Here is a 57,671-nt window from a genome sequence, read left to right on the forward strand (position 1 = left end):
ACCCCATCATCACCCGAACCTCCAGCGCCCCGCATCTCTGCAGCACCGCCTCAGTAGCGAAGCCCTCGACTATAGCACCAATTTCAGAGAGGCAGAAGAAAGTCCGTGAAATTTCAGAATTCGCAGCCCTCTCTACACACGCCACTTCTCAAGCAACTTGTCGGGGCTCAGGCTGTCATAGCCTTCAAAGGGTTGATGAATCCAGGGGTTTGTCGGCAGAAACTCCACAGAGTAGTCCGCAGAGAACGTAGACAGACCCTTCGTCCAGATCACCGCACTGCGCAGTTCGGTGATCGGAGCATAGTTGGTCTTCAACATATTGATCACGGCATGCAGAGTGTGGCCGGAGTCCGCAAGATCATCGACCAGCAGCACCTTACCAGCGATCTCACCCTTGGGAGTTGTGATGAAGCGAGCGATATCCAGATGCCCCTGCACGGTGCCGGCTTCGGCACGGTAGGAGCTGGTGGACATGATGGCCAGGGGCTTGTCGAAGATACGACTCAGGATATCGCCGGGACGCAACCCGCCCCGTGCAAGACACAGGATCGTGTCGAACATCCATCCCGACTGATGCACCTTGAGGGCCAGCTTCTCGATGAGGCTGTGATACTCGTCATAACTGACATAGAGGTGTTTGCCGTCTTCGGTCAACATGAAATGGCTCCTGGATGTATAGCTGTAGAGACGAGGGTCAAAGGCAATCAGCCAGCGACATAGGGATGGCGCATCATGATGGTGTGATCCCGATCCGGACTAGTAGAAATCATGTCGATCGGCACACCTGTCACCTGTTCGATGCGCTCCAGGTAGCGCCGGGCACTTTCCGGGAGCTTGGCATAGTCGGTCACACCAACGGTGGAGTCACTCCACCCTGGCAATGTCTCGTAGATAGGGGTGCAGCGGGCGATGTCTTCAGCCCCCATGGGCAACAGATCAATGCGTTCGCCATCGAGCTCATATCCCGTGCAAAGCAACAGTTCTTCGAGGCCATCCAGAACGTCCAGCTTGGTGATGCACAAGCCAGAGAGGCCATTGACCTGCGCACTGCGCTTGAGCAATGCGGCATCAAACCAGCCGCAGCGGCGGCTGCGTCCAGTAGTCACGCCCTTTTCAGCACCCACCGTGCTCATGTGGTAACCCGGCGTACCTGGCACTTCCCAGTCCAGCTCGGTGGGAAATGGTCCCCCGCCTACGCGGGTGCAATACGCTTTGGTGATGCCAAGGATGTAATGCAGCATGCCAGGCCCCACGCCGGATCCCGCCGCTGCGTTGCCGGCCACGCAGTTGCTGGAGGTGACATAGGGATAGGTGCCATGGTCCACATCCAGCAACGTACCTTGTGCACCTTCGAACAGGAGATTGGCGCCTTCGCGGTGGGCATCGTTCAATTCACGTGACACATCGGCCATCATGGGCTTGAGCAATTCGGCATGGCGCATCGCCTCTGCATAGACCACGTCAAACTGAACCTTGCCATCCTGGATGTACGGCTTGAGCGCATCACCAAACACGAACGAGCCGGAGCGGAGGTACGTCGTGAGGGTATGGTTGTGCAGGTCCAGCAACTCACGCAGCTTGGCTGCAAACCGCTCTGGGTATTTCAGGTCCTGCACCCGCAGTGCGCGGCGGGCAATCTTGTCTTCGTACGCGGGACCAATACCCCGGCCTGTTGTTCCAATCTTCTCCGTACCGCCCTGCTCGCGCGCGGCTTCACGCGCCACGTCAATGGCAGCATGGAAAGGAAGGATCAAGGGACAGGCCTCGCTGATGCGCAGGCGTGACCGCACTTCAACACCCGCCTTCTCAAGGCCTTCGATTTCCTCGAACAGTTTGGCTGCCGACAGCACGACGCCGTTGCCGATGTAGCACTTCACCCCGGGTCGCATGATGCCGCTGGGAATCAAGTGCAACGCAGTCTTGACCCCATTGATCACCAGCGTATGGCCAGCGTTGTGCCCGCCTTGAAAACGGACCACGCCTTGGGCACTCTCTGTCAGCCAATCAACCAGTTTGCCCTTGCCTTCGTCACCCCACTGGGTCCCGACCACCACTACATTGCGACCTTTGGTTGCTTTCATCTCAAACCCAATTCAATTTTCAATTGCTCAAACAGCCTGCACGACCCACCGGCCCGCAACCTGCACCAGTTCCCGGTCGCAGTGGAACTCGTCCACTTCGCTCTCATGCCCCGGCAGAACGCAGACCACCGTCTCACCCGCCTTGCGGAGTTTGGCGATGGCCGCATTGACCTCATCGGACTCCTCCCATGGGGCCCGGATCGCCGCCTTCAACGCACGCGGCGACACTACGCCGACCACTTGCTTGAGATCCAAGCTGAACCCTGCCGCGGGGCGGTTTCTGCCGAACACGGCCCCCACTTCGTCATAGCGCCCACCTCGGACCAACGCATCGCTTGCACCCGGTGCATAGATCGCGAAACGTGCACCGCTGTAATACGCATAGCCACGCAAATCGGCCAGATCAAACGTCACGGTAGCCCCCTCCAACCGGGTAGCAAGCCATTTCAAATTTGATAGCAGCAGGGGAATGTCGGGAAAGTGCTTGAGCGCTTTTTCAGCCTCATCCAACACAGCCTGATCTCCATACAGCTGCAGCAGCGCCAGCAAACCTTTGCGAGACTTCTCGGGGAAAGCGCGGGTCAAAGACACCAATTCGCCAGCGTCCTTGGCAGCCAGCGCGGCATGGATGGCACTCAACACCTGGGCATTCAGCGGCACGCCAGCCAGCAGGCTGCGCACAATCCGCACGTCCCCCAGGTCGATCGTCGTGCCACGAACGGCCGCAACCCGCAGGCACTCCCGGGCCAACTGCAAAGCCTCGAGGTCCGCCTCCAGCCCGGCATGCCCGTATATCTCCGCGCCGAACTGCAGGGGCTCGCGTGTGGCATGGGGACGGTCAGGCCGGGTGTGCAGTACGGGGCCGCAATAGCACAGCCGAGCAACCCCCTTGCGATTGAGCAGGTGCGCATCGATGCGGGCCACTTGGGGGGTGGTGTCCGCCCGCAGCCCCATGGAACGCCCGGAGAGCTGATCCACCAGCTTGAAGGTCTGGAGGTCAAGCGCCTCGCCAGTACCTGTCAGCAAGGATTCGAGATGCTCCAGCAAAGGAGGCATCACCAGCTCATAGCCATAACAACGGGCTGTATCAAGCAGCCCGCGACGCAATTCTTCGATGTGCCGCGCTTCGGACGGCAAGACATCGGCAATGTGATCCGGAAGGACCCAAGCAGACATGGAGAAAAGGGGAGGCTGTTAAAACCGTGATTCTACCGGGAGGAGAGCGAAGGCCCGAGAGACTCCACCGCCAGGACTCCAAGCCCAGGTCAGAACCACAGCATGGCAACACCGGCAACGATGGCCAGCAATGCGAAAAAACGTATCTGGCCATCCTGCAGCAGTGCAATCTGGGAGACCGCACGCCGCCAGCCCTGTGGCGATAGGAAGGGCAATAGCCCTTCAATCACCAGCACGAGGGCCAGAGCCGCCCAAAGGCTGTCAAAAGTCACTGCGGCAAGCTACCAACAGCCAGGGCGGGGAAACTCACTTGCGTGCCGCGGCGGCAGGCGCCGTGGCCGAGGTTCCGCCTCGGAAAGTCTTGAAGAATTCCGAAGACGAGGGATCGAGGACCATCACGTCGGTCTTCTTGTTGAAGCTGGACTTGTATGCCTCCAGGCTGCGGTAAAACTGGGCAAACTGTGGGTCCCGGCCAAAAGCCTCGGCGTAGATGCGCGCTGCTTCAGCATCGCCTTCACCCTTGATCTTCTGGGCATCGCGGTAGGCATTGGCAATCGCTATCTCACGCTGACGATCTGCATCCGCCCGAATTTTTTCGCCCTCGGCCGCCCCTGTGGAGCGCAGTTCATTGGCGACACGCTTACGCTCAGCCTCCATGCGCCGGTAGACCGATTCCGTGATGGCTTCCACGTAGTCGACGCGGGTAATGCGCACATCCACCACGTCCACACCCCAGGGCTTGGCCCCGCGAACGGTCTCGAGCACTTCGCGCTTGACATCTGCCATCAGCGCCTCGCGTTTGAGAGACAGCAGTTCCTTGACAGTGCGCTTGTTGATTTCCTCCTGAAAGGCATTGCGCACCACCCGATTGAGCTGCATGGCCCCGGCGCTTTCGTCCAACCCCACATTGCGGATGTACTCCGTGGGTTCAGAGATGCGCCAGCGCACATACCAGTCGATGACCACACGCTGTTTTTCAGCCGTCAGCATGGGTTCTGTATCGCTGCTGTCCAGCGTCAGAAGACGCTTGTCGATATACGACACGTTCTGGAAAGGCGGCGGCAGCTTGAAATTCAACCCCGGCTCGGTAATCACTTCCTTGATCTGCCCCAGCGCGTAGAGCACGCCAAACTGGCGCTGGTCCACCACGAAAAGCATGGAACTCATGAGGGCCAGCACCACCAGGAGGGTAGATGCAATAAATCCGACTCTGTTCACGAGCAGCTCCTAGCGAGATTCACGATCGCGTGTGCGACTGCTGTCACGCGCTCGGGGGTCATTCGAAAAAGTGGACGAAGGCACGGCAGGCACCACCGCCGGCGCGGGCGCAGCGGCAGCCGGAGCATCCAGAGGCCCTGCTCCGCTCGCCACGCCTTGCATGATCTTGTCCAGGGGCAGATACAGCAGATTGGAGCCCTGGCGCGACTCGACCAGCACTTTGGTCACATTGCCGTAAATCTGCTGCATGGCCTCCAGGTACATGCGGTCACGGGTCACCTGAGGCGATTTTTGGTATTCCGCCAGAATGGAAGAGAAGCGTTGCGCATCGCCTTGCGCCTGCGCAACAATCCGCGCCTTGTAAGCTGCCGCCTCCTCATTCAAGCGCGACGCAGAGCCCACTGCACGCGGGATGACATCATTGGCGTATGCCTGCGCTTCGTTCTTGGCCCGCTCGCGCTCCTGCCCTGCTTTCAGCACATCGTCAAACGACGCCTGCACCTGTTCAGGTGGACGCACCCCCCCCTGCTGCAGGTTGATTCCAACAACTTCGACACCGACCTTGTAGCGGTCAAGAATGGTTTGCATGAGCGCACGGACCCGCGGCGCAATCTGGTCACGCTCTTCGGCCAAGGCCGTATCCATGCGCATCTTTCCTACTACTTCGCGAACCGCCGTTTCGGCGGCCTGTACGACTGCATCCGACGGATTCTTGCTTTCAAACAGCCAGGCGCGTGCATTACTCAAGCGGTACTGCACGGCAAACTTGATCTCGACGATGTTCTCGTCTTCGGTGAGCATGGCCGACTCGCGCAGGCCGGTGCTCTTGATGACGCTGTCCCGGCCCACGTCGGCGGAGCGAATCTGGGTCACGAAAACAAGCTCGTGGCGCTCGATGGGGTATGGCAATCGCCAGTTGAAACCCGCGCCCACCGTACTCTTGTATTTGCCAAACTGAGTGATCACGGCCTGCTGGCCTTCCTGGACGATGAAGAACCCTGTCCCCATCCAGATGACAAACACAATCCCGGCGATCAGCCCCACACCAACGCCTGCACTCTTCATGTCGGGTTGGAACCCGCCGCCCGAACCGCCACCGTTGCCCGGCCCGCGCCCGCCACCGTTCTTGGATCCGAACAATCCGCCCAGCTTACGGTTCAGGTCGCGCCACAGTTCGTCGAGATCCGGCGGCTGCCCATTGCCCGGGCGCTGGTCACCCCCCCGGTTTCCCGAAGGCGGGGGAGCGGGGCGGTCCTCTGGGCGTGCGCCATCATCGGACTTGTTGTCTTCGCCGCGTCCCCACCGGGGATCGTTCAGGTTGAACATGCCCCGAATACGTGCTGGCAGCGAAGTCCAGCGTAGGGTGCGATTTTGGAAATTCATGCGCAAAGTCTCTGGTTCTCTGGATGGCATCGGTAATGCTGGCATTGTGCCCAATCAGGGCTCGGACCCTGGCAATTCAATGGCGGCACCAGGGGTCATGCCTTCTTGAGCCGCGATCACCACCCTGGATGCAAGCGCCTGACGAAGCGTGTCCAGCCCTTCGCCGGAGCGCGCGCTCACGAACAGGCGCTGGAACAATTGCCCATCCACATCGTACTGATCCTCCAGAAGCGGGGGACGTTGCTCCGCCTGCAGAGCATCCAGCTTGTTGAACACCAATATCTGAGGAATATCCGCAGCCCCGATCTCATGCAGCACCTTCTGGACCTGCGCCATCTGCTCCGGAAAGCCCGGATTGGAGGCATCCACCACGTGAAGCAGCAGATCCGCATCAATGGCCTCCTGCAACGTCGCCTGGAATGCATCCACCAGGCCATGGGGCAGGTCGCGAATGAATCCCACCGTATCGGAGAGGGACACCGATCGTCCTGCATCGCCCAGATACAGTTGGCGCGTTGTCGTGTCCAGCGTGGCAAACAGTTGGTCTGCGGCATAGGCACGGGCCTTCACCAACGCATTGAACAAGGTGGACTTGCCCGCATTGGTGTAGCCGACCAATGAAATATTGAAGGTGTCGCGCCGCTCCCGTTGCCGCCTCTGGGTGGACCGCTGCCGCTTGACCTTGACAAGACGCTCGCGGGTGCGCTTGACGGCGTCGCCAATCATCCGGCGGTCGAGTTCAATCTGCTTCTCGCCAGGGCCACCACGTGCGCCAATCCCACCCGTCTGACGCTCCAGGTGAGACCATCGACGCACGAGGCGGGTGCTGAGGTACTGCAGTCGCGCGAGCTCCACCTGAAGCTTGCCCTCATGGCTGCGGGCGCGCTGGGCAAAAATCTCCAGAATCAGCAGCGTGCGGTCGTTGACGGGAAGCTCAAGGTGACGCTCCAGGTTACGTTGCTGGGCCGGGCTGAGCGATTGATCGAACAGCACCTCTACCGCACCGTGCATCTGTGCCGCAGTGCGAATTTCGTCTGCCTTGCCACTTCCGACAAACAAGGCCGCGTCCGGGGCCTTGCGTTTGCATGTCAGGCGGCCAACCGGGTTCATGCCCGCCGTCTGTGCGAGCAAGCCCAATTCCTCGAGATCGCCATCAAAATGGGGAAAACCAAAGTCCACCCCCACCAGCAGCACCGGGGTGCCGTCCACGCGCGAAGATGTCATCGCATGCAAATCAGATGGCCTTCTCGCACCATCCGTGCAAGAAGCGAAGACCGGTTCAGAAACAACAACTCAAGCGTTGCTGCTATCTGCATCAGGGGTGTCGGCGGTGGAAAAATTGACGGCGCGACCTGGCACGATGGTGGAAATAGCGTGCTTGTAAACCATCTGGGTCACTGTATTGCGCAGCAACACCACATACTGGTCGAATGACTCGATCTGCCCCTGCAGCTTGATTCCATTCACCAGATAGATGGAAACAGGAACATGCTCCCGACGCAGCGCGTTGAGGAAGGGATCTTGCAAAAGCTGGCCTTTATTGCTCACGATATTCTCCGTGTTCAAAATGTTGTTGTAAACCAGCACCTTACCACAGCCCGAAGGGCAAATCGGGCTGGTAGTGCATGGCCCTTCAGGGCTCCAGCCTTTGGATCAGGCCTCGTCCTTGTCGGCAAAAGGATTGTGGGAGGTTTTCATTTCTATCCGCAGCGGCGTGCCCACCAGATCAAACTCTTTGCGGAAGCGTCCTTCCAGGAAGCGCTTGTAGGCATCGGTGACATGTTCGAGCGAATTGCCATGGATCACGATCACCGGCGGGTTCATGCCCCCCTGGTGTGCATACCGCATCTTGGGGCGGAACATGCCTGCCCGCTTGGGACTTTGGAACTGCACAGCCTCCAGGAGCAGGCGTGTAAGCACCGGCGTGGACATTTTGCAGGTTGCCGCCTTGTGCGCCTGGGCGATCGACGTCCACAGCGGCCCCAGCCCCTGCCGCTTCTTGGCGGAAATGAAATGCATCGAGGCAAACTTCAGAAAGGCGAGCCGGGTCTCGATGGACCGTTCCAGCAACTGGCGCTGGTAGTCGTCCACGGCATCCCATTTGTTGACAGCCACCACCACGGCCCTGCCGCTTTCAAGGATGTAGCCTGCGATGTGCGCATCCTGATCCGTGACCCCCTGGGTCGCGTCCAGCAGCAGCAGAACCACGTTGGCCGATTCAATGGCCTGGAGAGTCTTCACGACCGAAAATTTCTCGATCGCCTCAAACACCTTGCCCTTGCGGCGCAACCCCGCCGTATCGACCAGCTCGAAGCGTTGGCCATTGCGCTCGAATGGCACGGTGATGGCATCCCGGGTCGTGCCCGGCATGTCAAACGCGACAAGGCGCTCCTCGCCAAGCCAGGTGTTGATCAGCGTCGATTTACCGACATTGGGCCGCCCTGCGACGGCAAGCTTGATGATGCTCTTGTCGGAGCCGGCCTCGGAGTCGTCCGGTTCAGGAAGCTGCAGGGGTTCCAGGGCGATATCAACCAGACTGCGGATACCCTGCCCATGCGCCGCGGACACGGGATACACCTCGCCCAGCCCCAGCTCATAAAACTCTGCCAGCTGCACACCTTCCAGCATGCCCTCCGCCTTGTTGGCGACCAGCACACAGGGTTTGCCAAGGCGGCGCAGGTAGTTTGCAATGTCATGGTCCTGCGCAGAAACGCCGGCACGTGCATCGACCACGAAGATGACCACATCGGCCTCGGCAACGGCCTGCTGCGTCTGCTTGGCCATCTCCTTGTAGATGCCACTCGATGCATCAGGCTCGAAGCCCCCTGTATCGATGACGATGTACTCGTGCTTGCCTTGCTTGCCATTGCCGTAATGCCGGTCCCGCGTCAGCCCGGCGAAATCCGCCACGATGGCGTCGCGAGACTTGGTCAGACGGTTGAAAAGCGTGGACTTGCCGACATTCGGACGCCCGACGAGGGCGATAACTGGCTTCATTGAATAAGATCCATCAATCAGGACGGAATCCGTAGACGCCACCGTTTCGCGTGACCACCACCAGCGTATCGGCAGCGACAGCGGGCGCCGCAGCTATGCCGGATGCATCGGTGGCAATGCGGTTAAGCGGAGAACCGTCCGCACGGGAAAGCAGATGAACGAGGCCTGCATCGTCCCCGACCACCACCGAGCGTCCCAGCAGCAAAGGCGCTGTCAGTTTGCGGTGCTTGAGCCTGTCCGTCGCCCACAGGCGTGAGCCGTCGCTGCGGCGCCACGCAATCACCGTGCCATTGCTCTCGGCCCCGAACAGCGCTTCGCCATCGCCGTGCACTCCATCGGCTCCACTGGCCGGCTGCGTCCAGGCCACCGCGCCTCTGGCCGTATTGACGCAACCCACAGCCGACTGGAAGGCCCGTGCACAGACGGAGTCCCCTACCCGGCTGGTACGGCCGACCAGTTCCACCAGGCGTTCGACATCATTGGTACCGCGCGAACTGGCCAGCGGCGCCTCCCAGCGAACGCTGCCGTTGTCCGGGTTCAAGCCCACAAGGCGGCCGGCAAAACCCGCCACCAAGGTATCTCCCACAGCCAGGAGCACGCCGGCTTGGCGCAAGACCAAGGGGTCTCCAGGGCGCTGCTGGCTCCAGAGCTTGCGCCCCGTCACAGCATCGTAGGCGGCCAGCGACCGATCCGTCGACAGCACAAAGACACGCCCGCCAGCAACCAGGGGGGGCGTGAATACCTGCGCAGCCAGGGATTGCCGCCACCGCTCACGGCCGGCATCCAGAACAATCAACGTGTTGCTGCGGGACACGACAGCCGCAGACTTTCCATCGCTTCCCACACCCGCGGACAAGGGCTCGGCCAGTGCGGTGCGCCATACGTCTCCACCGGTGCGCGCATCGATCGCAGCCACCACACCGTCAGCGGATGCCACGGTCACCACATTGCCTGCGGAGTGGACCTCCAGCGGAAATCCTCCAACATTGCCGATGCGCGCTGTCCATGCCTGCCGCACACCCAGGACAGCGACATTGGCCCCCAGATCGGCAGGTACGGGTTTGGAGCTGCTGCCACTCCACAGCGAACACCCGGCCAACGTGGCGACCAGCACCGCGGACGAAACGCCACGCAGCAGCATCCGCCCGCCCGGCGTGTTGTTTGCACAAATGAACGCCATGGTTATTTCACCCCTTCCACAGGAGCAGCCGCAGCCACCGCGATACCCTGCGGCGAGACCCCCAGGGCACCAAGCTTGATTTCCACGAGGCGCCGATACTCCACACTCTCCTCGAAGGCCTTGTATGCCTTCGCATACTCCGCGATCGCCTCTGTGCGCTTGCCCTGCAGGGAATAGATATCACCCTTGCGATCTGCGAACACCGCTTCAAACTCAAGGGGAGTGCTGCCAGACACCTGCTTGAGCGCCTCATCGTAGTTTTTCTGGTCCATCAGCACGCTGGCCAAGCGCAACCTGGACAGCGCCTTGAGGCCATCATCCCCGGACTGGGCGGCCACCCAGGCCAGCGCTTCTTTCGCGCCATCGGCATTGCCGGCATCCACCATCGTCTTGGCGAGCGCGAGGCCGGCCTGGCTGGCCTGCGTAGTGCCCGAATACTTGGCCTTGAGGTCGGCAAACGCCTGCGCCATGCGCGCTTGATCCCCCGTCCGGGCAGCCACGTCCACGGCATCAAAGAGCGCCGCGGCCTGGCTCGCCTGGCGGTTTTGCCAATACTGGTATCCGTTCCACGCAACCAGGGAGCCCGCCACCAGAATCAGTACCGAACTGATGAGCGTGCCCCAGGTGTTCCAGAAATGCTTGAGCTGGTCAAGCTGTTCTTGTTCTTCGAGATCTAGGTGATTTGCCATGGAATATGTTCTGTTTAGCGGTTGGATTGTAGGTGGGACACCCATTCGACCAGTGAGTCCAGCGGTTGCTCGGCCTGCGCTCCGACACCATCGCGCAAGGACTTGACAACAACCATCCCTCGGGAGAGCTCATCGTCGCCAAAGACCAGTGCATGCAGCGCGCCGCTCGCATCTGCCTTCTTGAACTGGGACTTCATGCTGCCCATTCCTTCACCGCCTGCGGGCGCAGCATGCATCTGCACACTGACGCCGAGCTGCCGCAGGCGCTCGATGGCCGCAACCGCCACCGGCAACGCCGCCGCCGAGGGAATCACCGCATACACATCGGGAGCCAGCGCCGGCAATGCGCTGGCCTGCTCCTTGAGGAGTTCGAGCACACGCTCAACCCCCAGCGCCCAGCCCACCGCTGGCGCAGCCTTGCCACCAATCTGACCGATCAGGTAGTCGTAACGGCCGCCGCCACAGATCGTGCCCTGCGAGCCCAATTGGTCGGTGACGAACTCGAACACGGTCAGGTTGTAGTAGTCCATGCCCCTGACAAGGCGCGGATTGACGGTCCATGCGACGCCATTGGCACTCAGGATGGACTTCACTGCGTCGAAATGCGCGAGCGACTCTGGCCCCAGGAAATCGATCAACCGAGGTGCGGCCTCCACGATGGCCTGCATGGCGGGGTTCTTGGTATCCAGAATGCGCAGGGGGTTGCTGTGCAAGCGCCGGCGTGCTTCTTCGTCCAGCACATCGGCATGCTGCTCGAGGTACGAGATCAGCGCAGCACGATGGGCCTTGCGTTCATGGGGCTCGCCCAGGCTGTTGAGCTCCAGCCGCACATTCTGAAGCCCCAGTTCACACCACAGCGCCTGGGCCAGCAAAATCAGTTCCGCGTCGACTTCGGCGCCCGGAAAACCCAGCGCCTCGGCGCCAATCTGATGGAACTGGCGATACCGCCCGCGCTGCGGACGCTCGTGGCGGAACATGGGCCCCATGTAGTACAGGCGCTTGCCCCCGTCGTACAGCATGGAATGCTCGGCCACGGCGCGCACGACGCCTGCCGTCGCCTCGGGGCGCAGGGTCAGGTGCTCGCCATTGAGACGGTCCTCGAACGAGTACATCTCTTTTTCAACAATATCGGTCACCTCGCCGAGCCCCCGCACAAAAAGCGGCGTGGGCTCGACGATCGGCGTACGGATATTGCGGTAGGCGTAGCGCGCCATCAGGCCCCGGACCTTGGCCTCCAGCCACTCCCAGCGGGCAGATTCCGGAGGCAGGATGTCATTCATGCCTTTCACGGCCACCAGCTTTTCCGGCTTGGGCGAGGTGGCGCTTTTTTCGTTACTCACAGCTGTTCTTTTCTTATCCAATTATTTTGAGAGAGCTTCCTTGCGGCCCCAATGCGGGGGCTGAGCAAGGGCTGTCGGCGCGGATGCAGCGGGTCAGGCGGCGGGAACCGCGGCACCGAAACGCTTTTCAATGTACTGCTCGACGATCTGATGGAACTCATTGGCAATGTTCTCGCCGCGCAGAGTCAGGGCCTTTTCGCCATCAATGAACACAGGGGCCGCAGGCGCCTCACCCGTACCGGGCAGGCTGATGCCGATGTCTGCGTGCTTGCTTTCGCCAGGACCGTTGACGATGCACCCCATCACGGCGACGCGCAGATTCTCGACGCCGGGATAACGAACCCGCCATACGGGCATCTGGGCACGCAGAAAATCGTCGATCTGCTTGGCCAGGTCCTGAAAGGTCGTGCTTGTGGTGCGGCCACAGCCCGGGCATGCCGTGACGCTGGGGACAAACACACGCAGACCCAACGCCTGCAATATCTCGGAGGCGACCACCACCTCCTGCGTGCGCGCCTCCCCGGGCTGGGGCGTCAGGGACACGCGAATGGTATCGCCGATGCCTTCTTGCAGCAGAACCGACAGCGCGGCTGCCGACGCTACCGTGCCCTTGGTTCCCATGCCCGCCTCCGTCAGCCCCAGATGCAGCGCATAGTCGCAGCGGCGTGCGAGCTCACGATAGACGGAAATCAGATCCTGCACTCCACTGACCTTGCACGACAGGATGATCTGATTGCCATCCAGCCCCATCTGCTCGGCCCGGCGGGCGGACTCGATGGCCGACGTGATGAGCGCCTCATACATGACCTGGCGCGCCTCCCAGGGCGAGGCCCGGCGGCTGTTGGCGTCCATCAGGTCCACCAGCAGATCCTGATCGAGACTGCCCCAATTCACCCCGATGCGCACCGCCTTGTTCCACCGCATGGCGGCATCGATCATCTGGCCAAACTGCCGGTCCCTCTTGTCACCCTTGCCGACATTGCCCGGATTGATGCGGTACTTGGACAGCGCCTGTGCGCAATCGGGAAAATCCGTGAGCAGCCGGTGCCCGTTGTAGTGAAAGTCCCCCACGAGCGGCACACTTTCTCCCATCCGGTCCAGTTGTTCCCGGATATAGGGCACCGCCGCCGCGGCCTCGGGGGTATTCACGGTAATCCGCACGAACTCCGAACCCGCCTGCGCCAGCTCCTTGACCTGTATGGCCGTGCCGATGGCGTCCACCGTATCGGTATTTGTCATGGATTGCACGCGCACGGGCGCATCGCCGCCCACCGTCACGACACGGGATCCCCACACGATCCTGGCTTGGCGTGAGCGCCGAGGCAAAGGGGATGCAATCGCAATGGGCCCCATATCACCAGATACCTGTTCCACTATTTCACCTCGAAGCGAGCAACGTTTTCACGCGACACAGTCGTCAGGTCGAAAGGCTTGCCGCGCACGAAGACCTCCGTCACGTCCGCGCGTCCGATGACAACTGCCAAAGGCATCGACCCGGCGACCGACACCGATTCGCCCGCGACCAGATTGCGCTGCAGTGCTACCGCGCCTGCGGAGTCCCGCACCTGCACCCAGGATTCACTGCGCGCGCGCAGCACCAGCGCACCCGCAGGGGGTACGGCTGCGCTGGCGGCCGCCACCGGGGCCGATGCAACACCATTGGCAGCCGCGGGCGCGGCTGCATCGGGGCGCCCCGCCGCAACTGGCGCGGGGCTCTCCGGCTTGCGCTCGGCAACGCCGGTCGCGGCACTCGATACTTCTGTGGGTGCGGGGCTGGCCTGAGGTTCCGCGATGACCGAAGGAGCGGCCGTCACCGGGGCAGGTGCCTGCACTGCGCCTGTCGTGCTCGTCGCCCCGTCCTGCTGGCGGGGAAAGAAAACAAGGACGAGAGCTCCCACCAGCAGCGCCAGCACCACCAAGGTGACGGACCGCGAAGTGGATCCCGAAAAGGACCCCGAGGACGAAGACGACTTGCCAGAACCGCCCTTCACGGGTGCATTGAGACCGGCGCTGTCCGTGGCCAGACGCGGACTCTTGCTTTGCGGCAACAGCGACAGGACGGGCGCAGGATCGAGCTTGAGTGTCCTGCAGATGCTGGATGCCAGCGCCCGCACAAACACCGTATCAGGCAGCGCCTCGTAGTTGTCGGCCTCCAGCGCCTCCAGCTTGCTGACCGGCACCTTCAGCGCCACGGCCAAGGCGGCAATGTGCATGCCGGATGCCTGCCGCGCTTCCCTGAGCAATCCACCCGCCGTCATTCCACCACTCTCCAGAACCTCACTCATTGAAAGCCCCACGCTCGTATGCCCCCAGTTCCCGCGAATCCGGGAAACGCTTGCGCAACTGTTCCGCCAGCTGCTTCATGGCCACGGAGTCACCCAGGCCACGCTCCACCTTGATTCCGAGCCACAGCGACTCGGAGTTGGCAAACTGGCTGTTGTTCAGCCGCCGGATATAGAACTGGGCGCGGGTCAGCTCGTTGCGCCGCAACAAAAGCGCAGCCAGGTGGTAGCCCACCACGGGGTTGGCGGCATCCAATTCATAGGCCTTGAGCAGTGACTGCTCGGCTTCGGCGAACTGACCGGCCCCCGACTGGCAAAGCCCGCGTGCCATGAGTGTCTTGCTGCGCGCGGTGTAGGAAGGATTGGCCAGCGCCCGCCCGAATTGCTGGTCCGCTTCTGCGTACTTCTGCTGCTGGCAGAGCAACCAGCCGTAGTTGTGCAACAGGTTGGGATCGTTCCCCCTGAGCGCCAGCGCCCTGCGAAAACTGTCGTCCGCCTGCGCAAAATCGTTCAGCCGCATGTAGATGAGGCCGCGCAGGTTGAAGGCGTCGGAATACGTGGGATCGGCCGCCAGCGCCTGCTTGACTTCATCAAGCGCCACGGCGGTCTGGCCGTTCTCGAAATAGTTGGATGCAAGCTCCAGGCGGATGCGGGCACGGCGCCGCGTTTCAGGCTCATCGGACGGAGTGACCAATCCCGCATTGGTATCCACGGTGGACATGCTGTTGTTGGTCGCACACCCCTGCAGTACGGACATGCATGCGAGCACGCCACATGCCGTGAGTGTCCAGCGGCCAAGTTGCTGCCAGCTTCCAACCAATCCCACCATGTAGAGCCTCCTTGAAGTATGCCGATTGCTTGCTGATCAAGTCACCGGTTTGAGCACGATTGTCCGCTGCTTTGCCATGCGCTCGGCGGCCCGTGTGCGATCCTTGACATCTCCCGCGAGCTGGCCACAGGCCGCGTCGATATCATCTCCCCGGGTCTTGCGCACCGTTGTGACAATACCTGCATCGCTCAGGACCTTCGCAAATGCAACCACCTGATTTTGCGCAGATCGCAACAGCCCCGATGCGGGAAATGGATTGAAGGGAATGAGATTGAATTTGCAGCGCACCCCTGCGCCACGGGCGGGCTTGACCAGCTCGATCAGCTGCTGCGCATGCTCCAGCTGGTCATTGACGCCATCGAGCATGCAGTATTCAAAAGTGATGAAATCACGCGGTGCGTGCGCCAGATAGCGGTTGCAGGCCTCCAGCAGCTCTTCGATCGGATACTTGCGATTGAGCGGTACCAGATTGTCCCGCAGCGGATCGTTGGGCGCATGCAAAGACACGGCCAGGGCCACCGGGCAATCCTGCGAGAGGCGGTCCATCATGGGGACCACGCCCGACGTGGATACCGTCACCCGCCGCCGCGACAGACCATACCCATGGTCATCGAGCATGACGCGCAAGGCGGGCACGAGCGCCGAGTAGTTCTGCAGCGGCTCGCCCATCCCCATCATCACGACGTTCGAGATCACCCGATCTTCGGACTTGAGGCGTTTGCGCAAGGAATGCTCTGCAAACCACAACTGCGCGACGATCTCGCCCGTGGTCAGATTCCTGCTGAAACCCTGATGCCCCGTGGAGCAAAAGCGGCACCCCACGGCACAGCCGGCCTGGGAGGAAATACACAGCGTTCCGCGGTCATCCTCAGGAATGAAGACGGCTTCCACCGCATTGCCATCCCCCACGTCGAACAGCCACTTCACCGTGCCGTCCGAGGAAACATGCTCTGAGATGACCGGCAAGGCCTCGACGCGGGCGCAACCCCTGAGCTTGTCGCGCAGGGCCTTGGCCAGATCGCTCATGGCGTCAAAGTCGCTGGCGCCGCGCTGGTGGATCCAGCGAAACAGCTGGGTGGCGCGAAACCGCTTTTCGCCCAGTTGCTGGCAGAAAGCAGCCAGGCCGTCGAGGTCAAATTCCAGCAGGTTGGTGGTGGTCATCGCGCCCTTCCAGTGACGGGCCGAGCGCGGTCGTCCCCATGGCGCAGGTGTCCCACGATTGCGGGAACAGGCATGGGGAGCACCATATCAGCGCGAGTAGATGTTCAGGCCGGGGAAGAAGAAGGCCACTTCTGCCTGGGCGGTTTCAGCTGCGTCGGAACCATGCACTGCATTGGCATCGATGCTGTCAGCGAAGTCGGCGCGGATGGTGCCGGCTTCTGCCTTCTTGGGGTCCGTGGCGCCCATGAGTTCGCGGTTCTTCAGAATCGCATTTTCACCTTCCAGGGCCTGGATCATCACGGGGCCGGAGATCATGAAGTCCACCAGGTCCTTGAAGAAAGGACGCTCCTTGTGCACGGCGTAGAACTGCTCGGCTTCCAGGCGCGACAGGTGGGCCATGCGTGCAGCCACGACCTTGAGGCCGGCAGCTTCAAAGCGTGCATAGATCTGACCGATGACATTCTTGGCCACTGCGTCGGGCTTGATGATGGAGAGGGTGCGTTCGATTGCCATGTTGATTTCCTGAATGGATGATGTTGCTGTAATTCGTTTGCCCACTGGACAAAGCCCTCGATTCTAACCGGGCAGACCGGCGCAGCGTGCGCTCAGCGCCCGCCGCCCCCGCGGCGAGGGCCGCCTCCGCCGGGGCGCCGCTTGTCCTGGCGGTGCCGCGAGAGGCTGTCCATGCCGATATAGCCCACCGAGGTCTTCATCGGATCCGGCTGTGCCGCCCCGCGCTGGCGGTCACCGCCGCCGGCATTGTTGCCGCGGGCCTGACCTTGTTGTCCATTGTCACGGCGGGGTTTCTGGCCGCGGGGGCCGCCCGGCGCCCCCTGCGACATGTCGCGGCGCGGGCCGTCGCCCACGCGGGGCCCGTTGCGCCCCCGGTTGCGCTTGTTGCCGCCGCGCCCGCCCGCACCCGGCCCCTCTTCCAACCGGCCTTCGGCCGGAGCCTCCGGCCGTCCGGCACCGGCGGCCTGGACCAGGGCGCGGATGTCACTCTCATCGAGTTCCAGCCAGGCGCCGCGCTTGAGCCCGCGCGGCAGCACCATGGCGCCGTACCGGATACGGATCAGCCGGCTGACCGCATGTCCCACAGACTCCAGCATCCGGCGCACCTCGCGGTTGCGCCCTTCGGAAATGGTGACCCGGTACCAGCAGTTGGAGCCTTCGCCGCCGCCATCCTCGATCGATCCAAAGGATGCCATGCCATCGTCCAGGCGCACGCCATCCAGCAGCTTCTGCTTTTCTTCGTTGCTCAAGGCGCCCAGCACCCGCACGGCGTACTCGCGCTCCAAGCCAAAACGCGGGTGCATGAGCTTGTTGGCAAGTTCGCCGGAGCTGGTAAACAGCAGCAGGCCTTCGGTGTTCAGATCCAGGCGCCCGACAGACTGCCACTTGCCCTGCATGAGCCGGGGCAGCTTGCGAAAGACAGTGGGCCGGTTCTGGGGGTCGTCATGGGTCACCACTTCGCCCACCGGCTTGTGGTACGCGATCACGCGCGCTGGCGGCGGGTCGATCCGGTAGCGGATGGGCTTGCCGTTGACCTTGACCTGGTCTCCGAACTGGATGCGCTGTCCGATATGGGCAGGTTCGTTGTTCACGGAGATGCGCCCTTCCAGGATGAGTTGCTCCATCTCGAGCCGCGACCCCAGCCCCGCCTGGGCCAGCACCTTGTGAAGCTTGGGCGTTTCCACCTGGGGCAGCAATACGCGCTTGGCGGGAACGGCGTCGGCCGACGCATCATCCTCATCGAAGCGGCCCGACACCACATCCTCGAACTGATAGCCATCCACCGCCGGCGCCGCCTTGCGCCTGTCGCGCCCGGCACCTTCGGGGCGTTGGGGCGGCCTGCCGCCGGGCTGGCCCTGGTTCCTGCGGCCGCCCTGCCCTGGCTGGCCCGCAGACTCAGAGACTTCCGCATGCGCCGCCGCAGCCTCGGCCTCGGGCCCTGCAACCACCTGCGACGAGGAGGGCGCCTCGGGCGACAACTCCGCAGCTGTCACGGGCTCCACCTCAGAAACGGCCTCGGGGGCCGCCGAAGCGATGGCGTCGCCAGCAGCACTTTGCTCCTCGGCAACCACAGCCACCGGCACCGCCTTCTTGCGCGGGGCGCGCTTGGCAGCAGGTTTCTTCGGCGCCGCAGCCGCCTGCGCAGGCGCAGCCTCCGGCAGATCAGCCGGCATTTCGGGGGTCGAATCGTTCATCAAGTATTTCCCTGGATACCACCCGGGGTATCGGCATCGTCGTCGCGGAGATCCGTCTCCGCATTCTGAAAAAAGTCTTCCACGGGCAGCACCGCATCCGGCGCCGCGCCCGGTTCTGGCGGCTGTTGGCCCGGGCCGGGCTCCGATGGCGCAGCGACCAGCTCCGCTGCCGGTTCGGGCTCCGGCTCTATCACCCCTTGGGCGGCAGCGGCCATGGCCTCCAGAACATTGGCATTGCCGGTGGGATCATCCAGCACCGGCAACTGGTCCAGCGACTGCAGCCCCATGTCATCCAGAAACTGCCGCGTGGTCGCAAACAGCGCCGGACGCCCCACCGTTTCCCGGTGGCCGATGACCTCGACCCAGCCCCTGTCTTCCAGCTGCTTGACGATCAGGCTGTTGACCGTCACCCCCCGGATGTCCTCGATATCACCCCGCGTCACCGGCTGGCGATACGCAATGATCGCCAAGGTTTCCATGGTGGCCCTCGAATAGCGCGGCGGCTTTTCGGGGTGCAGCCGGTCGAGGTACTCGCGCATCTCGGGCCGGCTCTGGAAACGCCAGCCCGTGGCCACCTGAACCAGCTCCACGCCACGCTGCGTCCACTCCAGCTGCAGCTCCTGCAGCAATACCTTGAGCGTGTCCGACCCCAGCGCGTCATGGAACAGCACCCGCAGCTCGCGCAAAGGCACAGGCTGCTGCGCGCAGATCAACGCAGTTTCGAGGACCCTTTTGGCATCCACCGTGTTCATGGTTCAGCGATTCCTGGAAAAGTGCCACGCGTTGCAACGGGTGTCACATCAACAGCAGGGGGCAATCAATGGCGCGCTGTGCAAGGGTGCTGGCGCGACGCAAGAGCCCGGCGGGATTCCGTCTTCGGGCTGGGGCCAGTCTGGCCGTCAGGGCGCATTGTAGCCCAGCCCCCATGACGAGAGGGCCTGGCAGATGTCCTGCGGCACCGGCGCCCGGAATTCCAGCGCCTCGCCGGTCACCGGGTGCGAGAAGGCCAGGCGGTAGGCATGCAGCGCCTGCCGCTGCAGGCTGCCGACCGGCGCGCCGCCATACAGGCCATCCCCCACCAACGGATGCCGCAAGGACGCCATGTGCACGCGGATCTGGTGCGTGCGGCCCGTATGCAGGGTGCATTGCACCCAGCAGCCCTCGTCCGCGCCAGCGAGCCACCGGATGTCGGTGCGCGCAAGCTTGCCCGCATGGGTCGCCAGGTCGACGACCGCCATGCGAAGGCGGTTGCGCGGATCCCGGCCAATGGGCGCTTCCACCGTGCGGATCTTGGGACCCGACCATGCGCCGTGGGCCATGGCCACGTACTGCCGCTGCACCTTGCGCTCGGCAATCAATGCGACCAGCGCGTCCATGGTGGCGCGGTCGCGGGCAACGACCATCAGCCCGCTGGTGTCCTTGTCGAGCCGGTGCACGATGCCCGCGCGCGGCACGGTCAGCGCCTTTTCGTCGCGGGCGAGCAGGCCGTTGAGCAAGGTGCCGCTCCAGTTCCCCGGCGCGGGGTGTACCACCAGGCCGGCGGGCTTGTTCACCACCAGCAGATGGGCATCCTCGAACACCACGTCGATGGACATGGACTCAGGCCGGAAGGCCTGGCTCTGCAGCGTGGGCCGCATTTCCAGCACCACCTGATCGCCCGCCTTCACGCGCGCTGCCGCCTTGGGAAGCGGCTTGCCATTGAGGCTTACCAGCCCCTGCGCCAGCAGTTGCTGCAGGTAGCTGCGGGAAAACTCGGGCACCAGATCGACCAGCGCCCGGTCCAGCCGCACGCCATGCTGTCCGGCCCCGATGTGCATGGAGCGAAGCTCGCTCCCGGACTCGTCCGCCAGCCCTTCCGACTCGTCGGCCAGCAGCTCATCCGCTGCCCCGGCCAATTCCCGCGCCATGCCCGTTGCGCCCATTGGCGGCGAAGCCACGGCGGAAATCAACGTGCAGGCAGGTAGCGCGACGGGTCGACGGGCTTGCCTTGCCGGCGGATTTCAAAGTGCAGCTTGACGCGGTCGGCGTCGGTGCTGCCCATCTCGGCAATTTTCTGCCCCTTGCGCACGGACTGGTCCTCCTTGACGAGCAGGGTCTGGTTGTGCGCGTACGCCGTCAGAAAGGTGTTGTTGTGCTTGAGGATGACCAGGTTGCCGTATCCGCGCAGCCCCGCGCCCGCATACACCACGCGGCCGTCGGCGGCGGCCAGGACCGGGTCTCCCGCCTTGCCAGCAATGTCGTATCCCTTGTTGCGCGCCTCGTCGAACCCGGCGATCAGCGAGCCCGGAGCGGGCCAGATGAATGCCATGTCGTCTTCCGCGGCACCCGACGACGGTGTCGGCGTTGCCGGCGCGACGGCCACCACGGGGCCGGAGGCCGCCGAGGTGGCGGGCTTGGCCGCGCTGGCCGGGGGCACGGCCGCACTGGCGGGATTGGCGGGCGTCACCGTCGAGGAGGTCACCGGGCGGGTGACCACGCCGCTGTCGGCGGCCACGGCCTGCGAGGCGGGCGCGGGCGGCGCCACGCGCAGCACCTGGCCCACTTCGATCAGATTCGCGTTCTCGAGGTTGTTCCAGCGCGCAATGTCTTTCCAGCTCTGGCCCGACTCCAGGCCGATGCGAATGAGGGTATCTCCCGGCTTGACCGTGTAGTAGCCTGGTTTTCCGGCATTTTCCGCGCCGGGCAGCGGCTTGAGGGGTGTCCCCACCACCACGCCGGGCTGGGCCGCTGGCGGAGGCGCGGAGGACGAGGAGGATGTGCCCCGGTCTTCCACAGGAGCCTTGTTCAGCCGGGTGCCGCAACCGGTGAGCGCAAGCCCCGCCAGCGCCACGGTAAACCCAACCACAAGACCACGCGATACGAACATAAGCATTTCCCTTCAGGCAATCCCCGATTTTAGGGGGACAAAATGTACGGGCTCGAGCACGTTTTGTTTCAATCCGTGCGGGGTTTTGTCGATCACCAGCAACATCTGCTGCCCGCCTGCCACCGCCATGGGCGCCACCAGCCGCCCTCCGACCGCCAGCTGGTCGCACCACGCCTGCGGCACGGCATCCCCGCCCGCGGCGGCGATGATGGCCGCGTAAGGCGCGCCCTTGGCGTAGCCCAGCATGCCGTCCCCGAACAGCAAGTGGACATTGGCCAGGCGAAACGGGCGCAGGTTGTGGCGCGCCTTGTCGTGCAGGCCCCGCAGGCGCTCCAGGGTATAGACCTCGCGCGCCAGGTGGCTCAGCACGGCCGCCTGGTAGCCGCAGCCCGTGCCGATCTCCAGCACACGTCCCAATCCGCCCGCGCGCGCGCCTTCGGCGCCCAGCAGCAACTCGCACATACGGGCCACGACGTTCGGCTTGGAAATGGTCTGCCCAAGGCCAATCGGCAGGCTGGTGTCCTCATACGCCTGGTTGACCAGCGCGCTGTCGACAAAACGATGGCGCTCCACGGTGCCCATGGCGTGCAGCACCGCCGGCGACGTGATGCCTCCGGCCGCCAGCTTGTGCACCATGCGCGCGCGCACCGCCGCCGAATCCAGCCCCACCCCCACCGGCGCCGCCGCCGGCTGGCGCGCGGGCGGAGCGACCGGGGCGGGCCTGGCGGGAGAAGGTCCAGATCCTGGCAACCTGGCAGGGAATCCGGGGCGGCGCTGCATCACGGTCCCGGCGCCCCGGCCACGCCTGCCACAAGGCGGGACGCGGTCTGTGCCCAGTAGCCTAGGTTGTCGTGGTCCGTCAGGTCCACCTTCAGCGGCGTGATCGACACGTGGCCTTGCGCCGTGGCATGAAAATCCGTGCCTTCCGCATCGTCCTTGGCGGCCCCCGCGCTGCCGATCCAGTACATCGCCTCGCCCCGGGGGCTTTCCTGCACGATCACCCGCTCGGCCGCGTGGCGGCGCCCCAACCGGCACAGCTTGAGGGGCTGCAGCGCCTCCAGCGGCATGTTGGGAATGTTCACATTCAGCAGCCATGGGGTCTCTGTCACGAGACGCTGGGCCCGCATCTGCGCGACGATCTCGCGCGCCTTGGCCGCGGCCGCCTCGATCTCGCCCCAGCCCTTGTCCACCTGCGAGAAGGCAATGGCGGGGATGCCGAACAGATAGCCCTCCATCGCCGCGCCCACGGTGCCGGAATAGATGGTGTCGTCGCCCATGTTGGCGCCGTTGTTGATGCCCGACACCACCAGGTCGGGCCGGTAGCCAAGCAAGCCGGTGAGGGCGATGTGCACACAGTCGGCGGGCGTGCCGTTCACGTAGCGGAAGCCGTTGTGCGCCTGGTGCACGTACAGCGGCGAATGCAGGGTGAGCGCATTGGACTTGGCGCTGTTGTTGTGCTCTGGCGCGACCACCTCGACCTCCACCCCGTCGAGGGTCTTGAGCGCATCGTGCAGCGCCACGATGCCGGGAGCCTGGTAGCCGTCGTCGTTGGAAATCAGAATTTTCATGGTTGCAGAAGGGGTTGCAACGGATTGTAGGTGGCGTGCCCCGGGCCCTGCCTTGCACAACGCAGGCGCAGGCCGTCGCTCGTGGGACATCGCGCCCCGGCAGGCCCCGCCTATCATGCGTCCCACATTGACAGGAGACTTTTCCCATGCACGCTTGGCTTTGCACCAACCCCGTCGGCGTCGACGCCCTGGCCTGGACCGAACTGCCCACGCCCACGCCCAAGGCGGGCGAGGTGCTCATCGAGATCAAGGCAGCCAGCCTGAACTTCCCCGACCTGCTCATCGTGCAGAACAAATACCAGATGAAGCCGCCACTGCCCTTCGTGCCCGGCTCTGAATACGCGGGCGTCGTGGCCGCCGTGGGCGACGGCGTGACGCATCTGAAAGTGGGCCAGAACGTGGCCTGCCTGTCGGGCACGGGCGGTTTCGGCACCCACACGATCGCGCCCGCGGCGCTGTGCATGCCCCTGCCCGACGGCTTCTCGCACGTGGATGCTGCAGCCTTCATCATGATCTACGCCACGTCGTACCACGCGCTGGTGGACCGCGCCCAGCTCAAGGCCGGCGAAACGGTGCTGGTGCTCGGCGCCGCCGGCGGCGTGGGCACCTCGGCCATCCAGATCGCCAAGGCCATGGGCGCACGCGTGATCGCTGCCGCCTCCACCGACGAGAAATGCACGCTGTGCACCTCCATCGGGGCGGACGCCACCATCAACTACAGCAAGGACAACCTGCGCGAATCCATCAAGGCGCTCACCGACGGCAAGGGCCCGGACGTGATCTACGACCCGGTGGGCGGCGACTTTGCCGAGCCCGCGTTCCGCTCCATCGCCTGGCGCGGCCGCTACCTGGTCGTGGGGTTTGCGTCCGGCCCCATCCCGGCCCTGCCCTTCAACCTGGCGCTGCTCAAGGGTGCCTCCATCGTGGGCGTGTTCTGGGGCGACTTCGCCAAGCGCGAACCCAAGGCCAATGCCGCCATGATGGGCGAGCTGGCGCAGTGGTATGCCCAGGGCAAGATCAAGCCCGTGATCGACCGCACCATGCCCATGGCGGAGCTGCCCGCCGCCTATGCGCACATGGGTTCGCGGGGCGTGATGGGCAAGCTGGTGATGGTGAACTGAGCCTGTGGCCCGCCGGGCGCGCCGCCCGGCTTCATCCAGGCCCCGGGAATCCGGCCGCTGTGTCACACTCGCGCATCCTGCTTCTCCCTGACACTGGTGTCCGCACATGGCCGACCGACCACCTTCCGAAATCGCGCGCGAGACGCTCAAGCAGCTGGCCACCCGGCGCCTTCCCCCGACGCCCGACAACTATCTGGCGCTGTATGACGAGATCGCAGGAGTCCGCAGCCCGCAGCCATTTCCCGAAGGCCCCCTGCAGCACATCCTGAGGGTGCTGCCGGGGCAGACGCCCGCACAGAAGCGCCTGCTGGGCCAATTCGAACGCGCCGTCAACAACAAAGACTGGACTTCGCTACAAAGTGTGCTGGTGGGCTACGCCAACCTGGGCCTGAACCCCGCCACGGCGGCATCGGCGCCGGTGGAGCCGGCCCCCGGGGCCGCGGCCACTGCCTCGCCAGGCATCCTGCCGGACGAGTTTGCGCAGATGCTGGCGCGCCTCATCGACAACACGCTGCCCGCGCTTGGTGAAGACGATGCCCGCGTGATCGACATGGCGCAGCAGCTCATCACCTTCCTGAAGGAGCCCGCGCCCCCCATCTCCACGGTGCAGCTCATGCTGGGCAACTTCACCTACAGGCTGTCGTTCGCCACCGAGGAGCAGGCCTCCATCCGCGCCAGCCTGCTGGAGCTGCTGCACATGGTGTTCGAGAACATCGCCGTGCTCAGCCTGGAAGACCGCTGGCTGCACGGCCAGGCCGAGGCGCTCATGGCCGCGTCCACGCCGCCGCTCACGCTGCGCCGGCTGGACGACGTGCAGCGCCGGCTCAAGGACGTGATCTTCAAGCAGGCCGAGGCCAAGGCCCGCACGGTCGAGGCCCAGGAGCAGATGAAGGACATGCTGGCCACGTTCATCGAACGGCTGGCCCGGATCACGGCGTCCAGCACCACCTACCAGGGCACGATGGCACGGTGCGCCGACCTGATCGGCAAGGCCAACACGCTGGAGGAGATCGCCCCCGTGCTGCACGAGGTGATGACCGCCACCCGCGCGATGGCGCTGGACAGCCGCGTCACGCACGACGAGCTCCATGAGCTGCGCGAGCGCACCGAAGCCAAGCGCGCCGAAGTGGCCAAGCTGCAGGAAGAGCTCGACCGCGCCAGCCAGCAGGCCCGGCACGACCCGCTCACCGGCTCGCTCAACCGCAAGGGCCTGGACGAGGCCATCGAGCGCGAAATCGCGCGTGCGCGCCGCCTGGGGTCTCCGCTGTGCCTCTCGCTGCTCGACGTGGACAACTTCAAGACCATCAACGACCGACTGGGGCATTCCGGCGGCGATGCGGCGCTGGTGCACCTGGCGCAGGTCACCCGCGAGGTCATGCGCCCCCAGGATCTGCTGGCACGCTACGGCGGCGAGGAATTCGTGCTGGTGCTGCCGGACACCCCCGTGGAAAGCGGCGTGGCCGCCATGACGCGGCTGCAGCGGGAGCTCACGACACGCTTCTTCCTGCAAGGCTCCGAGAAGGTGCTCATCACCTTCAGCGCCGGGGTCGCCCAGCTGCACGACAGCGAAGACAGCGCGGACACCATCCGCCGCGCCGACCAGGCCATGTACCTGGCCAAGCGCTCGGGCAAGAACCGCGTGATGGCGGCATGAAAGGAAGCCCCTCTGTGTCGCCTTCGGCGCCTTCCCCCAGGGGGGACGCCGCCAGCGCACGCAAGCGAAGCGCCGCATCCGCAGCTTGGCGGCCCTTGCGCGGCGGCCGCTGGCCTGGGCTGCGCCAGTTTTGAGCGCAGCGCACTAAGGCGCACCCTGCAGTGCCCCCAGAGCAAAGACGGTCCTTTCTGCGGCGCGCAGCCATGGCTGCCGCTGCCACCAGCCTGCCCCATTGGGCTTGGAGCAACCCGCTGTCGCTGCACGCCAATCCGTTCGCGCTGGGCGTGGCCAGTGGAGACCCGGCGCCCGACGGCGTGGTGCTGTGGACGCGGCTGGTGCTGGCCGATGCGGCGCAGGTGCAGGCCGCCCACACCGTGCGGTGGGAGGTGGCGCACGATGCGCGCTTCGCGAAGATCGTGCAAAAGGGCGAGGCGCCTGCCCTGCCGCAGCTCGGCCACAGCGTGCATGTGGAGCTGCGCGGCCTGGCCCCGGACCGCTGGTACCACTACCGCTTCCTGCTGGGCGATGCGGTGAGCACGGTGGGCCGCACGCGCACGGCCCCCGCACCGGGCGACCTGCCTGGCGCGTTGCGCGTGGGATTTGCCTCCTGCCAGCGCTGGGAGCACGGCCACTACGCCGCATGGCGCCACCTGGCGGCCGACCAGCCCGACCTGGTGCTGTTCCTGGGCGACTACATCTACGAATACGCCACGCCCAGGAACACGGCCGACCTAGCGCGCACCCACAGCCTCCAGCTGGCCAGCACGCTGGCCGACTACCGAGACCGGTACGCGCTGTACAAGAGCGACCCGGCCCTGCAGGCCGCCCACGCCGCCTGCCCCTGGGCCGTGACCTGGGACGACCACGAGGTGCAGAACGACTACGCCGCCGGAGCGGGCCGGGGCGACGCCACCGGCTTTGCGGCGATGCGTGGCGCCGCATGGCAGGCCTTCTACGAGAACATGCCGCTGCGCGCGGCCAGCCTGAACCGGCCCTTCCCCGACACCCGGTGGGACGCGCTGCAGGTCTACCGCCGCCTGCGCTGGGGCCGGCTGGCCCACATCCACCTGCTGGACGGCCGCCAGTACCGCACCTGGCAGGCCTGCCGCACACCGGAATCCGCCAGCGCAGGCGCAGTGCGCGGCGGCCAGTGCGCCGACCTGGGCGACCCCGCCCGCAGCTTTCTGGGCGCGGCGCAGGAGCAGTGGCTCGACGCCGGCCTGGCCAGCGACGCGGCCACCCGCGACACCACACACTGGAGCGTGGTCGCGCAGCAGACGCTGTTCTCGCCGCGCCACTACCCCTCGGGCATGGTGTCCACCGACAGCTGGGACGGCTACCCCGCAGGCCGCGCACGCCTGCTGCAATCGGTGGCCCGCCACGCGCCCCGCAACACCGTGCTGCTGGGCGGCGACATCCACCAGAACTACGTGTGCCGCGTGCACGCCGACGCGGACCGCCCCGGCTCGCCCGTCATCGCCAGCGAGTTCTGCGGCACCTCCATCAGCTCGCGCTCGGGCACCACGCAGGACAAGGTGGACGCCGTGGCGCGGCACAACCCCCACGTGCTGCTGGCCCGCTGCGACCTGCGCGGCTACGGCCTGGCGGACATCACGCCCGAGCGCTGGACCACCACCCTGCGCGCGGTGGACGACCCGATGCGCGCGGACAGCGGCGCCAGCACCCTGGCCCGGTTCGTGGTTCAGGACGGCCGCGCGGGGCCCGTGCCGGCGTGAACGCTCATTTTTTGATAGCTGTCAGCGCTTATCCAGAAAGCGACAGGGCCGCAAAAGACCTCAAACCGTGCGCCTGTAGCGCAATGTAACGCCGAGCCCCCGCGCAGGCTGGGCACCGTACGATGGCCGCTTCTTGCTTGCCACGAAGGAGAAGCCCATGTCCCCCATCGTCTCGCCGGCCCCGGCATCCCCCCGCAGCTTGCGCCCTGGCCTGATCACCTGCGCCGCGCTCGCCGCACTGCTGGCCGGCTGCGCCAGCGCCCCCTCGCAGTTCGCCTACACCGTGCCGGCCCAGCCCGAAGGCTCCTCGGGCTACACCGAAAAACCCGGCTGGGCCACCGAGAAATTCGCCGTAGCCGCCGCCAACCCGCTGGCCACCGACGCGGGCTACCAGATCCTCAAGGCCGGGGGCTCGGCCGTGGACGCGGCCATTGCCGTGCAGATGGTGCTGACCCTGGTCGAGCCGCAGTCCAGCGGCATCGGCGGCGGCGCCTTCCTGCTGCACAGCAGCGGCAAGGTGGTGGAGGCCTATGACGGGCGCGAGACCGCGCCCGCCGCCGCCGACGAAAAACTCTTCCTCGGCGCCGACGACAAACCCGTGCCGTTTTACGACGGCGTGGTGGGCGGCCGCTCGGTCGGCGTGCCCGGCACCGTGCGCATGCTGGAGCTGGCACACAAGCAGCACGGCAAACTGCCCTGGGCCACACTGTTCCAGCCCGCCATCACCCTGGCCGAGGGCGGCTTCAAAATCAGCGCACGGCTTAACACCCTGGTGGCGGCGGACCCGCACCTCAAAAAGGACCCGGTGGCCGCCGCCTACTTCTACAAAGCCGATGGCGATGCCCGCGATGTGGGCGTGAACCTGCGCAACCCCGAACTGGCCGCGGTGCTGCGCCGCATCGCCGCCGAAGGCAGCAAGGCCCTGCACGAGGGCGAGATCGCACAGGCCATCGTCGACAAGGTGCAAAAGCACCCCACCAACCCCGGCAAGCTCAGCCTGGCCGACCTGGCCGGCTACCAGCCCAAAAAGCGCGAGGCGCTGTGCCACGACTACCAGGTCGCCAGCAAGGACTTCCGCGTCTGCGGCTTTCCGCCGCCCAGCTCAGGCGCCATCGCCATCGGGCAGATCCTGGGCATCCTCAAGAACACCGACGCGGCCGCCAAGCCGCTGCAGGACGGTATCCCCTCGGCCGACTGGCTGCACCTGTACACCGAGGCCGCGCGCCTGGCCTTTGCCGACCGCGCGCAGTACGTGGCCGACCCGGACTTCGTGCAGCCTCCCGCCGGCAGCTGGAGCAGCCTGCTCGCCCCCGCCTACCTGGCCGAACGCGCCAAGCTCATCGGCGCACAGAGCATGAAGGTCGCGCAGCCCGGCAACCCCGGCGCGGTGAAGGCCAGCTACGCGCCCATGCCCGACCAGCCCGAGTACGGCACCAGCCACATCAGCATCGTCGACGCGTTCGGCAACGCGGTGGCCATGACCACCACCATCGAAGACCAGTTCGGCGCGCGGCAAATGGTCAAGGGCTTTTTGCTCAACAACGAGCTCACCGACTTCAGCTTCGCGCCCGCCGATGCCCAGGGCCAGCCCATCGCCAACCGCGTGCAGCCCGGCAAGCGCCCGCGCTCGTCCATGGCGCCCACGCTGGTGTTCGACAAGGCCACCGGCGAGTTGCTGATGAGCGGCGGCAGCCCCGGCGGCGCGGCCATCATCCACTACACGGCCAAGACGCTGTACGGCGTCTTCCACTGGGGCCTGATGCCCCAGCAGGCCATCAACCTGCCCAACTTCGGCTCCATGAACGGGCCCACGCTGCTGGAGGAAAAGCGCTTCCCGCCCGCCACGGTGGAGGCCCTGCGCGCACGCGGCGCCGAGGTGCGCGAGATGAACATGACCAGCGGCCTGCAGGCCATCACCCTGGGCAACGCCCACGGCAAGAAGCTCTGGATGGGCGGCGCCGACCCGCGGCGCGAGGGCGTGGTGATGGGGGACTGAGCCCCGCGCTCACCGTGCCGCGCGCCGCCGGCCGGCCCCCGCCAGGGCCGCCACACCGGCCGCCAGCAGCAGCAGGGCCCAGGGCGACAGCGTGGGCACGGCCGTCGCGCCGGACACCATGGGCACGCCGGGGCCTCCCGCATCCTGCACCGCACCGTTGGGCCCCAGGGCAAAGTCATCGTCGCCCAGGCCCCCATCGGTGATGCTGAACCGCACCGTGTTTCCGCTGATGGTGGCGGGCAGCTCGTACCAGTGCGCAGCCGCGTTGCCGGGCGTGGGGCCCCACTTCCAATAGCGCGTGCCGGGCGGCAGCGGCGCGGGATAGGTGATGGTGAAGTGCAGCGTGGCCCCTGCCGCGCACCCGGCGGTGGCGAAATCGAACAGCCCGTGCGGAAAGGCCACGCCCGTGGGCGCCGCCGGCGCCACGCTGGCGGCGGGAACGAACCTGCTGGCGGCAAAGCCGCAGCCGGCCCCGCCGCCCGAAAAACCCGCCGTGACGGCGCCGCCCGGCCCCTCGCCCGTGAACTGGGTGGCGGCGGCCGGACGCACCACGCGCACCACGTACGACAGCGTGGCACCGCTCTGCGCCGTGACCAGCACCGTGACCGGGTTGTCGCCCACGGCCAGCGCGATGGGCGCCGACGCGCTGCCGCGCGCCACCAGCGCGCCGTTGACCCGCACGCTGGCCGTGGCCTCGGCCGCCAGGGGCGTCAGCGTGATGGACGCCACCGCGTGGTCCACGCTCGCCGTGTACTGCAGGGTGCCGGCATCGAACGCCGGGCCCAGGCTGCCCGCGGACAGCGTGAGCGCGCCCAGCAGGGCATTCGCGCTGGGCACGGGGCGCGTGGCGGAGAAGGTGTAGGTGGCCGTGCCGCCATCGCGCGCCAGCACGCTCACCGTGACGACCGCGCTGCCGCCGGCGGGCACCGCGACGGGCGCCGATGCGCTGCCGCTGGCCACCGGCACGCCGTTGACGCGCACCTCGGCGGTGCCGAAGGCCAGCCAGGGCGTGAGCGTGAAGTCCGGGCCGCCCACGGGCAACTGCACGGCATAGGCGGTGACGGCGCCCGAGAACGCCGGGCTCAGCGTGCCGCTGGACGGCACCAGCTGGGCCAGGTCGGGCGCGGTGTTGCGCAGCACCCTCAGCCCCTCCCCCCGGTTCGACAGCGCGTTCATCACCAGGTCGGGCTTGCCGTCGCCGTCGAGGTCGGCCATCGCCATGCGCGAGGGCAGCCACGGAACGTAATGCAGCTGCGGCGCCGCCAGGCTGCCATCGCCCTGCCCCGCCAGGATGGCGACATTGAAGGCGCCGCCGTTGCCGTTGAGCACGGCGACGTCGGGATGGCCGTCGCCGTTGAAATCGCCCACCACCACGTCCTGCGGCACCTCCTGGCCGATCATGGGCCCCAGGCCGCTGGCGAAGCGCACGGGGTTCTCGAAGCTGCCGTCCGGGCGGCCCCGCAGCACGAACACCGTGCTCACGCCGTTCACCGACACGGCGACGACGAGGTCATCGCGCCCGTCGCCGTCGAGGTCGCCCACGCGCGGAACCGCCCCGCCCATGGGCACGCCCAGCGTCCCGTCGAAAGGCGCGCCGAAACCACCCAGGGGCAGGCCCGGCAGCAGTTGCAGCGCACCGTCACCGCTGGCCAGCACCAGGTCGATCCGCCCATCGCCATTGAAGTCCCCGCCGACGACGTACCGCACCCAGCCCAGGCTCCCCACCGGCTGCGCGTCCGCGAAGCGGCCGCCGCCCAGGCCGCGCTGCACGGTAGCGCCGTTCGCGCCGGGCGACACGAGATCGGGGCGGCCATCGCCGTCCACGTCCAGCGCCGCGACGCCCGCGGCCGCCGCGGGCGGCCAGGCCAGCGGGGGCGACAGCGCACTGAAGCGCCCATCGCCCAGGCCCGAGGCCAGCTGGGCGTGGCTGCCATCCACCGCCATCGCGTCCAGCCAGCCGTCGCCCTGGAAGTCGCCCAGTGCCAGCAGGAAACCGTCGCCCAACCCCACCGGCGACCACTGCGCGGCGGCGAAGGTGCCATCGCCCCGGCCCGCGAGAAGCGCGATGTCCCGCCGGACCAGGCTCACCGCGGCGATGTCCACATGCCCATCGCCATCCACGTCGCCCACCGCGAGCGTCACGGCCTGCGTGCCCTCCAGCGGCAACGACAGCGGCGCGGCGAAGGCCGTCGGGTTGTGCGCGAGCGGCACCGCCTGCGGCGCCTGGCGCGTGATGGAAACCAGGTAGGTGCGCTGCACCATGCCGTCGCTGGACATGACCTGCACCGGCACGGTGTTGGGCCCCGGCGCCAGCGCCACGGTGGCGGCATGGCCGCTGCGCAGCATCTGCCCGCCGACGCGGGCCGTGGCCTCGGCATCGGGCAGCGCCAGCCCCACCCGCACGGAGGCCATCACGAAAGGCACGCTGGCGCTGTAGGCCAGCACGTCCGGGTCGAACGCGGGGCTGAGGCTGCCGCCCGACAGCGTCAGCCCGACCAGCGCCGCGTCGGTGCGTCCGCGCAGCACGTCCAGCGTGTAGCTGCCGGTCTGCAGGCCGTCGGTGCTGGTGACCTGGATGGTGATGGCGTTGTGGCCGGGCTGCAGGGGAATCGGCGCCGAGGCCTCTCCCGGCACCACCGGACCACCATGGACGAGGATGGTGGCCGTCGCATCCTCCGCCGTGGGCGTGACCGTGAGCGTGGAGGCATCGCTGGCGGCCCGCACGGTGTAGGCGGCGATTGCGGGATGGAACGACGGCCAGGGCGTGCCGCTGGACAGCGCCAGCCCCAGCAGCCTGGCGCTGTTCACGAGGCTGGCACGCACCACGCGCAGCGTGTACGTGCGCTGCGTGGCGCCGTCCTGCGCCGTGGCCCGAACGGCGATGGTGTTGGTGCCGGGCGCGAGCGGCACGCTCACGCCGCCCCCGGCCGCCACGGGCGCGCCGTTGACCGTGACCGACGCCCCGGCGAAGGCGGGGGTGGGCGTGACGGTCACCGCGCTGACGGTGCCGGCCACCGATGCGGTGTAGAGCATTACGTCCGGATCGAACGCCGGGCTCGGTGTGCCCGCCGACAGGGCCAGCGCCGCCAGCCGGGCGTTGGTGTCGGGCGCGGCGCGGGCCACGGTCACGGTGTAGGTCCTGGTGGCCAAGCCGTCCTCCGACTGCACGCCGACGGCGATCGCCGTGGCGGCCCCCGCCTGCAGCGCCACGGAATGCGGCACGCCCGCCGCCAAGGACGCCCCGTTGACGGTGAGGGTGGCGGTGGATGCGGCTGGCGACGCCGTGAGCGACACCGCCGTGGTGGCATAGGGCACCGTGGCGCTGTAGCCCGTCACAGCGCTGTCGAAGGCCGGACTGAGCGCGGCGCCGGACAGGGCGAGGCTGTCCAGGTCGGCGCTGGCGCTGGCCAGCCGCGTGATGGCCAGATCGAAGGTGCGGGTGGTGCCGTCCTGAGCCACGGACTGCACCGTCACCGTGTTCGCGCCCAGGGCCAGCGGGATGGCCGGCGATGCGCTGCCGCTGGCCACCGGCTGGCCGTTGACCGTGAGGCCGGGGCAGTCCGCCGCCGTGGCGACCACCGCCACGGACCGGTCGCGCACGGTGGCGCTGTAACTGTGCGTGGCCGGATCGAACGGCGGGGACAGCATGCCCGCCGACAGCGCCAGGGCGGCCAGCTCGGCGTTGGCGCCCGGCCCCTCGCGCTCGATCTGCAGCGTGTAGAAGGCCCTGGCGGTGTAGTCGAACGACAGGGGCCGCTCCACCGCCAGCTCCACCGTGTTGGCGCCAAACGCCAGGGGGACGGACAGCGCGCCCTCCGTCTCGCCGCCGAACAGGTGGAGCGTCTGCCCCAGGGCCCGCACGGTATAGGGCTGGTAGTTGGGCTGCCAGGCCCGCACCGCGATGCTCTGCGGCGCGCAATGGCCGATGCGGATGCCCGGCACCGCCACCCGCAGCGGGTCGTCGGTAAGATCTCCCAGCGGGTAAACCGCGGCGACACCGCCCACCGCGATGGAGGCCAGCTGCGCGTAATTGGTGAAGCCGGGTTCCGGGTCATCGGCCACCGCCCCTCCGCAGGCACACGCCAGCAGACAACCCAGCACCCACCGGCGCATCCGCAACCCCGCCTTCCAACCGCCCATATCCCCTCCCCCTTCAGCCGCTGCACGGCACCGTGTTGGGCCGCGATTGTTCGCAGGCAGCGTTGACGCAGCGTTGAACGCCCGCCGCCCTGGCGGGTGCACGCGGGAGCGCAGGCACCGGTCCGTGCATGTTTTGCTATATTTTTAATAGCTTCCAGCGCTTTGCGGTAAAGCGCTGCAGCCCAAAATGGTATCAATCCTTGCGCTGACGGCGGCGTGCGGTGGCCGCGCCCCCGGCCATCAGCAGCGCCAGCAACGTGCCCGCCCACGGGCCGCCCAGCGGTACGGCGACCGGGGTCGCGGGCCCGCCTGGACCGGGCGCGGCGGCCACCGAGAACACATAGGTCACCGTGGCCGTCTGCGCCGCGGCGTCCGTGACCTGCACCGAAAAGCCGTAGTGGCCCGCTGCCGTGGGGGCGCCCGACAGCACGCCCCCCGCGGACAGGGACATGCCCGCCGGCAGGCCGCTTCCGGCCGCCAGGGCGTAGGTGTAGGGCGGCGTGCCCCCTGTGGCCGACAGGCTCTGGCTGTAGGCCACGCCCGCCATGCCCCCGGGCAGGCTGCCCCCCGTGAGCACCGGCGTGCTGGCCAGAGGAATGACGGCGCCGCTGTGCAGCACCACGCCGCCGCCCGACGACAGGCCCGCCACGGCCTGCCCCGCGATGGCGCCGGCCTGGGCCGCTGCGGGCGGCGCCCCCAGGGCGCCAGCCAGCAGGGCGAGCGCAGCAGCCGCGCGGCCCGAGGAGAGAAGAAAGGATGGCATGCCGCGCTCCCTGCCCGCTAGTTCCGCGTGGGGTACGTGCCCCCCACGCAGATGATGTAGTTCAGCGCCAGCGACGGCGGCAGCCTCTCGAACGGCTGGGTGGAGCCCGCGCTCCCCACCGACGTGGGCGCCAGCCGGGTGTCGGGCGCGACCGCCGCGAAGGCGCCCGCCTCCGGCACCGCGGCCAGCGCCATGCCGGCAGCGGGCGTGGCGCTGGTGGCCGCGCCGCCCGCCGCCGCCACCGCGTGGCTGTGGGGCGGCAGGTTCCAGTGCTGAAGCCACATCTGCTCGTCGCCCCGGTGTGTGCCTTCGACGACGTCGGTGGCCAGCCCCAGTCCCTGGCCCGTGCCCACCGGGATCCGGCTGCCCAGATGGGGCAGGTTGAAGTGGGTCATGCCGTCGCCGCCCCAGGTGGTGCCCAGCACCGAGAAAAGCGCGTTGTGGTCGGTGATGCTCAGGGCCTGGCCGTTGGCGAGCATCCAGCCCACCGGCGCGTAGTCGCCCGCGAACAGCCGCACATCGCCCAGCAGGCAGTTGCCGGCCACCTGCGCGCCGGTGCCGGCGCATGCCAGCAGGCCCGTGCCGGCCAGCAGGAGCTGGCCCAGCCGTGTTCGCCGTGTTTGCATGGCGGTGCTCACGGCCGGACGGGGAAGTCACCCGCGGTGCAGATGATGTAGTTCATGCCCAGGCTCGGCGGCAGGATCAGGAACGCCTGTCCGTTGCCGGCGGACGCCACGCTGGTGGCGGCCAGCTGCACCGACGGCGACGCGGCGGCATACAGCCCCGCGTTCTGCGCCACGGCCAACACCTTGTCGCTGCCGGGGGTGCCCGTGGTGGCCGGGGCATTGCTGGCCACGTTCAGGGCGTGGATGTGCAGGGGCATCTGGCCGGTGGTCAGCGTGTGCGTCTCAGCGCCCCACTGGTCCCCCAGCGCGCGGTAGGTCAGTCCGAACCCTTGCCCCTCGCCGACCGCCACGCGCCCGCGCAGGTCCGGCAGGGCGAAGGTGGAGGATCCGTTGCCGCCGTAGGTGGTGCCCAGGATGCTGAACAGCGCTGCCGTCTGGGCGTTGAGGGCCAGCATCTGCCCCTGCGCCAGGGCCCAGTTGCGGGGCGCGAAGTTGCCGGCGAACAGGCGCAGCTCACCCATCATGCATTCCTGCTGCGCCATCACGGGCGATACGCCGGCGGCCAGGGCGGCCGCCAGGGCCAGGGAAGCAAAAGCGTGGTTCTTCTTCATGGCATGTCGTTCTCTTGATGCATCACTGCGCGGCGATGAAGCACACCGGCTGCGCCGTCTCGGCGCTGTCGAGCCAGCCCAGCGCCAGCGTGACCGCGCCGGCCGCCTTGGCCACCGGGTGCACGGCGCGCGCGCGGCCCGTGGGCGCGGCCCGCGCGTCCAGCACCAGCGTGTAGCCGGCGCTGGCGAAGGCGGTGGTGAAGGTGATCTGGTGCTGGCCGGTGCCGCCGTCGTAGGCCACGGTGTAGCCCGTGCCGCTACCGGCCTGCCCCACGCTGAAGCAGCCGTGCACCAGGTTGCCGGCGCCGCCGCCGGCGGGGCCCTGCGGCCCGGCAGGCCCCTGCGGCCCCTGGGCGCCGTTGCAGACGTAGGCGGTGGCGGAGACCTCGCCCACGTCCAGCACGCCGTTGCTGTTCGCATCGCTGCCACCCTGCACCCGCGTGCCGCCGGTGGCGCAGTTGGCGCCAACAGCCTCGGTGGCGGTGGCGATGAGCGCCCGCACGCCCGCCGCGCCGCTGGGACCGGCCGGGCCGATGGGGCCGGCCGCTCCCACTGGACCCGCCGGCCCCTGCGGGCCGGTGGCCGCGCCGCAGGCCCAGCCGGTGGCCGCCTGCAGCAGCGTCTCGCCCACGGCGCACACCTGGCCGATCTTGGCAGCGGTGACCGCGCCGTCGGCGACGGTCTTCGCGCTCAGGGCATAGGGCGCGCTGGACAGGGGCATGCGCGGCGCCAGCTCGGCGGCGCCGTTCACGCTCACGCCCAGGTAATACGGCTGGTCGAACGGCAAGGCCAGCGGGGCGATGCTGCCCAGCTGCACGCTGAAGACGCCGGTCGCCAGTGCCACCGCCGGATGGGTCTCCTCCCACAGCGCCGCGCCGCCCGTGGCCGCATCGTAGAGCCGGAACTGCAATTGCACGGGCCCCGCCAGCGGCCCGCCACCAGGCTGGGTGAGCTGCCCCTGGTAGCTGACGGAGGCGGGCACCGCCGCATGGCTGCCTTGCGCCGCCAGCCCCCAGCCCAGCGCCAGGGCCATGGCAGCGGCACGCACGGTGCCACGCCATGGGTACGCCGCCTCGGCCTTCTTCGCTGCATTCACGACCATCCCGCCTCCTCCCTGTTACGCCGCGCCGCGGCACCTTGGACAAGGGGCGGATTGTGGAAAGCAGGGCGTTGACAGAGCGTTGAATGCCGCGATCGCGGCCCTGGACCAGGCCCGCGACAAAACGCCGGGGGGGCAGGCCGCCGCGATGCTTCCGTCAGGGGCGCATGGCCGCGGCCGCCGCGGTGCACTGCGCCAGGCATTCCCGTGCCTCGTGCAGATCCGGGTTGCCAGGCAGGTCCGACACGCGAGCCAACGCGGGTTCGAGCAGCGCCGCCGCTTCGCCGCAGGCCCCCTGCGCCGCCAGCAGGCGTGCGATGCGCGTGGCGCTGCGCAGCGCAAACAGGGCCGCGCCGCAGGCCTCGGACCGCGCCAGCGCGTCGCGGTACAGCCGCAGCGCCGGCGCGATGTCGGACGGCCGCAGCTGCAGCAGGGCATCGCCCCGCAGGCGCAGGAGTTCTGCAACGAAATGCGTGTCGTGGTGCGCGGCCGCCTTGTGCAGCGCCTCGTCGATGGCGGGCAGCGCCTCGGCGCCACGGCCCAGGTGCAGCAGCGCATCGATGAGGAACGCCATGAAGGTGATCTCGATCACGCGGAACACCTGCCGCGCGCCCTCCAGGCCCTCGCGGATGGGAGCCAGCGCGCGGGCATCGCCCTGCACCGCCTGCGCCCAGCCCAGCACCGCCGCGGCGGCGGCCTGCCACAGCAGCAGCCGGTGGTGCTGCGCGTAGGCCAGCAGTTCGGCGCTGAGGGCGGCGGCTTGCTCCGGATCGCGCAGGTGGCGGTAGAGCACGGCGGCGCAGCTGAACGCAAAGCCGAAGCTGTGCGCGTGGCCCAGCGTGCGTGCCAGGGCCACGTTGTCATCGGCCAGCGCCCGCGCGCGCGGCAGGTCGCCCTCGATCCAGTGCACCCAGGCCAGCAGGGCGCGCGCGGCGATGCCGATGTCCTCGCCGAACCGCGCGATCGATTCGGCACTGCCCACCCGCGTGCTCCAGCCGATGGCCGCCTCCAGGTGCCCCCGCGAGCGCGCGAACTCGCCCAGCCACAGGGTGTTGTTGCCGTAGGCGTACTCCACGGCCATGCGCCGCGCCGGGTCGGCGCTGCCCTCGGCCATGCGGGCCAGGCGGTCGGCGTATTCCAGCGGATGCTCGTCCTCGCTGTGGCGCCCCACCATCCACAGCCCCCACATGAGCGGGAACAGGTCCATGCCCGGCGGCGCGCTGGCGGCGAGCGCCCAGGCGCGGTGAAAGCAATCCCTGGCCGCGTCGGAGCCATAGCCCTGCGCGCCCACCAGGGCCGTGCCCAGGCCGACCTGCAGCAGCAGCTCGTCGCGCGCGCGGCCCGGGTCGTCCTCGGGCAGCGCCTGCACGGCGGCCAGGCCCGCATAGAAGTCGTGGATGGCCTCCCCCAGCACCGAGCGCGATGCGGCCTGGGTGCCGGCCACCCACCAGGCATGCGCAGCGGCGGGATGGATGGATTCGGACAGGTGGTGGGCAAGGATTGCGGGATAGGCCCGCACACGCTCGGAAAAATCGGTGCGCAGCGCCTCGGCCAGCCGGGCATGCAGCCGCCGCCGCTCGGCCTGGGCCAGCGATTCGTAGGCAGCCTGGCGGATGAGCGCATGGCGGAAGTACAGCGGCCCGCCGAGCCGCCGCCGCACCAACCCCGCGTGCTGCAGTACCTCCAGGCCGCCGCCCACATCGTCCTGCGGCCCGGCGATGGCGCGCAGCAGGTCCTCTCCGAAGTCGCGGCCGATGCAGGCCGCGTACTGTGCGATGCGCTTGGCCGGGCCCATTCCATCCAGGCGCGCGGCCAATGCGTCCCACAGCGTGGCCGGCACCTCGCTGTGGCCTGCACCCCCCGCCAGAGCGGCACGGGCCAGTTCCTCGGCGTACAGGGGCACCCCGTCGGCGCGGCCCACGATGGACGCCATCTGGGAATCCCCCAGCCGCGTGCCGCCCTCCAGCTGCGTCACCAGGGCGCGGATGGACTGGTACGACAGCGGCGCCAGTTCCAGTTGCACCGCCAGCCTGGCGGCCAGCGGCCCATGCGGTTGCGCCCGCGTGGTGCACAGCAGGAGCAAGGGGGCATCGCGGTCTGGCGCCAGCATGCGCTCGAGCAGCTCCGATGTGGCCTGGTCGGCCCAGTGCAGGTCCTCCACGACGAGAAGCAGCGGCCGGCCATCGCTGCCGGGGCCGAACAGCCGCGCCAGCAGGTGCTGCTCGCGTTCCTTGCGCTGGGCCGGGTACAGGGGCTGCGCAGCGGCGGCAATGCCGGGGTCCATGGGCAAGCCCAGCAGGTGCAGCAGCACGGGCAGCTCCGCCAGGGCGGCCTCTGTCCCCAGCTCTTGCAGGACCTGGACGGCGGCCTGGACGGCGCCCTGGTGCGCATCGGCGGGCGTGCCGTGGTCCAGCCCCATCTGGCGATGCAGCTGCTCGACAAAGGGAAAATAGGGGATGTGGGCCGACTCGGCCTGGCAGGCCACTTCGGCGACCCGGCCGCCACAGGCCCGGACCTGCTGGGCCAGGGCCGCCGCCAGGCGGGACTTGCCCTTGCCGGCATCGGCCCGCAGCAGCACGCCCACCTGCCGCCCCCGCTGCGCGTCGCCCCACGCGGCCAGCAGCCTGTCCAGCTCCTGGCGCCGCCCGACCAGGGGAGAGGGGGGGCGCTCCTCCGCATCCCCGCGGCGCATGTCCTGCCTTCGGGCCAGCAGCACCGCCGCGCCCTCCTGGGCAGAGCCCCATTGGAAATGCGTCTCCAGGATGCCGCGCAACGCGGCGCTGGCCAAGACGCCCCCCGCCGGCGCGGCCTGCGCCATGCGGCGCGCCGTCCTGGTGAGCGTGCCCGCCGCATCGGGCGGGCCTTGGGATTCGGCCACAAAGGCCCAGCCCGCGTGCAGGCCCACGCGCGGCACGAGGTCCGCCGCGCAGCCCGCGGCACGCCACGTCTGCACCAGGGCGAGAGCGGCCTGCGCGGCATCGCGCGGCGCATGCTCGCGCGCGCTGGGGTAGCCGAAGAAGGCGAGCAGCTCGCCCCCCTGCGCCGCGACCACATGGCCTGCGTACCCGCGAACAAGCCCGCTGCCCTGCTCCAGCAGCCCCGCCAGCGCGGCGGCGGCGTCCTCGGGGTCCATGCCGTCGCGCGGCTCGAAATCGCAGGCCAGCACGGCAAGGCGGCGGCGTTCCGGCAGCGCCAGGCCCTCGGGCCGCGGGGATTGCGGTGCTGCGGCGGCGCCGATGCGTTCGACCAGCGCCACGGTCTGTGGCTCGGGCTCGGCCCCCAGCTCCTGCGCGATGGCGCGGCGGTACGCGGCATAGTGCGTCAGCGCCGCGGACGGGCTGCGGCGCGCGAGCAGCCGCAGATAGCTGCGCTGCAAGGGCTCGCGCCACGGGTCCACCTCGATGGCGCGCTGCGCATACTGCAGCGCCTTCGCGCCGTGGCCCTGCAGCTCGTGGTGCGCCACCAGCCGCTCCAGCATGTCCAGCGCCTGGCGGTGCAGCCCTTCGCGCCGCGCGGCCAGCCATGCCTCGAACTCGGGCGCGTCGGGCAGGTACAGCCCCGCCAGCAGGGGCCCCCGGTAGTACGCCACGCGCTGCTCGAGCAAAGCCGGCGCATCCACGGGCACGCTGGCGCCCGCGAGGAAATCGGCCACGTCCAGACGGCAGCCGGCGCCGGCGCGCAGGCGCAGCGTTTTCTGGGACGCTTCGATCAGCGGCGGGGATCCCGTCGCCTGCGCCTCGCCCAGCGCACGGCGCAGGTCGAAGAGGCAGCCCCGCAGGTTGGCGCGGGCCCGCTCGGCATCCACCTGCGGCCACAACAGGTCGGCCAAGTGCTCGCGGCGGTGCTCGCCAAGCTCCAGGGCCAGGTAGGCCAGCAGTGCGCGGACCTTGTCATAGGGGAACGCGGTCACGGCCTCCTGTCCGCGCGAGATGTCGAATCCGCCCAGAAAGCGCATGGCCAGCTCGCGCGAAAGAGGCCCGTTCACGAAGGTAGTCAAGGTGCGAAGAGAGGAGCAGCGGGGGACGGGAAGGAATGGTGCGCTGGCGGGCACCGCGGCATTCTATGTGCCGCCCGCGCGCAGCCCGGCCGGCCCCCGCCGCCCAGCCCCTGTCACTGCGCGGGGCCGCGCCACGGCGCCCTCACTGCTCGGCGATCACATCCACGAACACCAGCGGCTCGGTGCCGGTGTTGACCAGACCATGGGATTCGCCCTTGCGCACGATGGTCACATCGCCCGGCTTCACGGGCACCTCGCGGCCGTCCTTGTCGCGGAAGGTGCCACGGCCCGAGACGATGATGTAGGTGTCTTCATTGGTCGTGTGCTTGTGGTAGCCGATGGAGTCGCCCGGCTGCAGCGTGAGCCAGCTGATCTCCTTGATGGCCTGGTCCCTGGACGCCTTGTCGCGCGTGAACGCGTACTCGCCGATCAGCGTGCCCTTGCCACCGCCGGCGGCCTCCTTGCTGGCCTTGATCAGTTCTTCCTTGGCGTACACCTCGGCCAGGGCCGGCGCGGCCAGCAGGGCCAGAGCCAGGGCGGCGCCCGCAGCCCGTGCAAGCGATTTGTTGTGTGTTGTCATAAGTCTCCTCGGTGGATGGATGCCGCAGCCGTGCCGGTCTGTCATCCCGGCACACGCCGCGGCGGCCGCGCCCGCATGGGCAAGGCGCGTGCCGAAGGGCATGTTAGAGCCTTGGGCACCTTTGCGCTGCCGGGCCGTCAGGGTTCTGAAGGCGTGCGCCCTCACCCCAGCCGCGTCAGCACCCTGGGCACACTCGCCACCAGCATGGCCACACCCGACAGCGTGAGCAGCCCGAGCACGATCTGGCGGAAACGCAGGTCGCTGATGCCGTGGTACAGCCGCGCGCCCAGCAGCGTGGGCACCAGCATCGCCGGCACCACGATGGCCAGCAGGGGCAGCGCCTCGCGGGTGACCAGGCCGGTGGCCAGGTAGGTGATGAAGGTCACCAGCAGCATGGCCAGGTTGAAGTTCTGGATGATGGCGCGCTGCACGTCCTTGTCCAGACCGCGCAGGGTGCACCACAGCGTGGGCAGCACGCCGGTGAAGCCGCCCAGCCCACCCATCACGCCGCCCGCCATGCCCACCAGCGCGTCGGCCACGCGCCCGCCGCGTGTGATGCGGGGCAACTGCTTCGCCATGAGCATCGCCGGGCACCACAGCACCAGCAGCGTGCCCAGGATGACCTTGAACGCGTCCATGTCCAGCCGGGGCAATACGGCCACCCCGATGGGGATGCCCACCAGGCCGCCCAGCACAAAGGGCAGCAGGCGCACCCGGTCAAAACCCCGGCGCACCGTGGCCGCCGCCACCAGCTGGCCCGTGAGCGCGCCGCACACGGTCAGCACGGCCGCCAGGCGCGGCTCCAGCGTCCAGGCCCAGAACGACATGGCCACCATGCCAAAGCCAAAGCCCGACAGGCCCTGCACGAAGCCCGCCGCCACGGCCCCCAGGGCCACCACCCACAGCACTGAATCCATTGCCTTGTCCCCCTTCTGGTTGTCCGCGTGCCCAAGGAGACTGGCGGTGCCTCTGCGCTCCCGCCAGCTCCACCCACCTGCCTGTTCGCTCCCTCGCTCGCTTCGCATTGTGGAGACTTCCCATAAGCAAAGCATCAGCAATTAATATCAAGCCATACAGTTTTCTGAATACCCCAAAAACCCGATGCCCACGCCCCCGCCCCTGGATCCGGAGGCCGTCCAGGCCCGCCTTGCCTCGCGCCTGAAGGTGCGGCATCTGGTGCTGCTGCAGCAGATCGAGGCGCATGGCACGCTCACCCGCGTGGCGCACCACATGGCCACGAGCCAGCCCGCCATCACGCACGCGCTGGCCGAACTGGAGGCGATCTTCGGCGCGCCGCTGTTCGAGCGCTCCCCGCGCGGCATGGTGCCCACCGCGCTCGGCGCCGTGGCGCTGGCCCGTGCGCGCACCCTGCTGCAGGACCTGGGCCACTGGGCCCGCGACATGGAAGCGGCCAGCGCGGGCCGCGCCGCGCACCTGCAGGTCGGCGTGATCCCTTTCGTGCCGGGCCGCCTGCTGGCCGCGGCCATCGGGCAGACCCGGCCGCGCGGGCTGCGCGCCACGGTGAGCATCCACGAAGGCACCAGCGACCACCTGCTGCAGCGCCTGCGCGGGCACGAACTCGACTGCGTGATCGGCCGCGCATCCGCCGTGCTCGACATGGACGGGCTGGTGCACGAGGTGCTGTACCACCAGGAGCCGCGCCTCATCGCCCACCGCCGCCTGTCGGCGCGCCTGGCCCGCAAGCCCCTGGCCTGGGCCGAGCTGGCGGACCTGGACTGGGTGCTGGGCGCGCGGCAGACGCCCATGCGCGAGCAGATCATCGACTTCTTCCTGCGCGCGGGCGTGGTGCCGCCGCAGCCTTATGTGGAAAGCCTCTCGTCCAAGGTCATCGGCGAGCTGGTGGCGGCCAGCGAGCGGGCTGTCTCCATCGTGCCGGCCGACATCGCGCAGGAGCTGGTGCGCATCGCCGGCGTGGCCATCGTGCCGCACCGCTTTGGCTGGACGCTGCCGCCCATCACGCTGTTCCAGCGCCTGCGGGACGCGCAGCATGCCGAGGTGGCACAGTTCGCGCAGGCGCTGCGGGGGGCGGCGGCGGCCTTCACGGCCGAGCAGGCCTGAGGGTTCGCGTCCGTCCGGCCGATCCTCTCAATACAGCGTCGCCTGCTGCCGCGCCGGTAGTTCCTGGTCGTACGCCGCGCCATCGAATGCGCCGTGCGTGAGGGACGCAAGGATGGCGCCGGGCGTGGGCACCGGTCGCGGGGTGCCGGGCGGCACGGCATCCCACAGGCGCGAGCGCTGGAGGGCACGCGCGCACTGGAAGAACACGGTCTCCACCTCGACCACGACCACGCACTTGGGCGGCTGGCCGTTGACCACGAAACGCGCGAGCAGGTCGGGCGCCACGCTGATGCGGGCACGGCCGTTCACGCGCAGGGTTTCGCCCACGCCGGGGATGAGGAACAGCAGCGCCACGCGCGGGTCGGCCAGGATGTTGCGCAGGCTGTCGGCGCGGTTGTTGCCCCGGCGCTCGGGCAGCAGCAGGGTGGTGTCGTCCTGCAGTTGCACGAAGCCTGGCGGATCGCCGCGCGGCGATGCATCGAGCCCCCCGGGGCCGGTGGTGGCCAGCACCGCGAAGGGCGAGGCCTCGATCATGGCGCGGTAGGCGGGGTGGACGCGGGGCACCTCCTTGTGCACGGAGGCATCGCTGAGCGGCCCGAGCAGCGCCTCCAGGCGCGCCAGGGTGTCGATGGCATGGGGGTCGGGCTGCGCCGGGGCGGTGGCTGTCATGGCGGGTGGTTCAAAAAAAGGTGGAGGGGATCAGGGCCAGAGGCGATGGTGCGCACGACGGCGGCCGCTGACAAACGACATCGCCGCCCGGCATGCGTGACAAAATCGCACACATGCCGCCCGCCACGCCACAGCGCCTGCCCCCGCTCCATGCGGTGCGCGCCTTCGCGGCGGCAGCGCGCCACCTGAGCTTCACGCGCGCGGCCATGGAACTGCATGTCACCCACAGCGCCATCAGCCGCCAGGTCCGCGCGCTGGAAGACCACCTGGGCGTGGCCCTGTTCGAGCGGCGCGTGCGGCAGGTGCTGCTCACGCCGCAGGGCCAGCAGTTCTTTGCGCAGGTGGAGCCCGCCCTGGCGCAGATCGGCGCCGCAGCCCAGGCCCTGGCGACACCCGGGGCCCCGCGCACCGTGACCATCAACGTGCGCCCCTCGTTCGCCGTGCGCTGGGTCATCCCGCGCCTGCCGGGCTTCGTCGCGCAGTGCCCGGACATCGAGCCCAACGTGGTGACCAGCACGGTCACGCCCGACCACGCCACCGCTCCGTTCGACGTGGCCATCCGCCGGGGACTGGCGGGCTGGCCGGCCGCGATCACGCCGCAGCCTTTTTTGCACGACCAGGCCCTGGTGGTGGGCACACCCGCGCTGTGGGCGGCCCAGCCGGTGCGCACGCCGCCCGACCTGGCGGCGCACGTGTTGCTGTGGTCGCGTTCGCGCCCCGGCGACTGGGACGACTGGAAGCGCCAGGTGGGCGCCCCGCGCCTGCAACCGGCGAGCCAGCTGCAGTTCGACCACCTGCACTTCGTGCTGCAGGCCGCGCTGGACGGGCTGGGCTTCGCGCTCGCGCCCGCCTCGCTGGTGGCGCAGGACCTGGCGGCGGGCCGCCTGGCCTGCCCGCTGCCGGGGCTGGCCCTGCCGCTCACGCGCCACTACTACGGCCTGGCGCCCCAGGCATCGCCGCAGGCCCAGCGCTTCGCGGCGTGGCTGGAGCAGGAACTGCAAGCGGCCCGCACAGTGGCGTGAGGGGCATGCAGCCCCCTCGGCTCAGCGCGCGGGGCGCAGCTTCACGCCGGGGAAGTCCACGGGCACCGCGAGCGCCACGTTCACGTAGTTGGTGAACAGGTTGAGCGCCACATGGGCCACGATCTCCACGATGTGCCCGTCGCTCCAGCCCTGCTCGCGCAGCGCCTGCACATCGGCGGCATCCACCTGGCCGCGCTCGTCGACCAGCTTGAGCGCGAAGCGCAGCACCGCGGCGGTGCGCGGGTCGGCGGATGCACCCGACTGCGCGGCGGCCAGATCGTCGCCGCTCACGCCCGCCTTGCGGCCCAGCGCCGTGTGGGCGGCCAGGCAGTAGTCGCAGGCATTGCGGTTGGCCACGGCCACGGCGATCTGCTCGCCCAGCGCGGCGCCGATCTGGCCGCCGCCCAGCGCACCGAAGGCGCCCCACATGCTTTGCAGCGCGGCCGGCGAGTTGGCCACCGCGCGGAACATGTTGGGTGTGGCGCCGAAAGCGCCGTGGATCTGGTCGAGCAGCGCGCGCGCCGGGCCGCTGGCCGTGGAGCGGTCGACAAGGGGAATGCGGGCGGCGGAGGAGGCAATGGTGGACATGGTGTCTTCCTTGGAAATGGCATGGAGGTTGAAAGCCGGTGCGTTGGCCGCATCGGGTGCATGAACACAGCACCCCTGCAGTGTCTGGCGACATCGAATACCATTGGGCATCAATAGTCCATCATTCATACCAATACATCCAAAACAACCATGAACCCCACGGAAAGCAGCCTCACGCCACCGTCCGTGCCGCTGGACCGCCTGTCCTCGCTGCTGGAACGGTTCAGGGTGCGGGCGCGCCTGTTCCACACCGGCCCGCTGTGCGGCGTCACCCATTTCGCGGCGGCGCCCGGGCGCGGGTTTCTGCATGTGCTGCGACGCGGCGAGATGGTGGTCGCCCACCAGCCCCTGGCGGGGCCACCGGAGCGCCTGGAGGTGCGCGAGCCCAGCCTGCTGTTCTACGCGCGGCCGCTGGAGCATTTCTTTCACAACGCGCCCATGGAGGGCTCGGACTTCACCTGCGCGGCACTGGACTTCGATGGCGGCGCCAGCCACCCGCTGGCGCGCACCCTGCCCCCGCTGGTGCTGCTGCCGCTGGCCCGCGTCGAGGGCCTGCAGCAGGCGCTGGATTTGCTGTTCGCCGAGACCGACCGCCTGCGCTGCGGCCACCGCGTGCTGGCCGACCGGCTCTTTGAAGTCGTGCTGCTGCAGTTGCTGCGCTGGCTGCTCGACCACCCCGAGGAGGCGCGGATGCCCCCGGGCCTGCTGACCGGCCTGGCCGACCCGCGCCTGGCGCGCACGCTCACGGCCCTGCACGATGCGCCCGGCGAGGCCTGGAGCCTGGAGCAGATGGCCGCGCAGGCCGGCATGTCGCGCAGCGCCTTCGCGGCACGCTTCAAGGCCGTGGTGGGGGAAACGCCCGCGGACTACCTGGCGCACTGGCGCCTCACCCTCGCGCAGGCCCACTTGCGCGGCGGGCGGTCCGTGAAATCGATCGCCCATGGGCTGGGGTATGCCAACCCGTCCGCGCTGTCGCGGGTGTTTGCGCAGAAGCTGGGCATGTCGCCACGCGCCTGGCTGGAAGGCCTCGCGGCATAGCCGTTCCTCCCCGTGGCCCACCTAGCCCGGCTCGACGCAGGGCCCGCGGGACGCCACAATGCCCTGCGCCCACAGCCATGCCCCAGCCGCGTTCCCGCAGGGCGGATTTTTGGGTCAAAACAGGCGCCAGCGCTTGTACCCATTGCTCAATCAGCTACTTTATTGATAGCAAATACCCGTGAACTGCCCAGCCCCCGGAAAGGACTCACGCCATGAACACAGCGCTCACGCAACTGGCTGCCGGCTGCGACCTGGCCAGCGAGGCCCACACGCCTCTGCGCCTGGCGTTTGGCCTGGCGTGTGTCGAGCGCGTGCGCCATCTGCTGGAAGACCCCGAGGCCATCGCGGGCCTGGACACGCTGGCAGCGTTCGCGGCAGGCACGGTGGATGCAGCCACGCTGGCGAACGCCGCCGCCCGGATGAAGGAGGTGGCCTCGCACCACCGGGGCTCGCAGTCGCTGGACGGATCGGCCCATGCCGCCGTGTCGGCCACCTACGCCGTGGCCAACGCGCTCGCGGGCCGGGCACTGGAGGCCGCCAGCTACGCGGCCTATGCCACGGTGTACGCGTACGGCGGGTATGCGGTGCAAGACCTCTCGGCCTTCGAGCCGGAGCACCAGTGGCAGGTGCTGGCGCTGCAGCGGCTGCGGGGCGAGGCGGTATCCGAGCGGTCGGCACAGCCCGCCGCCGCCAGCCAGCCCGGCGCATGAGCCATCAGCAGATTCCCGCCGCGCTGGCCGCCCCGCTGCGCATGATCCTGGAGGCCGAGCTGGCACGGGGCAACCTCATCGACGAAGTGGCGGACTGGCCGCCCCAATGCGAGCTGCTTGTGATCCTGCGCCGCCCGTTCGCGACGGCCTACCCCACCGGGCCCGGCGTGGCGTTCACCGCCATCGAAGACCGGCACTACTGGAAGTCCGAATACAACCTCGATGGCGGCCGGCAGACGCTGGCGTGCGGTTTTGGCTGAGCCGTGTGATCAGACGTTGATGGCCGCCGCCGACCCGGCCAGCTTGCGCAGCTCGAACTTCTGGATCTTGCCCGTGCTGGTCTTGGGCAGCTCGCCAAACACCACGGCGCGCGGCACCTTGAAGCCCGCGAGGTGCTTCTTGCAGTGGGCCACGATGTCTTCGGGCGTGGTGGTGGCCCCCGCCTTGAGTTCCACAAACGCGCACGGGGTTTCGCCCCACTTGGCATCGGGCTTGGCCACCACGGCGGCGGCCAGCACGTCGGGGTGGCGGTAGAGCACGTCTTCGACCTCGATGGACGAGATGTTTTCGCCGCCCGAGATGATGATGTCCTTGCTGCGGTCCTTGATCTTGATGTAGCCGTCGGGGTACTGCACGGCCAGGTCGCCGCTGTGGAACCAGCCGCCCGCGAAGGCCTCGTCGGTGGCCTTGGGGTTCTTGAGGTAGCCCTTCATGGCGATGTTGCCCTTGAACATGATCTCGCCCATGGTTTCGCCGTCCTGCGGCACGGGCAACATGGTCTCCGGGTCCAGCACGCGCACGTCGCGCTCCAGGTGGTAGCGCACGCCCTGGCGGGCGTTGAGGCGGGCGCGCTCGCCGATGTCGAGCTGGTCCCACGCCTCGTGCTTGGCGCACACGGTGGCGGGGCCGTACACCTCGGTCAGGCCGTACACATGGGTCAGGTCGAACCCCATCTTCTCCATGCCCTCGATCATCGAGGCCGGGGGCGCGGCACCCGCCACCATGGCCTTGACGCCCCCTTGTGCGAGGTTCTGCACACCCGCCTTCATCGCATCCGGCGCATTGACCAGCAGGCCGTGCACGATGGGCGCGCCGCAGTAGTGCGTGACGCCATGCTGGCGGATCGCGTCGAAGATGGCCTGGGCGTCCACACGCCGAAGGCAGACGTTGACGCCCGCGCGGGCCGCGATGGTCCAGGGAAAGCACCAGCCGTTGCAGTGGAACATGGGCAAGGTCCACAGGTACACGGCGTGCTTGGGCATGTCCCACTCCAGCACGTTGCTGATGGCATTGCTGGCCGCGCCCCGGTGGTGGTAGACCACGCCCTTGGGGTTGCCCGTGGTGCCACTGGTGTAGTTGAGCGCAATCGCATCCCACTCGTCGTCGGGCAGGCTCCAGGCAAAAGCCGGGTCGCCCGTGGCGACAAAGGCTTCGTAGTCCGTGCCGCCCAGGCTCTGCGCGGCGGGGCCGTAGAGCGTGTCCTGGACCTCGATCACGCGGATGGGCGTGGTGCCCGTGCGCAGGGCCAGCGCCTTGGCCATGGTGCCGGTGAACTCGGGGTCCACGATCACCGCCCTGGCCTCGCCGTGGTCGAGCATGAAGGCAATGGCCTCCGGGTCCAGCCGGGTGTTGAGCGCATTGAGCACCGCGCCCGCCATGGGCACGCCAAAGTGGGCCTCCACCATGGGCGGGGTGTTGGGCAGCATCACGGCCACCGTGTCGTTCTTGCCGATGCCTGCCTGCGCCAGGGCGCTGGCCAGCTGGCGGCAGCGGGCATAGGTCTGGCTCCAGGTCTGGCGCAAGTCGCCGTGCACGATGGCCAGGCGGTCGGGGTAGACCTCGGCCGTGCGTTCGATGAACGACAGGGGTGACAGGGATGCGAAGTTGGCTTCGGTGCGGGGCAGGTTCTGGTCGAAGATGGAGGTCATGGCTCGCGAAGGTGGGTGAACGGGTCACAGGCTACCGCCCCAGGCTGACTCAAACCCTTCGGCGGCGGCTCTGCTTGACACGGTACATCGCCGCGTCGGCGCTGGCCAGCAGCGTGTGCGCGTCCTGGGCGTCGCGCGGGAACAGGCTCACGCCGATGCTGGCGCGCAGGGCCAGCGGCTGGCCGTCGATCTGCAGCGGGCTCTCGAAAGCGAGCTCCAGCTTGGCGGCGATCTGCAGCGCCGCATCTTCGCAATCCACGTTCTCGCACAGCACGATGAACTCGTCGCCCGCGAGCCGGGCCACGGTGTCGGCCTGGCGCACGGCGCCCACGACGGTGCGGGCCACGGCCTGCAGCACCCGGTCGCCCGCGGCATGGCCCCGCGCGTCGTTGACGGCCTTGAAATCGTCCAGGTCCACAAACAGCAGCGCGCAGTCCCGCCCGCTGCGGCGCGACAGCTCCAGCGCCTGCGCCAGGCGCTGCTCGAACATGCGGCGGTTGGGCAGGCCCGTGAGCGCGTCGTGGTGCGCCAGGTGGGCCATGGCGTCGCGGCTGGCGTTGAGCTCCGTCATCTGGCGGCTGATCTGCTGCTCCATGTCCTGGAAACTGCGCGCCAGCTCACCCACCTCATCCTCGCGCTGCACGGGCAGAACGCCATGCGGGCGGCCCTGCGGAAAGGCCTGCGTGGCGCGCACCATGGCCTTCAGGGGCTGGGTGACCACGCGCGACACCCAGGCCGCCAGCAACACGCCCACGGCGCTCAGCACCAGCAGGATCTTGAAGATGCTGCGCCCCAGGCTCACCACCTCGCCCTGCACGGCGGCAAGGGGCTGCGAGAGCCCCACCACCATGGACCGCCCCTCCTGCGGCCGCCCGAAGGGCATGCGCACGAACGAGAAGACACGCGCCTCGTCATCGCCAGGGCCCTGCTGGCTGAGCACGGCCTGTTCCTCGCGGCCCTCGATCAGGGCCCCCACCGGGCCGAAGGCATCCTGGATCAGGATGCGCTGGCCGCGGTCGAAGCCGAAGGTCTGGGTGGCGTCCGGGTGCACCAGGAAATCGCCCCAGCGGTTGCTGAGAAAGAAGCTGTAGGAGGCGGGCAGCGCATCATTGAAATTGCGCAGGAACTGGTGCGCCGCCACGCGCACCACGACCACGCCCCGCACCTGTCCCCCACGCACGACGGGCGAGGCCATGCTGAACACGGGCAGGGCCTCGGCATCGGGAGCCCCCTCGTGGTTGATGCCGAACTCGGACACATAGACCTCGCCAGGCCCCAGCGCCAGCGTTTCGAAGACGAAGGGGAAATGGGCCTTCTCCTGCAGCTCCCCCTCGCTCGCGCGTAGCCAGGCGTCCCCCGTGCGGTCGATGCGCACCAGCTCCAGGCCGTAGTCCTGCGCACCGATGAAACGGATCTGCTGGTAGCTCGGGTGCGCCACCAGGCTGGCCCTGAACATGTCGGCCAGCACGTTCCTGTCCTGCTCGATGGCGGCCACGCTGGCCAGGAAGGCGGTGTCGCGCGCCACCGTGCCAAAGCCCGCCTGCATGTGGCGCGACAACACCTGGGTGGTGGCCAGCAGCGCCTGCTCGGCCCGCCCCTGCAGGCGCGTGCGGCTGGAGTCGAAGGTGTAGTAGCCCGCCAGGACGGCGGCAAACACGCTGAAGGACGCCAGCAGGATTCCCAGCCGCAGCGCAATGCCCCATTTCATGCGGGTTTTCATGCGTCAGAACCGGGAGGGCCGGTCTCCCGACAGGATGCGCTGCCACAGTTGCGCGCGGCGTGCTTCGTCCTCGACGGGCTCCAGCCAGACGATGGCCCCGGCGGGGGCGTCGTCCGAGAGCGCGGGTGGCTCGTCGAGCGTATTGGCCAGGCCCTGGCGCCGGGTCAGCTCACGGCTCACGGAGGGGTCGAGCATGTAGTTGATCCACTCGGCGGCCAATGCGGGCTGGGTCGAGCGCCGGGTGATGGCCCAGCAGTCGAGCCAGGCGAGCGCCCCCTCGCGCGGCACCACGTAGCCCACATCCAGCCCGGCATCGCGCAGCTGCTTGAGCTGCTGCTGGCCGTAGTTGGCGTGCATGACGGCAATGCGGTGCTTGCGAAACAGCTCCAGCGACTCCTCGGGCAGGCTGTAGAACGAACGCACGTTGCGCCGCAGGGCCACCAGATCCCTGGCCAGGGGGCCGAACTGGGTCGCATGCAGGTGAAACGGCGGCAGGCCGCGGTACATGGCCGCCAGGGAGAACCCGTGGCTGCTGCCGTCGAATGCCAGCACACGCCCCCGCCAGCGCGGGTCCCACAGCACCGCGATGGAACTGGGGGGCACGGCCATCTGCTGGCGGTCATAGATCAGCCCCATCTCGGAATAGGTGTAAGGCATCGCGAACACATCCGTTCCCTGCGCGATGCCCGCAATCGCATGCAATTGCCGAAAGCGCGGAAGCTGGCGCTCGGCATTGGGAATGTTGTGCACAGGCAACGGTGCAAGCAGCCGGCGTGCCACCAGGCGCGCGATTTCGGCGGTATTGGCGGCCACAAGGTCGAAACCGGGCCCTTGGGGAGAGGCCAGCTGGGTGCGCAGCACGTCGTCGGAGGCGACGGTGGTGACCTCCACCTTGACCCCATGGCGCTTCTCGAAAACGGCCACGATGTCGGGGTCGGCATACCCCGGCCAGGACAGCACGCGCAGCACCGGCGCGGCCCTCGCGGGCGCGGGCCACAGGAGCGCGGGCACCAGCGGCAGCAGCACGGCCATATCCCGGCGCCGCAGCCCCCGCTGCGCCGAAGTGCTGGACGCGTCCATTGCCCGCCACCATGCCGTGACCGCCATGCCGAAAGCCCCGCTTCTGCAATATCTGGTAACAAACAGTTTACGCGGACAATACGCGGCGTGACGATCCCTCAGTCTTTCATTCAGGAACTGCTTGCCCGCGTCGATGTGGTCGACATCGTGGGCCGCTATGTGCAGCTCAAGAAAGGCGGGGCGAATTTCATGGGGCTGTGCCCCTTTCACGGCGAAAAATCCCCCTCGTTCAGCGTGAGCCCCGCCAAGCAGTTCTACCACTGCTTTGGCTGCGGCAAGAACGGCAATGCCATCAGCTTCCTCATGGAGCACGCGGGCATGGGCTTCGTCGAGGCCGTTCAGGACCTGGCCCAGCAGGTGGGCCTCTCGGTGCCGGACGACGACATCTCCCCGCAGGAGAAGGAACGCGCCGCCGCCGCCCGCCAGAAGCAGGCCACGCTGACCGACGTGCTGGAGAAGGCTGCCGACGCCTACCGCCGCCACCTGCGGGAATCCCAGCGCGCCATTGGCTACTTCAAGGGGCGCGGCGTCTCGGGGACGGTGGCCAAGCGGTATGGCCTTGGCTACGCCCCCGAAGGCTGGCGCAGCCTGGCCAGCGTCTTCGCGCAGTACGACGACCCGTTGCTGGAGGAAAGCGGCCTGGTCATCGTCAACGACGAGGACGGCGGCAAGCGCTACGACCGGTTCCGCGACCGGGTCATGTTCCCCATCCGCAACGTCAAGGGCGAATGCATCGGCTTTGGGGGCCGCGTGCTGGGCGACGACAAGCCCAAGTACCTCAATTCGCCCGAAACCCCCGTGTTCCACAAGGGCCGCGAGCTGTACGGCCTGTTCGAGGCGCGCACGGCCATCCGCGAGCAAGGCTATGCCCTGGTCACCGAGGGCTACATGGACGTGGTGGCGCTGGCGCAGCTCGGGTTTCCGAACGCGGTGGCCACGCTGGGCACCGCCTGCACACCCGAACACGTGCACAAGCTGCTGCGCTTCACCGAATCGGTGGTGTTCAGCTTCGACGGAGACAACGCCGGCCGGCGCGCCGCGCGCAAGGCGCTCGATGGCGCCCTGCCCCACGCCACGGACACGCGCAGCATCAAGTTCCTGTTCCTGCCGGCCGAGCACGACCCGGACAGCTTCATCCGCGCTCACGGTACGGACGCTTTTGCCAAGCACGTGAGTGAGGCCGTGCCGCTCAGCCGCTTCCTGGTCGAATCGGCCAGCGACGGCTGCGACCTGGCCACCGCCGAGGGCCGCGCCCACATGGCCAGCAACGCAAGGCCGCTCTGGACGGCCCTGCCCGACGGCGTGCTCAAGCGCCAGGTGCTGGGCGAGCTGGCGGACCTCACCCAGCTCAAGGCACAGGACCTGGCGGACCTGTGGGGCCAGGCCACGGCGCGCGAGGCACCGCGGTCCTCCCACTCCGGTCACGGCGGCCATACCGGGGCAGGTAGTGCACCGGCCCGACAGGCGCCTGCGGCCTACGACCACGAACCACCCTCCTGGGACGCCCCGCCCGACGGGGGGTCGTGGCCGCCCCAAGGCGAGCCGGGCAGTGGATACGACGGCGGATACCAAGGCGGCTACGGCGGCGGCAGCGGCGGAAGTGCTGGCCAGGGCAGCAGCTATGGCAACAAGCCCCCGTTCCGCAAGGGCGGCGACTGGAAGGGCAACTGGAAGAAAAAGGACAAGGACTCTCCCTGGCCGCCCCAGCCCCGCCTGCCGCGCACACCCACCGCCAGCCGCACGGACCATGCCGCGCGCCTGCTGCTGTCGCACATGGCCTTCCTGGAAGAGCTGACCCACGACGACCACGCCACCCTGTGTGCGCTGCAGCCTCCCCACGGCCCGCTTTTTGGCTGGCTGGAGGCGCAGTTTCACGAACACGGCCCCCTGGCCTGGGCCGTGCTGCGCGAGAGCCTGCGCGATCACGAGTGCGAAGCTCTGGCCGTGAAGGTGATGACGGGCTCGCACGCCCAGACCGAAGGCGACCTGCAGGAGCTGCGCACGGAACTGCGGGACCTGCTCAGCCGCATGCAGATCGAAGACATCGAGGAGCAGCAAAAACTGCTGATGCTGCAAGCCGCCACGGACCCGACCGCCCTGGAGCGCTACCGTGCACTGGAACAAAAACGCAGGGTTTTGCTGGGAGTGGCTGTCAAAGCCGCTTGAAATCCCACCAAGCGGTATAATGTAGGGTTAGTTAGCGGCAAGAGCGACAGCAGCACCTCCGAACCGGGCCACCGTGACAAACGCGCACAACCAGCCCAACCATCGCAAGGACTGCACACCAAATGATCGCCCAGACATCTTGCCCCTGAGGGCCTCCCCTCAAAGCGCGAAGACATTTTCAGCTTCGCGTTGCCACCCGCGCCGGGATCTGTGGCGCTTGCGTTTTCTTTGTGTCCGTTTTTGATTCTGAGGTTCTCCCATGCCCGCTCAAAAGTCCGCGAAGCCGCCCAAGTCTGCTCCAGGCACCGCCGCGAAGGCCGTTTCCACCCCTGCTGCCAAGGCTCCCGCGAAGGCCGCGGCCAAAAAAGCTGCACCCGCACCCGCCCCAGCAGCCAAGAAAGTTAAAACCGTGCCCGTGAAAAGTTCTGCCGAGCTGACAAAAGCCGCCGATGAATTGCTGAAGAAAAAGCCTGTCCGCGCCAAGGCTGCCGCATCCGACGAGGAAGACACCCCGAAGAAGCGCCCGGGACGCCCCGCCAAGGCCGCGGGTGCCGCCGAATCCAAGGCGCCCGCCAAGCGGGGCCGCAAGCCCAAGGCTGCGGCCGGTGGCGATGAGAGCGGCGACGATACCGACCTGTCCGACATCGAAGCGGACCTGGAAGGTGAAGTCGAGGAAACCACCGAAGCCGCGGCCACGGTCGAGAAGGTCAAGCCGCTGCGCATGAAGATCAGCAAGGCGAAGGAACGCGCCTTGATGAAGGAATTCGGCCTGGACGAGACCGTTCTATCCGAGGAAGACCTGGCCAAGCGCCGCTCGCGCCTGAAAACCCTGATCAAGCTGGGCAAGACGCGCGGCTACCTCACGCACGTCGAAATCTCCGACCACTTGCCCGACAAGCTGGTGGATGCCGAAACCCTCGAAGCCGTCATCACCACGCTGAACGACCTGGGCGTGGCCGTATACGAGCAGACGCCCGATGCCGAGGCGCTGATCATCACCGACAACGCTCCCACGGGCGCCAGCGAAGAAGAAGCCGAGGAAGCCGCCGAAGCCGCCCTGTCCACCGTGGACTCGGAATTCGGCCGCACCACCGACCCCGTGCGCATGTACATGCGCGAAATGGGCACGGTGGAGTTGCTCACGCGCGAAGGCGAAATCGAGATCGCCAAGCGCATCGAAGGCGGCCTGATGGCCATGATGGAGGCGATCAGCGCATCGCCCGCCACCATCGCCGAGATCCTCAACATGGGTGAGGAAATCCGCGAAGGCAAGGTCGTCATCTCCACCATCGTGGACGGCTTCTCCAACCCCAACGAGGCCGACGACTATGTGGCCGAGGAAGACTTCGACGAATTCGACGAAGCCGACGACGACGACGGCAAGGGCGGCTCCAAGGCGCTGACCAAGAAGCTCGAAGAGCTCAAGAAGCAGGCACTGGAGCGCTTTGACAAGCTGCGCGAGCTGTTTGAAAAAGTGCACAAGGTGTACGACAAGGAAGGCTACGGCACTCCTGCGTACGTGAAGGCCCAGCAGGCCCTGTCGGCCGAGCTGATGACCATCCGCTTCACCGCCAAGACCATCGAGAAGCTGTGCGACATGGTGCGCGGCCAGGTGGACGACGTGCGCAAGAAGGAGCGCGAGCTGCGCCGCATCATCGTGGACAAGTGCGGCATGCCGCAGGAAACCTTCATCAAGGACTTCCCGCCCAACCTGCTGAACCTGAAGTGGGTGGAAAAGCAGGCCGCCGCCGGCAAGCCCTGGAGCACGGTGATGGCGCGCAACATTCCGCCCGTGCAGGAACTGCAGCAAAAGCTGATGGACCTGCAATCGCGCGTGGTGGTGCCGCTGACGGAACTCAAGGACATCAACAAACGCATGAACGAGGGCGAAGCCACCTCGCGTGATGCCAAGAAGGAAATGATCGAGGCCAACCTGCGCCTTGTGATCTCCATCGCAAAGAAGTACACGAACCGCGGCCTGCAGTTCCTGGACCTGATCCAGGAAGGCAACATCGGCCTGATGAAGGCCGTGGACAAGTTCGAATACCGCCGCGGCTACAAGTTCTCGACCTACGCCACGTGGTGGATCCGCCAGGCCATCACGCGCTCGATCGCCGACCAGGCGCGCACCATCCGCATCCCGGTGCACATGATCGAGACCATCAACAAGATGAACCGAATCTCGCGCCAGCATCTGCAGGAGTTCGGCTTCGAGCCCGATGCATCCATCCTGGCCGCGAAGATGGAGATCCCGGAAGACAAGATCCGCAAGATCATGAAGATCGCCAAGGAGCCGATCTCCATGGAAACGCCGATCGGCGACGACGACGACAGCCACCTGGGCGACTTCATCGAGGACGGTGCCAACACCGCCCCCATCGAAGCCGCCATGCAGGCCGGCCTGCGCGACGTGGTCAAGGACATCCTCGATGGCCTCACCCCCCGCGAAGCCAAGGTGCTGCGCATGCGCTTCGGCATCGAGATGACCAGCGACCACACGCTGGAAGAAGTGGGCAAGCAGTTCGACGTGACCCGCGAACGCATCCGCCAGATCGAGGCCAAGGCACTGCGCAAGCTCAAGCACCCCAGCCGCTCGGACAAGCTGCGCAGCTTCATCGATTCGCTGTAACCACCCCGGCAGCCGGCTGCCCTGGCTGCACCCCAAGGCCCTGCCCCGCATCGCGGTGCGGGGCTTTTTCGTTTCTGCGGGGCGGCCCCGCGTTTACCCCGATGCTCCCGACAGCAAAATGACAGCTTGTAACGCGACTATTACATACTGCTGATGGAGACTGTCATGCAGTTCGGCACTCTCCGGCTGCAGGGCCTGGCATCCCAGTGCACGCTGCACGTGCCCGTTCAACGACCTGCCACCTTTTTGCGAGACACCGCATGACATCCTTCAACCGCCGCCAGATCCTCACCCAGGCTGCCGCAGCCAGCGCCGTGGGCGCGCTCGGCGCATCGCTTGCAGCGCCTGCCTGGGCGCAGGCCGCCGGTGCAACTGCCGCCGGCGCGCGCGGCGCGCCCGCCAAGGCCTCCAGGCTGGCGCCCACGCTGCGCATCGTGATCCCAGCCAACCCCGGCGGTGGCTGGGACCAGACGGGCCGGGCGCTGGGTGCGGCCCTTGCCGCCGTCGGTGCGGCAGACCAGATCGAATACGAAAACGTCGGCGGCAAGGGCGGGACCATCGGCCTGGCCAAGTACGCGGAGAAGTACGGCAACGACGCCAACACCCTGCTGATGGGCGGCATGGTGATGGTGGGCGCCGTGGCCCTGCAGAAACCCGCCGTGGACCTGACCCACATCCAGCCGCTCGCACGGCTCACCAGCGACTACCTGGTGGCGGCGGTGGCGGCCAAATCCCCCATCAA

48 protein-coding genes (1 of these 48 running past the window's edge) are annotated in these 57,671 nt (G+C 67.7%); 12 read left to right on the forward strand and 36 right to left on the reverse strand.

Annotation, left to right across the window (positions count from 1 at the left end; genetic code table 11):
• Positions 1-132: 132 nt before the first annotated feature.
• The 23 genes from AC1RCS_RS05630 to surE all read right to left on the reverse strand — a co-directional run bounded on the left by AC1RCS_RS05630 (position 133) and on the right by surE (position 22,977).
• Complete coding sequence (locus AC1RCS_RS05630) at positions 133-657, reverse strand: phosphoribosyltransferase (protein ID WP_218295346.1); 525 nt, start codon at positions 655-657, stop codon at positions 133-135.
• 47 nt (positions 658-704) lie between these two features.
• Entirely contained in the window at positions 705-2,081 is a 1,377-nt protein-coding gene (locus AC1RCS_RS05635) for an adenylosuccinate synthase (protein ID WP_218295347.1), read from the reverse strand.
• A 27-nt stretch (positions 2,082-2,108) separates the two neighbouring features.
• The gene (locus AC1RCS_RS05640; protein ID WP_492244011.1) at positions 2,109-3,257 is read right to left on the reverse strand and encodes an ATP phosphoribosyltransferase regulatory subunit; all 1,149 of its coding nucleotides are present in this window, start codon (positions 3,255-3,257) and stop codon (positions 2,109-2,111) included.
• Between the two features lie 89 nt (positions 3,258-3,346).
• The gene (locus tag AC1RCS_RS05645; protein WP_492244012.1) at positions 3,347-3,529 is read right to left on the reverse strand and encodes a DUF2065 domain-containing protein; all 183 of its coding nucleotides are present in this window, start codon (positions 3,527-3,529) and stop codon (positions 3,347-3,349) included.
• Positions 3,530-3,563: 34 nt separating this feature from the next.
• Positions 3,564-4,475 (reverse strand): protease modulator HflC, encoded by a 912-nt coding sequence (hflC, locus tag AC1RCS_RS05650; protein WP_218295350.1) that lies wholly within the window; start codon positions 4,473-4,475, stop codon positions 3,564-3,566.
• Between the two features lie 9 nt (positions 4,476-4,484).
• The gene (gene hflK / locus AC1RCS_RS05655; RefSeq protein WP_492244013.1) at positions 4,485-5,858 is read right to left on the reverse strand and encodes an FtsH protease activity modulator HflK; all 1,374 of its coding nucleotides are present in this window, start codon (positions 5,856-5,858) and stop codon (positions 4,485-4,487) included.
• Positions 5,859-5,912: 54 nt separating this feature from the next.
• A complete protein-coding gene (gene hflX, locus AC1RCS_RS05660; protein ID WP_492244014.1) occupies positions 5,913-7,082 on the reverse strand; it encodes a GTPase HflX in 1,170 nt (389 codons plus the stop codon).
• A 69-nt stretch (positions 7,083-7,151) separates the two neighbouring features.
• Positions 7,152-7,406, reverse strand: coding sequence for an RNA chaperone Hfq (gene hfq / locus AC1RCS_RS05665; protein WP_218295353.1), 255 nt, complete (start codon positions 7,404-7,406; stop codon positions 7,152-7,154).
• A 105-nt stretch (positions 7,407-7,511) separates the two neighbouring features.
• Positions 7,512-8,855 (reverse strand): ribosome biogenesis GTPase Der, encoded by a 1,344-nt coding sequence (gene der, locus AC1RCS_RS05670; protein ID WP_218295354.1) that lies wholly within the window; start codon positions 8,853-8,855, stop codon positions 7,512-7,514.
• Between the two features lie 13 nt (positions 8,856-8,868).
• Positions 8,869-9,996: an outer membrane protein assembly factor BamB gene (gene bamB, locus AC1RCS_RS05675; RefSeq protein ID WP_218295794.1), complete on the reverse strand. Its 1,128-nt coding sequence runs from the start codon at positions 9,994-9,996 to the stop codon at positions 8,869-8,871.
• A gap of 41 nt (positions 9,997-10,037) precedes the next feature.
• Positions 10,038-10,724 carry a YfgM family protein gene (locus AC1RCS_RS05680; protein ID WP_492244015.1) on the reverse strand — a complete coding sequence of 229 codons (687 nt, stop codon included), beginning with the start codon at positions 10,722-10,724 and terminating at the stop codon, positions 10,038-10,040.
• A gap of 14 nt (positions 10,725-10,738) precedes the next feature.
• Positions 10,739-12,004, reverse strand: coding sequence for a histidine--tRNA ligase (gene hisS / locus AC1RCS_RS05685; protein ID WP_492244244.1), 1,266 nt, complete (start codon positions 12,002-12,004; stop codon positions 10,739-10,741).
• 153 nt (positions 12,005-12,157) lie between these two features.
• Complete coding sequence (gene ispG, locus AC1RCS_RS05690; RefSeq protein WP_492244245.1) at positions 12,158-13,417, reverse strand: flavodoxin-dependent (E)-4-hydroxy-3-methylbut-2-enyl-diphosphate synthase; 1,260 nt, start codon at positions 13,415-13,417, stop codon at positions 12,158-12,160.
• Between the two features lie 20 nt (positions 13,418-13,437).
• Positions 13,438-14,349: a helix-turn-helix domain-containing protein gene (locus AC1RCS_RS05695; RefSeq protein ID WP_492244016.1), complete on the reverse strand. Its 912-nt coding sequence runs from the start codon at positions 14,347-14,349 to the stop codon at positions 13,438-13,440.
• Positions 14,342-15,175: a type IV pilus biogenesis/stability protein PilW gene (pilW, locus tag AC1RCS_RS05700; protein WP_218295357.1), complete on the reverse strand. Its 834-nt coding sequence runs from the start codon at positions 15,173-15,175 to the stop codon at positions 14,342-14,344. The genes AC1RCS_RS05695 and pilW overlap by 8 nt, the downstream gene beginning before the upstream one ends.
• A 36-nt stretch (positions 15,176-15,211) precedes the next feature.
• Positions 15,212-16,336, reverse strand: coding sequence for a dual-specificity RNA methyltransferase RlmN (gene rlmN, locus AC1RCS_RS05705; RefSeq protein ID WP_218340260.1), 1,125 nt, complete (start codon positions 16,334-16,336; stop codon positions 15,212-15,214).
• A gap of 87 nt (positions 16,337-16,423) precedes the next feature.
• Positions 16,424-16,849: a nucleoside-diphosphate kinase gene (gene ndk / locus AC1RCS_RS05710; protein ID WP_008905954.1), complete on the reverse strand. Its 426-nt coding sequence runs from the start codon at positions 16,847-16,849 to the stop codon at positions 16,424-16,426.
• A gap of 92 nt (positions 16,850-16,941) precedes the next feature.
• Positions 16,942-18,543 (reverse strand): pseudouridine synthase, encoded by a 1,602-nt coding sequence (locus AC1RCS_RS05715; RefSeq protein WP_492244017.1) that lies wholly within the window; start codon positions 18,541-18,543, stop codon positions 16,942-16,944.
• Entirely contained in the window at positions 18,543-19,295 is a 753-nt protein-coding gene (scpB, locus tag AC1RCS_RS05720) for an SMC-Scp complex subunit ScpB (RefSeq protein ID WP_218295360.1), read from the reverse strand. The genes AC1RCS_RS05715 and scpB overlap by 1 nt, the downstream gene beginning before the upstream one ends.
• 147 nt (positions 19,296-19,442) lie before the next feature.
• The gene (locus AC1RCS_RS05725; protein ID WP_492244246.1) at positions 19,443-20,450 is read right to left on the reverse strand and encodes an RluA family pseudouridine synthase; all 1,008 of its coding nucleotides are present in this window, start codon (positions 20,448-20,450) and stop codon (positions 19,443-19,445) included.
• Positions 20,451-20,488: 38 nt separating this feature from the next.
• Positions 20,489-21,409 carry a peptidoglycan DD-metalloendopeptidase family protein gene (locus AC1RCS_RS05730; protein WP_218295361.1) on the reverse strand — a complete coding sequence of 307 codons (921 nt, stop codon included), beginning with the start codon at positions 21,407-21,409 and terminating at the stop codon, positions 20,489-20,491.
• A gap of 12 nt (positions 21,410-21,421) precedes the next feature.
• Positions 21,422-22,189: a protein-L-isoaspartate(D-aspartate) O-methyltransferase gene (locus AC1RCS_RS05735; protein ID WP_492244018.1), complete on the reverse strand. Its 768-nt coding sequence runs from the start codon at positions 22,187-22,189 to the stop codon at positions 21,422-21,424.
• The gene (surE, locus tag AC1RCS_RS05740) at positions 22,189-22,977 is read right to left on the reverse strand and encodes a 5'/3'-nucleotidase SurE (protein ID WP_218295363.1); all 789 of its coding nucleotides are present in this window, start codon (positions 22,975-22,977) and stop codon (positions 22,189-22,191) included. Before surE ends, AC1RCS_RS05735 begins: the two co-directional genes overlap by 1 nt.
• Positions 22,978-23,123: 146 nt before the next feature.
• Between surE and AC1RCS_RS05745 the strand changes: the two genes are divergently transcribed.
• The 4 genes from AC1RCS_RS05745 (at position 23,124) to AC1RCS_RS05760 (ending at position 29,484) form a co-directional block, all read left to right on the forward strand.
• Complete coding sequence (locus AC1RCS_RS05745) at positions 23,124-24,098, forward strand: NADPH:quinone oxidoreductase family protein (protein WP_218295364.1); 975 nt, start codon at positions 23,124-23,126, stop codon at positions 24,096-24,098.
• 106 nt (positions 24,099-24,204) lie between these two features.
• Positions 24,205-25,752 (forward strand): GGDEF domain-containing protein, encoded by a 1,548-nt coding sequence (locus AC1RCS_RS05750; RefSeq protein ID WP_218295365.1) that lies wholly within the window; start codon positions 24,205-24,207, stop codon positions 25,750-25,752.
• A 203-nt stretch (positions 25,753-25,955) separates the two neighbouring features.
• On the forward strand, positions 25,956-27,488 hold the full coding sequence (locus AC1RCS_RS05755) for an alkaline phosphatase D family protein (RefSeq protein WP_492244019.1): 1,533 nt from the start codon (positions 25,956-25,958) through the stop codon (positions 27,486-27,488).
• Between the two features lie 157 nt (positions 27,489-27,645).
• Positions 27,646-29,484: a gamma-glutamyltransferase family protein gene (locus AC1RCS_RS05760; protein WP_492244020.1), complete on the forward strand. Its 1,839-nt coding sequence runs from the start codon at positions 27,646-27,648 to the stop codon at positions 29,482-29,484.
• 9 nt (positions 29,485-29,493) lie between these two features.
• Here the strand turns inward: AC1RCS_RS05760 and AC1RCS_RS05765 are convergent, their stop codons facing one another.
• From AC1RCS_RS05765 to AC1RCS_RS05800, 8 genes are all read right to left on the reverse strand, one after another.
• On the reverse strand, positions 29,494-33,546 hold the full coding sequence (locus tag AC1RCS_RS05765) for an IPTL-CTERM sorting domain-containing protein (protein WP_492244021.1): 4,053 nt from the start codon (positions 33,544-33,546) through the stop codon (positions 29,494-29,496).
• Between the two features lie 271 nt (positions 33,547-33,817).
• Positions 33,818-34,387, reverse strand: a complete 570-nt coding sequence (locus AC1RCS_RS05770; RefSeq protein WP_492244022.1) for an Ig domain-containing protein — start codon at positions 34,385-34,387, stop codon at positions 33,818-33,820.
• A gap of 17 nt (positions 34,388-34,404) precedes the next feature.
• Positions 34,405-35,013, reverse strand: a complete 609-nt coding sequence (locus AC1RCS_RS05775) for a phage tail protein (protein WP_492244023.1) — start codon at positions 35,011-35,013, stop codon at positions 34,405-34,407.
• An 8-nt stretch (positions 35,014-35,021) separates the two neighbouring features.
• Positions 35,022-35,624, reverse strand: coding sequence for a phage tail protein (locus AC1RCS_RS05780; protein ID WP_492244024.1), 603 nt, complete (start codon positions 35,622-35,624; stop codon positions 35,022-35,024).
• 22 nt (positions 35,625-35,646) lie between these two features.
• Entirely contained in the window at positions 35,647-36,726 is a 1,080-nt protein-coding gene (locus AC1RCS_RS05785) for a DUF8740 domain-containing protein (protein ID WP_492244025.1), read from the reverse strand.
• 154 nt (positions 36,727-36,880) lie between these two features.
• Positions 36,881-40,708, reverse strand: a complete 3,828-nt coding sequence (locus AC1RCS_RS05790) for an ATP-binding protein (RefSeq protein ID WP_492260941.1) — start codon at positions 40,706-40,708, stop codon at positions 36,881-36,883.
• Positions 40,709-40,862: 154 nt separating this feature from the next.
• A complete protein-coding gene (locus AC1RCS_RS05795; RefSeq protein WP_255591121.1) occupies positions 40,863-41,300 on the reverse strand; it encodes a cupin domain-containing protein in 438 nt (145 codons plus the stop codon).
• 161 nt (positions 41,301-41,461) lie between these two features.
• Positions 41,462-42,217: a sulfite exporter TauE/SafE family protein gene (locus tag AC1RCS_RS05800; RefSeq protein WP_492244027.1), complete on the reverse strand. Its 756-nt coding sequence runs from the start codon at positions 42,215-42,217 to the stop codon at positions 41,462-41,464.
• 184 nt (positions 42,218-42,401) lie between these two features.
• On the opposite strand from AC1RCS_RS05800, the gene AC1RCS_RS05805 reads away from it, so the two are divergent.
• Positions 42,402-43,379, forward strand: coding sequence for a LysR substrate-binding domain-containing protein (locus AC1RCS_RS05805; protein ID WP_492244028.1), 978 nt, complete (start codon positions 42,402-42,404; stop codon positions 43,377-43,379).
• Between the two features lie 27 nt (positions 43,380-43,406).
• Here the strand turns inward: AC1RCS_RS05805 and AC1RCS_RS05810 are convergent, their stop codons facing one another.
• Positions 43,407-44,048, reverse strand: a complete 642-nt coding sequence (locus tag AC1RCS_RS05810; RefSeq protein WP_492244029.1) for a pyridoxamine 5'-phosphate oxidase family protein — start codon at positions 44,046-44,048, stop codon at positions 43,407-43,409.
• 92 nt (positions 44,049-44,140) lie between these two features.
• Here AC1RCS_RS05810 and AC1RCS_RS05815 point away from each other — a divergent pair, with 92 nt between their 5' ends.
• On the forward strand, positions 44,141-45,070 hold the full coding sequence (locus AC1RCS_RS05815) for a LysR substrate-binding domain-containing protein (protein ID WP_218295376.1): 930 nt from the start codon (positions 44,141-44,143) through the stop codon (positions 45,068-45,070).
• A gap of 21 nt (positions 45,071-45,091) precedes the next feature.
• Here the strand turns inward: AC1RCS_RS05815 and AC1RCS_RS05820 are convergent, their stop codons facing one another.
• Positions 45,092-45,658: a carboxymuconolactone decarboxylase family protein gene (locus AC1RCS_RS05820; protein ID WP_218340249.1), complete on the reverse strand. Its 567-nt coding sequence runs from the start codon at positions 45,656-45,658 to the stop codon at positions 45,092-45,094.
• 150 nt (positions 45,659-45,808) lie between these two features.
• On the opposite strand from AC1RCS_RS05820, the gene AC1RCS_RS05825 reads away from it, so the two are divergent.
• The 3 genes from AC1RCS_RS05825 to AC1RCS_RS05835 all read left to right on the forward strand — a co-directional run bounded on the left by AC1RCS_RS05825 (position 45,809) and on the right by AC1RCS_RS05835 (position 47,666).
• On the forward strand, positions 45,809-46,696 hold the full coding sequence (locus AC1RCS_RS05825) for a helix-turn-helix transcriptional regulator (RefSeq protein ID WP_492244030.1): 888 nt from the start codon (positions 45,809-45,811) through the stop codon (positions 46,694-46,696).
• Between the two features lie 212 nt (positions 46,697-46,908).
• Positions 46,909-47,406, forward strand: coding sequence for a hypothetical protein (locus AC1RCS_RS05830; protein ID WP_492244031.1), 498 nt, complete (start codon positions 46,909-46,911; stop codon positions 47,404-47,406).
• Entirely contained in the window at positions 47,403-47,666 is a 264-nt protein-coding gene (locus AC1RCS_RS05835; protein ID WP_492244032.1) for a hypothetical protein, read from the forward strand. Before AC1RCS_RS05830 ends, AC1RCS_RS05835 begins: the two co-directional genes overlap by 4 nt.
• A gap of 9 nt (positions 47,667-47,675) precedes the next feature.
• On the opposite strand, the gene AC1RCS_RS05840 is transcribed toward AC1RCS_RS05835, so the two are convergent.
• The 3 genes from AC1RCS_RS05840 to AC1RCS_RS05850 are packed head-to-tail and all read right to left on the reverse strand — an operon-like array spanning position 47,676 to position 52,134.
• A complete protein-coding gene (locus tag AC1RCS_RS05840; protein ID WP_492244033.1) occupies positions 47,676-49,334 on the reverse strand; it encodes an acyl-CoA synthetase in 1,659 nt (552 codons plus the stop codon).
• Between the two features lie 49 nt (positions 49,335-49,383).
• Positions 49,384-51,054 (reverse strand): diguanylate cyclase domain-containing protein, encoded by a 1,671-nt coding sequence (locus AC1RCS_RS05845; RefSeq protein WP_369642874.1) that lies wholly within the window; start codon positions 51,052-51,054, stop codon positions 49,384-49,386.
• 3 nt (positions 51,055-51,057) lie between these two features.
• Entirely contained in the window at positions 51,058-52,134 is a 1,077-nt protein-coding gene (locus AC1RCS_RS05850) for an ABC transporter substrate-binding protein (protein ID WP_492244034.1), read from the reverse strand.
• An 87-nt stretch (positions 52,135-52,221) separates the two neighbouring features.
• Here AC1RCS_RS05850 and dnaG point away from each other — a divergent pair, with 87 nt between their 5' ends.
• From dnaG to AC1RCS_RS05865, 3 genes are all read left to right on the forward strand, one after another.
• Positions 52,222-54,300, forward strand: a complete 2,079-nt coding sequence (dnaG, locus tag AC1RCS_RS05855) for a DNA primase (RefSeq protein ID WP_492244035.1) — start codon at positions 52,222-52,224, stop codon at positions 54,298-54,300.
• A 259-nt stretch (positions 54,301-54,559) separates the two neighbouring features.
• The gene (gene rpoD, locus AC1RCS_RS05860) at positions 54,560-56,929 is read left to right on the forward strand and encodes an RNA polymerase sigma factor RpoD (protein WP_218295384.1); all 2,370 of its coding nucleotides are present in this window, start codon (positions 54,560-54,562) and stop codon (positions 56,927-56,929) included.
• A gap of 260 nt (positions 56,930-57,189) precedes the next feature.
• On the forward strand, positions 57,190-57,671 hold the beginning of the coding sequence (locus tag AC1RCS_RS05865; protein WP_218295385.1) for a Bug family tripartite tricarboxylate transporter substrate binding protein. 556 nt of this gene lie beyond the right edge of the window; the window shows 482 of its 1,038 coding nt (coding positions 1-482); its start codon is at positions 57,190-57,192; the stop codon falls past the right edge of the window.

The organism is Acidovorax sp. GW823-FHT01C06 (assembly GCF_058798375.1).

Coding starts and splice junctions, on each gene's coding strand:
- AC1RCS_RS05630 (WP_218295346.1), bottom strand. CDS start 657: ATGTTGACCGAAGACGGCAAACACCTCTATGTCAGTTATGACGAGTAT.
- AC1RCS_RS05635 (WP_218295347.1), bottom strand. CDS start 2,081: ATGAAAGCAACCAAAGGTCGCAATGTAGTGGTGGTCGGGACCCAGTGG.
- AC1RCS_RS05640 (WP_492244011.1), bottom strand. CDS start 3,257: ATGTCTGCTTGGGTCCTTCCGGATCACATTGCCGATGTCTTGCCGTCC.
- hflK (WP_492244013.1), bottom strand. CDS start 5,858: ATGAATTTCCAAAATCGCACCCTACGCTGGACTTCGCTGCCAGCACGT.
- hflX (WP_492244014.1), bottom strand. CDS start 7,082: ATGACATCTTCGCGCGTGGACGGCACCCCGGTGCTGCTGGTGGGGGTG.
- der (WP_218295354.1), bottom strand. CDS start 8,855: ATGAAGCCAGTTATCGCCCTCGTCGGGCGTCCGAATGTCGGCAAGTCC.
- bamB (WP_218295794.1), bottom strand. CDS start 9,996: ATGCTGCTGCGTGGCGTTTCGTCCGCGGTGCTGGTCGCCACGTTGGCC.
- AC1RCS_RS05680 (WP_492244015.1), bottom strand. CDS start 10,724: ATGGCAAATCACCTAGATCTCGAAGAACAAGAACAGCTTGACCAGCTC.
- hisS (WP_492244244.1), bottom strand. CDS start 12,004: ATGAATGACATCCTGCCTCCGGAATCTGCCCGCTGGGAGTGGCTGGAG.
- ispG (WP_492244245.1), bottom strand. CDS start 13,417: ATGGGGCCCATTGCGATTGCATCCCCTTTGCCTCGGCGCTCACGCCAA.
- AC1RCS_RS05695 (WP_492244016.1), bottom strand. CDS start 14,349: ATGAGTGAGGTTCTGGAGAGTGGTGGAATGACGGCGGGTGGATTGCTC.
- pilW (WP_218295357.1), bottom strand. CDS start 15,175: ATGGTGGGATTGGTTGGAAGCTGGCAGCAACTTGGCCGCTGGACACTC.
- rlmN (WP_218340260.1), bottom strand. CDS start 16,336: ATGACCACCACCAACCTGCTGGAATTTGACCTCGACGGCCTGGCTGCT.
- ndk (WP_008905954.1), bottom strand. CDS start 16,849: ATGGCAATCGAACGCACCCTCTCCATCATCAAGCCCGACGCAGTGGCC.
- AC1RCS_RS05715 (WP_492244017.1), bottom strand. CDS start 18,543: ATGAACGATTCGACCCCCGAAATGCCGGCTGATCTGCCGGAGGCTGCG.
- scpB (WP_218295360.1), bottom strand. CDS start 19,295: ATGAACACGGTGGATGCCAAAAGGGTCCTCGAAACTGCGTTGATCTGC.
- AC1RCS_RS05725 (WP_492244246.1), bottom strand. CDS start 20,450: ATGGCGCGGGAATTGGCCGGGGCAGCGGATGAGCTGCTGGCCGACGAG.
- AC1RCS_RS05730 (WP_218295361.1), bottom strand. CDS start 21,409: ATGTTCGTATCGCGTGGTCTTGTGGTTGGGTTTACCGTGGCGCTGGCG.
- AC1RCS_RS05735 (WP_492244018.1), bottom strand. CDS start 22,189: ATGCAGCGCCGCCCCGGATTCCCTGCCAGGTTGCCAGGATCTGGACCT.
- surE (WP_218295363.1), bottom strand. CDS start 22,977: ATGAAAATTCTGATTTCCAACGACGACGGCTACCAGGCTCCCGGCATC.
- AC1RCS_RS05745 (WP_218295364.1), top strand. CDS start 23,124: ATGCACGCTTGGCTTTGCACCAACCCCGTCGGCGTCGACGCCCTGGCC.
- AC1RCS_RS05750 (WP_218295365.1), top strand. CDS start 24,205: ATGGCCGACCGACCACCTTCCGAAATCGCGCGCGAGACGCTCAAGCAG.
- AC1RCS_RS05755 (WP_492244019.1), top strand. CDS start 25,956: ATGGCTGCCGCTGCCACCAGCCTGCCCCATTGGGCTTGGAGCAACCCG.
- AC1RCS_RS05760 (WP_492244020.1), top strand. CDS start 27,646: ATGTCCCCCATCGTCTCGCCGGCCCCGGCATCCCCCCGCAGCTTGCGC.
- AC1RCS_RS05770 (WP_492244022.1), bottom strand. CDS start 34,387: ATGCCATCCTTTCTTCTCTCCTCGGGCCGCGCGGCTGCTGCGCTCGCC.
- AC1RCS_RS05775 (WP_492244023.1), bottom strand. CDS start 35,013: ATGCAAACACGGCGAACACGGCTGGGCCAGCTCCTGCTGGCCGGCACG.
- AC1RCS_RS05780 (WP_492244024.1), bottom strand. CDS start 35,624: ATGAAGAAGAACCACGCTTTTGCTTCCCTGGCCCTGGCGGCCGCCCTG.
- AC1RCS_RS05785 (WP_492244025.1), bottom strand. CDS start 36,726: ATGGTCGTGAATGCAGCGAAGAAGGCCGAGGCGGCGTACCCATGGCGT.
- AC1RCS_RS05795 (WP_255591121.1), bottom strand. CDS start 41,300: ATGACAACACACAACAAATCGCTTGCACGGGCTGCGGGCGCCGCCCTG.
- AC1RCS_RS05800 (WP_492244027.1), bottom strand. CDS start 42,217: ATGGATTCAGTGCTGTGGGTGGTGGCCCTGGGGGCCGTGGCGGCGGGC.
- AC1RCS_RS05805 (WP_492244028.1), top strand. CDS start 42,402: ATGCCCACGCCCCCGCCCCTGGATCCGGAGGCCGTCCAGGCCCGCCTT.
- AC1RCS_RS05810 (WP_492244029.1), bottom strand. CDS start 44,048: ATGACAGCCACCGCCCCGGCGCAGCCCGACCCCCATGCCATCGACACC.
- AC1RCS_RS05815 (WP_218295376.1), top strand. CDS start 44,141: ATGCGTGACAAAATCGCACACATGCCGCCCGCCACGCCACAGCGCCTG.
- AC1RCS_RS05820 (WP_218340249.1), bottom strand. CDS start 45,658: ATGTCCACCATTGCCTCCTCCGCCGCCCGCATTCCCCTTGTCGACCGC.
- AC1RCS_RS05825 (WP_492244030.1), top strand. CDS start 45,809: ATGAACCCCACGGAAAGCAGCCTCACGCCACCGTCCGTGCCGCTGGAC.
- AC1RCS_RS05830 (WP_492244031.1), top strand. CDS start 46,909: ATGAACACAGCGCTCACGCAACTGGCTGCCGGCTGCGACCTGGCCAGC.
- AC1RCS_RS05835 (WP_492244032.1), top strand. CDS start 47,403: ATGAGCCATCAGCAGATTCCCGCCGCGCTGGCCGCCCCGCTGCGCATG.
- AC1RCS_RS05840 (WP_492244033.1), bottom strand. CDS start 49,334: ATGACCTCCATCTTCGACCAGAACCTGCCCCGCACCGAAGCCAACTTC.
- AC1RCS_RS05845 (WP_369642874.1), bottom strand. CDS start 51,054: ATGAAAACCCGCATGAAATGGGGCATTGCGCTGCGGCTGGGAATCCTG.
- AC1RCS_RS05850 (WP_492244034.1), bottom strand. CDS start 52,134: ATGGACGCGTCCAGCACTTCGGCGCAGCGGGGGCTGCGGCGCCGGGAT.
- rpoD (WP_218295384.1), top strand. CDS start 54,560: ATGCCCGCTCAAAAGTCCGCGAAGCCGCCCAAGTCTGCTCCAGGCACC.